The 56,126-nt window shown below is 71.0% G+C and carries 52 protein-coding genes, 3 tRNA genes and 3 pseudogenes (1 of these 58 running past the window's edge); 20 read left to right on the top strand and 38 right to left on the bottom strand.

What is annotated here, in order from left to right; genetic code table 11:
• Positions 1-1,668: the 5' portion of a molecular chaperone DnaK gene (gene dnaK / locus ACFZBU_RS45280; RefSeq protein WP_391589673.1), read on the bottom strand. 219 nt of this gene lie to the left of the window's left edge; only the first 1,668 of its 1,887 coding nucleotides appear in the window; the start codon lies at positions 1,666-1,668; its stop codon lies beyond the left edge, outside the window.
• Between the two features lie 1,021 nt (positions 1,669-2,689).
• Here dnaK and ACFZBU_RS45275 point away from each other — a divergent pair.
• The gene (locus tag ACFZBU_RS45275) at positions 2,690-3,511 is read left to right on the top strand and encodes a PucR family transcriptional regulator (protein ID WP_391589672.1); all 822 of its coding nucleotides are present in this window, start codon (positions 2,690-2,692) and stop codon (positions 3,509-3,511) included.
• A 570-nt stretch (positions 3,512-4,081) separates the two neighbouring features.
• Here the strand turns inward: ACFZBU_RS45275 and ACFZBU_RS45270 are convergent.
• The 5 genes from ACFZBU_RS45270 to ACFZBU_RS45250 all read right to left on the bottom strand — a co-directional run bounded on the left by ACFZBU_RS45270 (position 4,082) and on the right by ACFZBU_RS45250 (position 7,719).
• Positions 4,082-4,627, bottom strand: a complete 546-nt coding sequence (locus ACFZBU_RS45270; RefSeq protein ID WP_391589671.1) for a hypothetical protein — start codon at positions 4,625-4,627, stop codon at positions 4,082-4,084.
• Positions 4,628-4,806: 179 nt separating this feature from the next.
• Complete coding sequence (locus tag ACFZBU_RS45265; RefSeq protein WP_391589670.1) at positions 4,807-5,307, bottom strand: hypothetical protein; 501 nt, start codon at positions 5,305-5,307, stop codon at positions 4,807-4,809.
• Positions 5,304-6,590: a Gfo/Idh/MocA family oxidoreductase gene (locus ACFZBU_RS45260; protein WP_391589669.1), complete on the bottom strand. Its 1,287-nt coding sequence runs from the start codon at positions 6,588-6,590 to the stop codon at positions 5,304-5,306. Before ACFZBU_RS45260 ends, ACFZBU_RS45265 begins: the two co-directional genes overlap by 4 nt.
• Before the next feature lie 3 nt (positions 6,591-6,593).
• Positions 6,594-7,538 carry a carbohydrate ABC transporter permease gene (locus ACFZBU_RS45255; RefSeq protein WP_391589668.1) on the bottom strand — a complete coding sequence of 315 codons (945 nt, stop codon included), beginning with the start codon at positions 7,536-7,538 and terminating at the stop codon, positions 6,594-6,596.
• Complete coding sequence (locus tag ACFZBU_RS45250; protein ID WP_391589667.1) at positions 7,531-7,719, bottom strand: hypothetical protein; 189 nt, start codon at positions 7,717-7,719, stop codon at positions 7,531-7,533. Before ACFZBU_RS45250 ends, ACFZBU_RS45255 begins: the two co-directional genes overlap by 8 nt.
• Between ACFZBU_RS45250 and ACFZBU_RS45245 the strand changes: the two genes are divergently transcribed.
• The gene (locus ACFZBU_RS45245) at positions 7,709-8,185 is read left to right on the top strand and encodes an ROK family protein (protein WP_391589666.1); all 477 of its coding nucleotides are present in this window, start codon (positions 7,709-7,711) and stop codon (positions 8,183-8,185) included. The genes ACFZBU_RS45250 and ACFZBU_RS45245 overlap by 11 nt on opposite strands.
• A gap of 825 nt (positions 8,186-9,010) precedes the next feature.
• Here the strand turns inward: ACFZBU_RS45245 and ACFZBU_RS45240 are convergent.
• Positions 9,011-9,346, bottom strand: coding sequence for a hypothetical protein (locus tag ACFZBU_RS45240; RefSeq protein ID WP_391589665.1), 336 nt, complete (start codon positions 9,344-9,346; stop codon positions 9,011-9,013).
• 409 nt (positions 9,347-9,755) lie between these two features.
• Between ACFZBU_RS45240 and ACFZBU_RS45235 the strand changes: the two genes are divergently transcribed.
• Positions 9,756-10,190, top strand: a complete 435-nt coding sequence (locus ACFZBU_RS45235) for a DUF6892 domain-containing protein (RefSeq protein WP_391589664.1) — start codon at positions 9,756-9,758, stop codon at positions 10,188-10,190.
• A 50-nt stretch (positions 10,191-10,240) separates the two neighbouring features.
• Here ACFZBU_RS45235 and ACFZBU_RS45230 read toward each other — a convergent pair whose 3' ends face one another.
• Entirely contained in the window at positions 10,241-10,672 is a 432-nt protein-coding gene (locus tag ACFZBU_RS45230; protein WP_391589663.1) for a DUF1707 domain-containing protein, read from the bottom strand.
• Between the two features lie 70 nt (positions 10,673-10,742).
• Here ACFZBU_RS45230 and ACFZBU_RS45225 point away from each other — a divergent pair, with 70 nt between their 5' ends.
• Positions 10,743-11,327 carry a TetR/AcrR family transcriptional regulator gene (locus ACFZBU_RS45225; RefSeq protein ID WP_391589662.1) on the top strand — a complete coding sequence of 195 codons (585 nt, stop codon included), beginning with the start codon at positions 10,743-10,745 and terminating at the stop codon, positions 11,325-11,327.
• 177 nt (positions 11,328-11,504) lie between these two features.
• Here ACFZBU_RS45225 and ACFZBU_RS45220 read toward each other — a convergent pair whose 3' ends face one another.
• Entirely contained in the window at positions 11,505-12,035 is a 531-nt protein-coding gene (locus tag ACFZBU_RS45220) for a hypothetical protein (RefSeq protein ID WP_391589661.1), read from the bottom strand.
• A 621-nt stretch (positions 12,036-12,656) separates the two neighbouring features.
• Between ACFZBU_RS45220 and ACFZBU_RS45215 the strand changes: the two genes are divergently transcribed.
• Positions 12,657-13,190: a hypothetical protein gene (locus tag ACFZBU_RS45215; protein WP_391589660.1), complete on the top strand. Its 534-nt coding sequence runs from the start codon at positions 12,657-12,659 to the stop codon at positions 13,188-13,190.
• 293 nt (positions 13,191-13,483) lie between these two features.
• On the opposite strand, the gene ACFZBU_RS45210 is transcribed toward ACFZBU_RS45215, so the two are convergent.
• The 5 genes and pseudogenes from ACFZBU_RS45210 to ACFZBU_RS45190 all read right to left on the bottom strand — a co-directional run bounded on the left by ACFZBU_RS45210 (position 13,484) and on the right by ACFZBU_RS45190 (position 18,360).
• Positions 13,484-13,936 (bottom strand): hypothetical protein, encoded by a 453-nt coding sequence (locus tag ACFZBU_RS45210; RefSeq protein ID WP_391589659.1) that lies wholly within the window; start codon positions 13,934-13,936, stop codon positions 13,484-13,486.
• Between the two features lie 283 nt (positions 13,937-14,219).
• A complete protein-coding gene (locus ACFZBU_RS45205) occupies positions 14,220-14,498 on the bottom strand; it encodes a hypothetical protein (RefSeq protein ID WP_391589658.1) in 279 nt (92 codons plus the stop codon).
• An 8-nt stretch (positions 14,499-14,506) separates the two neighbouring features.
• A pseudogene (locus ACFZBU_RS45200) lies at positions 14,507-15,070 on the bottom strand (FAD-dependent oxidoreductase); the annotation flags it as partial.
• Between the two features lie 76 nt (positions 15,071-15,146).
• Positions 15,147-16,817 carry an MFS transporter gene (locus tag ACFZBU_RS45195; RefSeq protein WP_391589657.1) on the bottom strand — a complete coding sequence of 557 codons (1,671 nt, stop codon included), beginning with the start codon at positions 16,815-16,817 and terminating at the stop codon, positions 15,147-15,149.
• Positions 16,818-17,187: 370 nt separating this feature from the next.
• Positions 17,188-18,360 carry a saccharopine dehydrogenase NADP-binding domain-containing protein gene (locus ACFZBU_RS45190; protein WP_391589656.1) on the bottom strand — a complete coding sequence of 391 codons (1,173 nt, stop codon included), beginning with the start codon at positions 18,358-18,360 and terminating at the stop codon, positions 17,188-17,190.
• Positions 18,361-18,755: 395 nt separating this feature from the next.
• Here ACFZBU_RS45190 and ACFZBU_RS45185 point away from each other — a divergent pair, with 395 nt between their 5' ends.
• Positions 18,756-19,370 (top strand): TetR-like C-terminal domain-containing protein, encoded by a 615-nt coding sequence (locus tag ACFZBU_RS45185; RefSeq protein ID WP_391589655.1) that lies wholly within the window; start codon positions 18,756-18,758, stop codon positions 19,368-19,370.
• A 629-nt stretch (positions 19,371-19,999) separates the two neighbouring features.
• Here the strand turns inward: ACFZBU_RS45185 and ACFZBU_RS45180 are convergent.
• Entirely contained in the window at positions 20,000-20,389 is a 390-nt protein-coding gene (locus ACFZBU_RS45180) for a DUF302 domain-containing protein (RefSeq protein WP_391589654.1), read from the bottom strand.
• Positions 20,390-20,511: 122 nt separating this feature from the next.
• Between ACFZBU_RS45180 and ACFZBU_RS45175 the strand changes: the two genes are divergently transcribed.
• Positions 20,512-22,707, top strand: coding sequence for an MMPL family transporter (locus ACFZBU_RS45175; protein ID WP_391589653.1), 2,196 nt, complete (start codon positions 20,512-20,514; stop codon positions 22,705-22,707).
• A gap of 90 nt (positions 22,708-22,797) precedes the next feature.
• Positions 22,798-23,064, top strand: a complete 267-nt coding sequence (locus ACFZBU_RS45170) for a metal-sensitive transcriptional regulator (RefSeq protein WP_391589652.1) — start codon at positions 22,798-22,800, stop codon at positions 23,062-23,064.
• 733 nt (positions 23,065-23,797) lie between these two features.
• Here ACFZBU_RS45170 and ACFZBU_RS45165 read toward each other — a convergent pair.
• From ACFZBU_RS45165 to ACFZBU_RS45155, 3 genes are all read right to left on the bottom strand, one after another.
• Entirely contained in the window at positions 23,798-24,181 is a 384-nt protein-coding gene (locus tag ACFZBU_RS45165; RefSeq protein ID WP_391589651.1) for a fic family toxin-antitoxin system, toxin component, read from the bottom strand.
• Positions 24,178-24,474: a DUF1778 domain-containing protein gene (locus ACFZBU_RS45160; RefSeq protein ID WP_391589650.1), complete on the bottom strand. Its 297-nt coding sequence runs from the start codon at positions 24,472-24,474 to the stop codon at positions 24,178-24,180. The genes ACFZBU_RS45165 and ACFZBU_RS45160 overlap by 4 nt, the downstream gene beginning before the upstream one ends.
• A gap of 377 nt (positions 24,475-24,851) precedes the next feature.
• Positions 24,852-25,913: a GNAT family N-acetyltransferase gene (locus tag ACFZBU_RS45155; protein ID WP_391589649.1), complete on the bottom strand. Its 1,062-nt coding sequence runs from the start codon at positions 25,911-25,913 to the stop codon at positions 24,852-24,854.
• A gap of 149 nt (positions 25,914-26,062) precedes the next feature.
• Between ACFZBU_RS45155 and ACFZBU_RS45150 the strand changes: the two genes are divergently transcribed.
• Genes ACFZBU_RS45150 through ACFZBU_RS45140 form a run of 3 tightly spaced genes read left to right on the top strand, consistent with a single transcriptional unit; the run spans position 26,063 to position 28,058 of the window.
• Positions 26,063-26,581 (top strand): SHOCT domain-containing protein, encoded by a 519-nt coding sequence (locus ACFZBU_RS45150; protein ID WP_391589648.1) that lies wholly within the window; start codon positions 26,063-26,065, stop codon positions 26,579-26,581.
• Positions 26,578-27,216 (top strand): GNAT family N-acetyltransferase, encoded by a 639-nt coding sequence (locus tag ACFZBU_RS45145; protein ID WP_391589647.1) that lies wholly within the window; start codon positions 26,578-26,580, stop codon positions 27,214-27,216. Before ACFZBU_RS45150 ends, ACFZBU_RS45145 begins: the two co-directional genes overlap by 4 nt.
• Positions 27,213-28,058, top strand: coding sequence for a PaaX family transcriptional regulator C-terminal domain-containing protein (locus ACFZBU_RS45140; RefSeq protein ID WP_391589646.1), 846 nt, complete (start codon positions 27,213-27,215; stop codon positions 28,056-28,058). The genes ACFZBU_RS45145 and ACFZBU_RS45140 overlap by 4 nt, the downstream gene beginning before the upstream one ends.
• Positions 28,059-28,504: 446 nt before the next feature.
• Here the strand turns inward: ACFZBU_RS45140 and ACFZBU_RS45135 are convergent, their stop codons facing one another.
• The 5 genes from ACFZBU_RS45135 to ACFZBU_RS45115 form a co-directional block, all read right to left on the bottom strand.
• Complete coding sequence (locus tag ACFZBU_RS45135) at positions 28,505-29,026, bottom strand: hypothetical protein (protein WP_391589645.1); 522 nt, start codon at positions 29,024-29,026, stop codon at positions 28,505-28,507.
• A gap of 102 nt (positions 29,027-29,128) precedes the next feature.
• The gene (locus ACFZBU_RS45130; RefSeq protein ID WP_391589644.1) at positions 29,129-31,663 is read right to left on the bottom strand and encodes an ABC transporter permease; all 2,535 of its coding nucleotides are present in this window, start codon (positions 31,661-31,663) and stop codon (positions 29,129-29,131) included.
• Between the two features lie 11 nt (positions 31,664-31,674).
• Positions 31,675-32,505 (bottom strand): ABC transporter ATP-binding protein, encoded by an 831-nt coding sequence (locus ACFZBU_RS45125; RefSeq protein ID WP_391589643.1) that lies wholly within the window; start codon positions 32,503-32,505, stop codon positions 31,675-31,677.
• A gap of 266 nt (positions 32,506-32,771) precedes the next feature.
• Entirely contained in the window at positions 32,772-34,373 is a 1,602-nt protein-coding gene (locus ACFZBU_RS45120) for a flavin monoamine oxidase family protein (RefSeq protein WP_391589642.1), read from the bottom strand.
• A gap of 102 nt (positions 34,374-34,475) precedes the next feature.
• A complete protein-coding gene (locus ACFZBU_RS45115) occupies positions 34,476-34,637 on the bottom strand; it encodes a hypothetical protein (RefSeq protein WP_391589641.1) in 162 nt (53 codons plus the stop codon).
• Between the two features lie 297 nt (positions 34,638-34,934).
• Between ACFZBU_RS45115 and ACFZBU_RS45110 the strand changes: the two genes are divergently transcribed.
• Both ACFZBU_RS45110 and ACFZBU_RS45105 read left to right on the top strand, forming a co-directional pair.
• Positions 34,935-35,927: a helix-turn-helix domain-containing protein gene (locus ACFZBU_RS45110; protein ID WP_391589640.1), complete on the top strand. Its 993-nt coding sequence runs from the start codon at positions 34,935-34,937 to the stop codon at positions 35,925-35,927.
• Positions 35,928-36,082: 155 nt separating this feature from the next.
• On the top strand, positions 36,083-36,685 hold the full coding sequence (locus tag ACFZBU_RS45105; RefSeq protein WP_391589639.1) for a TetR/AcrR family transcriptional regulator: 603 nt from the start codon (positions 36,083-36,085) through the stop codon (positions 36,683-36,685).
• Between the two features lie 532 nt (positions 36,686-37,217).
• Here the strand turns inward: ACFZBU_RS45105 and ACFZBU_RS45100 are convergent.
• Positions 37,218-37,403: a hypothetical protein gene (locus ACFZBU_RS45100; RefSeq protein ID WP_391589638.1), complete on the bottom strand. Its 186-nt coding sequence runs from the start codon at positions 37,401-37,403 to the stop codon at positions 37,218-37,220.
• Positions 37,404-37,717: 314 nt separating this feature from the next.
• Positions 37,718-38,380, bottom strand: a complete 663-nt coding sequence (locus ACFZBU_RS45095; RefSeq protein WP_391589637.1) for a TetR/AcrR family transcriptional regulator — start codon at positions 38,378-38,380, stop codon at positions 37,718-37,720.
• Between the two features lie 63 nt (positions 38,381-38,443).
• Here ACFZBU_RS45095 and ACFZBU_RS45090 point away from each other — a divergent pair, with 63 nt between their 5' ends.
• Complete coding sequence (locus ACFZBU_RS45090; protein ID WP_391589636.1) at positions 38,444-39,067, top strand: class I SAM-dependent methyltransferase; 624 nt, start codon at positions 38,444-38,446, stop codon at positions 39,065-39,067.
• Between the two features lie 780 nt (positions 39,068-39,847).
• Here ACFZBU_RS45090 and ACFZBU_RS45085 read toward each other — a convergent pair.
• Positions 39,848-41,098 carry an MFS transporter gene (locus ACFZBU_RS45085; protein WP_391589635.1) on the bottom strand — a complete coding sequence of 417 codons (1,251 nt, stop codon included), beginning with the start codon at positions 41,096-41,098 and terminating at the stop codon, positions 39,848-39,850.
• An 84-nt stretch (positions 41,099-41,182) separates the two neighbouring features.
• Here ACFZBU_RS45085 and ACFZBU_RS45080 point away from each other — a divergent pair, with 84 nt between their 5' ends.
• The 3 genes from ACFZBU_RS45080 to ACFZBU_RS45070 all read left to right on the top strand — a co-directional run bounded on the left by ACFZBU_RS45080 (position 41,183) and on the right by ACFZBU_RS45070 (position 44,510).
• Positions 41,183-41,509 (top strand): ArsR/SmtB family transcription factor, encoded by a 327-nt coding sequence (locus ACFZBU_RS45080; protein WP_391589634.1) that lies wholly within the window; start codon positions 41,183-41,185, stop codon positions 41,507-41,509.
• A 1,131-nt stretch (positions 41,510-42,640) separates the two neighbouring features.
• Positions 42,641-43,429 (top strand): hypothetical protein, encoded by a 789-nt coding sequence (locus ACFZBU_RS45075; RefSeq protein WP_391589633.1) that lies wholly within the window; start codon positions 42,641-42,643, stop codon positions 43,427-43,429.
• A gap of 67 nt (positions 43,430-43,496) precedes the next feature.
• Positions 43,497-44,510 carry a hypothetical protein gene (locus ACFZBU_RS45070; RefSeq protein WP_391589632.1) on the top strand — a complete coding sequence of 338 codons (1,014 nt, stop codon included), beginning with the start codon at positions 43,497-43,499 and terminating at the stop codon, positions 44,508-44,510.
• Positions 44,511-44,846: 336 nt separating this feature from the next.
• On the opposite strand, the pseudogene ACFZBU_RS45065 reads toward ACFZBU_RS45070, so the two are convergent.
• From ACFZBU_RS45065 to ACFZBU_RS45040, 6 genes and pseudogenes are all read right to left on the bottom strand, one after another.
• Positions 44,847-44,984 (bottom strand): annotated as a pseudogene (locus ACFZBU_RS45065) (toxin Doc); the annotation flags it as partial.
• Between the two features lie 149 nt (positions 44,985-45,133).
• On the bottom strand, positions 45,134-45,523 hold the full coding sequence (locus ACFZBU_RS45060; protein ID WP_391589631.1) for a VOC family protein: 390 nt from the start codon (positions 45,521-45,523) through the stop codon (positions 45,134-45,136).
• A gap of 486 nt (positions 45,524-46,009) precedes the next feature.
• Positions 46,010-48,394 carry a hypothetical protein gene (locus ACFZBU_RS45055; RefSeq protein ID WP_391589630.1) on the bottom strand — a complete coding sequence of 795 codons (2,385 nt, stop codon included), beginning with the start codon at positions 48,392-48,394 and terminating at the stop codon, positions 46,010-46,012.
• A 1-nt stretch (position 48,395) separates the two neighbouring features.
• Positions 48,396-48,468: transfer RNA gene (locus tag ACFZBU_RS45050), tRNA-Glu, on the bottom strand.
• A gap of 98 nt (positions 48,469-48,566) precedes the next feature.
• Positions 48,567-48,639, bottom strand: a tRNA-Arg gene (locus ACFZBU_RS45045).
• Positions 48,640-48,651: 12 nt separating this feature from the next.
• Positions 48,652-48,724: transfer RNA gene (locus ACFZBU_RS45040), tRNA-Arg, on the bottom strand.
• 243 nt (positions 48,725-48,967) lie between these two features.
• Between ACFZBU_RS45040 and ACFZBU_RS45035 the strand changes: the two genes are divergently transcribed.
• Together ACFZBU_RS45035 and ACFZBU_RS45030 are read left to right on the top strand one after the other, a co-directional pair.
• Positions 48,968-50,161 carry a permease-like cell division protein FtsX gene (locus ACFZBU_RS45035; protein ID WP_391589629.1) on the top strand — a complete coding sequence of 398 codons (1,194 nt, stop codon included), beginning with the start codon at positions 48,968-48,970 and terminating at the stop codon, positions 50,159-50,161.
• Positions 50,162-50,345: 184 nt separating this feature from the next.
• Complete coding sequence (locus ACFZBU_RS45030) at positions 50,346-51,422, top strand: protein kinase family protein (protein ID WP_391589628.1); 1,077 nt, start codon at positions 50,346-50,348, stop codon at positions 51,420-51,422.
• A gap of 126 nt (positions 51,423-51,548) precedes the next feature.
• Here ACFZBU_RS45030 and ACFZBU_RS45025 read toward each other — a convergent pair whose 3' ends face one another.
• The 5 genes from ACFZBU_RS45025 to ACFZBU_RS45005 form a co-directional block, all read right to left on the bottom strand.
• A complete protein-coding gene (locus tag ACFZBU_RS45025) occupies positions 51,549-52,043 on the bottom strand; it encodes an NUDIX domain-containing protein (protein WP_391589627.1) in 495 nt (164 codons plus the stop codon).
• Positions 52,044-52,422: 379 nt separating this feature from the next.
• Positions 52,423-52,620 (bottom strand): hypothetical protein, encoded by a 198-nt coding sequence (locus ACFZBU_RS45020; RefSeq protein ID WP_391589626.1) that lies wholly within the window; start codon positions 52,618-52,620, stop codon positions 52,423-52,425.
• A 458-nt stretch (positions 52,621-53,078) separates the two neighbouring features.
• Positions 53,079-53,207, bottom strand: coding sequence for a hypothetical protein (locus ACFZBU_RS45015; RefSeq protein ID WP_391589625.1), 129 nt, complete (start codon positions 53,205-53,207; stop codon positions 53,079-53,081).
• Between the two features lie 130 nt (positions 53,208-53,337).
• Positions 53,338-53,823, bottom strand: coding sequence for a carboxymuconolactone decarboxylase family protein (locus ACFZBU_RS45010; protein WP_391589624.1), 486 nt, complete (start codon positions 53,821-53,823; stop codon positions 53,338-53,340).
• Between the two features lie 81 nt (positions 53,824-53,904).
• Positions 53,905-54,387 carry a carboxymuconolactone decarboxylase family protein gene (locus ACFZBU_RS45005; protein ID WP_391589623.1) on the bottom strand — a complete coding sequence of 161 codons (483 nt, stop codon included), beginning with the start codon at positions 54,385-54,387 and terminating at the stop codon, positions 53,905-53,907.
• 170 nt (positions 54,388-54,557) lie between these two features.
• Here ACFZBU_RS45005 and ACFZBU_RS45000 point away from each other — a divergent pair, with 170 nt between their 5' ends.
• Positions 54,558-55,496 carry an RNA polymerase sigma-70 factor gene (locus tag ACFZBU_RS45000; RefSeq protein ID WP_391589622.1) on the top strand — a complete coding sequence of 313 codons (939 nt, stop codon included), beginning with the start codon at positions 54,558-54,560 and terminating at the stop codon, positions 55,494-55,496.
• A 437-nt stretch (positions 55,497-55,933) separates the two neighbouring features.
• On the opposite strand, the pseudogene ACFZBU_RS44995 reads toward ACFZBU_RS45000, so the two are convergent.
• Positions 55,934-56,126: pseudogene (locus ACFZBU_RS44995) on the bottom strand (fic family toxin-antitoxin system, toxin component); the annotation flags it as partial.

Here is a 56,126-nt window from a genome sequence, read left to right as displayed (position 1 = left end):
CTCGGCGCGTGCCTTCTCGTGCGCGGGCGCCGCGTCGCCCAGTTCGGCGAGGCGCTTTTCGACCTGGTACGCGACGGCGTCGAGTTCGTTGCGCGCGTCGACGGCCTCGCGGAGTGCCTGGTCCTGGCCCTGGTTGCGCTCGGCCTCCTGGACCATGCGCTCGACCTCGCCGCGGTCGAGGTTGGAGCTCTCGGTAATGGTGATGCTCTGTTCCTTGCCGGTGTCCCGGTCGCGGGCCGTGACGTTGAGGATGCCGTTGGCATCGATGTCGAAGGTGACCTCGACCTGCGGTTCGCCCCGCGGCGCCGGCCGGATGTCGGTGAGCTGGAACCGGCCGAGCACCCGGTTGTCGGCGGCGCGCTCGCGCTCGCCCTGGAGGACGACCACGTCGACGGCTGGCTGGTTGTCCTCGGCGGTGGAGAAGGTCTCGGTCCGGCGCACCGGGATCGTGGTGTTCCGCTCGACGATCTTCGTCATCACTCCGCCGCGCGTCTCCACGCCCAGCGACAACGATGTGACGTCGAGCAGCAGGACGTCCTTCACCTCGCCCTTGAGCACCCCGGCCTGGATCGCGGCGCCCAGGGCCACGACCTCGTCCGGGTTGACGCTCATGTTGGGTTCCTTGCCGCCGGTCAGCCGGCGGACCAGGGCCTGGACGGCCGGGATACGTGTGGAGCCGCCCACGAGGATGACCTCGTCGATGTCGCTCTCGCCGACCTTGGCGTCGGCCATCGCCTGCTGGACAGGTCCCAGGCAGCGCTCCACCAGGTCGCCGGTTGTCTGCTCGAACGTGGACCGCATGACCGAGTCGGTGAGGTGCTTGGGGCCCGAAGCGTCCGCGGTGATGAACGGCAGGCTGACCTGCGTCTGCGTCACCGAACTGAGTTCCGTCTTGGCCTTCTCCGCCGCCTCGAACAGCCGTTGCAGCGCCTGCGGGTCCTTGCGCAGGTCGATGCCGTTCTCCTTCCGGAAGTCGTCCGCGAGGTAATCCACCAGACGCCGGTCGAAGTCGTCGCCGCCCAGGTGGCTGTCGCCGGCGGTGGAGCGCACCTCCACCACGCCGTCGCCGACGTCGAGGATGCTCACATCGAAGGTGCCGCCGCCCAGGTCGAAGACCAGGACGGTCTCGTGCTGCTTCTTGTCCATGCCGTACGCGAGGGCGGCCGCCGTCGGCTCGTTGATGATCCGCAGCACCTCCAGCCCCGCGATCCGGCCGGCGTCCTTGGTGGCGGTGCGCTGAGCGTCGTTGAAGTAGGCGGGCACCGTGATGACCGCCTCCGTGACGCGTTCCCCCAGTTGCTTCGAGGCGTCGTCGGCGAGTTTGCGCAGCACCTGAGCGCTGATCTCCTCAGGCGCGTACAGCTTGTCGCGCACCTTGAAGCGGGCCGCCCCGCCGTCGCCCTCGACAACGTCGTACGCCACCGCTTTGGCCTCGTCGGAGATCTCGTCGAAGTGCCGGCCGATGAACCTCTTGGCCGAGTAGATGGTGCCCTTCGGATTGAGGATCGCCTGGCGCCGGGCCGGCTGGCCCACCAGGCGCTCGCCGGTGTCGGTGAAGGCCACCACGGACGGCGTCGTGCGGTTGCCCTCGCTGTTGGGCACAACGGACGGCTCGCCGCCCTCCCATACGGCGATCACCGAGTTGGTGGTGCCCAGGTCGATGCCCACTGCCTTCGCCGTGAGGAACTCCTCCCTCCCCGACGCGGCAGCCCGCGCCGGCTCTGCGGATCAGGTTCGTTCGGGTACGGATGGAACCTCCGCCGGGCGGTCTGTATCGCACCGCAGCCTCGTCGGCGACCGCCCGGCAGGGCGTGCGGCGACATGCCCGACAGCGCACGGACGACCACTCCGAAGATCAGCCCACGAACGGCGGAGACGACGGGTCGAGCCCAGTTCACAAGGCCGAGGACCCGGCCGGTCAGGGGACCGGGGGTGCACCGCCCGACGCTGAAGGGAAGGACGGCCCCCGAAATCCATCCGACCGACGATCTGCTCGACCACGCGGCCTGCGCCTGACCGGCGATCGCCGCCCTCTCCTCGGAAAACTCATGGTCAGGAGGGGGCAAACCGCGCTTTCGGCGTCCCGGCGCGTCCTGTGGCGCAACCGGGCCCGCAGTGCTGTTCGGTCATCGTCCGGCCGTCCTTCGGGTGCGCGCGGAGGATTTCGAACGCTTCCCAGGATCGCGAGCCGCGTGGCGCCGCGCCTGCCCCTGGCGAGTCGGAAATGCAGGAGCCCGGTCGCCCCACGAGTATGAGAGGAAGCATGCGAACGTCTCGTACACCCGGTGGGAGCGGATGCCCGGAACACCGCTCGCCCTCTCGAAGCTCGGGGGATACGGAGTGATCCCATGGCCGACAGCCGAGTGCACACCCTGTACCGCCGCCACTCCGACCGGGAGGGCGGCCTTCCGGGCGGTGGCGGGCGGCACGCGACGGCCACTCGGAGAGGGCGCCGCCCACCTGCCCCAACCTCGACCGACCGTGCCCTCCACGAACTGACGGCGCTCTCCCGCGCCCTGTTCGACGCCCGGGACGAAGGCGAGATCCTGCGCCTGGCGATGGACCACACGGCAGCCGCAGGGCCATACAACGCCGAAGCCGGGTACCTGAGGGTGGACGGCGACCTGGTCCCCAGGTCCTGGGCATTCCGGCCCTGGTCGATACAGCGGGCGAGGCCGACGAACACACCGTGCTCGCGCTGGAAAACGCCGCCACGTCACTCGCCTCGGAGCCGGCGCACCTGCGCAATCTGGCCGAAGTGGAACTGAGGCTGCGCCGGGAGCTGGTCGACGACCTCCTGGCAGGAACGGACGAGGAGAGCGCGTACGCCCGGTCCGAGGCAGTGGGACACGACCTGCGCCGGAGCCACTACGTCGTCGTGGCGCAGTGGTCGAACCGGGCTTCCGACGACTCCTTCGCGCAGACCGTGGGCCGGGCGGCTGCCGCCGTGGGCATGCGTTCGCTGCTGACCCGGCGTTCCGACCACGTGGTCCTCGTCGCCGACGACAGGCCGCACGCCCGCGCGCTGCACGATGCTCTCGCCCGGGAGACCGGGACACCGTCCGGGGCGATCGGGGTGAGCAGCCCGTGCGACTCCCCCGACGACATCCCCCACCGCTACCAGGAGGCGCAGCGCGCCCTGGAGGTACGCCGCCACTCCCGCGAGCGCTACGGCACGACGTTCTACGACGAGTTGGGCCTGTACCGCATCCTGGGACCCGGCAACGATCACCGGGAACTGGAGACGTTCGTCCACGAATGGCTCGGTCGGCTCATCGACTACGACTCCCGGCACCACACGGCCATGGTGGAGACCCTCACTCGGTACTTCGACTGGGGCGGCAACTACGACGAGACCGCCGAATCCCTCGCGATCCACCGCAGCACGCTCCGCTACCGCCTCCAGCGCATCCGCGACATCAGCGGCAACGACCTCGCGAACGTCGAAGACCGGCTCAACCTCCAGGTGGCCACCCGAGTGTGGAAGATCGTGTTGAACGGACGCGGCTGACACCCCGCCGGAACTGCGGTGGCGGCGGGGCGGCACGTCGGCGGTGTCGTGCGTCGAAGAACGCCGACCCGGGAGGCCCGAGGGACCCGCCACGCGTGGGTGGGTGACGGCATTCTCGTCGCCGCGGCACCTCTTGTCCCATGGGCTTCGCAAGGCCCCCGGACCAAGACTGCGATGTGCGGTCCGTGGCGATGCTGCCGAGGTATGGCCGGGCACCGAAGCAGGCACAGAGATCCTCAGTGAACGTAGGAAGCGATCCGGTATCGCCCTTCCGGTCCGGCAGCCGGCCGGGCGACGGACACTCGATCATCGGATCAAGCCGCACCGATGGGCAAGGAGCGAACGGGATCGCCGGTTCGATGACGTATGCAACTCGATCCGCAACCGGGCCACTCTTGTGGTGGCTGGGGAGCGGGTGTCTGGCAACCGGGGTGCCGGGACAGCAGGTGTGGCCCTCGGGCACCTGCACCGAGGGGCCGACATGCCGATGCCGGTGCTCTCGAGCCGGCGCTCGCCCGAGCCGGAGATCGCGGCCTGGCGGAATTACCGCGGGTGGGGCCGTGGGCCGCGTCAGGGCCGGCTCGGGCGCGGCCGGACGGGTCCGGGGCCGGGCTGTGTTCCTTCGCGCTGCTCGACGAGGAGGGTGTTGAGCGCGGCGCGCAGAATCGCCGTGTCGACGTCGAGCAGAATCGGCAGCTTCACGGGCGGCAGCGGGCCTGCGGCGCCGACGCGTTCGACCAGCACGTAGCTTTGCGGCGCCCGCCCCGCGGCGATCCCGGTCCGGAACTCGGCCACGTCCTCCCACGCCACGACGTGCCGCCCGCGGACCGCGATGCCGTCCGCGTCGACCCGCAGCCGCACGCGCGGCACGACCAGCCGGACGATCCACACGACGACGGGCACCAGCAGCACCGCCATGACCGGGACGAGCACCTTCGGCATGTCCGGATTCGGACTCGCGAACGACCCCGCCATCGCCGCGAGCAACGGCACCGCGCAGCCGGCAATGGCCGCGAGGGCCTTCGTGGAGGTCCGCGCCTCGAACGCGCCGTCGCGCCGAACGCCGTCGACGACGCGACGCACTGCTTGCCATTCGTCCAGCGGGCTGCGCTCCATGCGGCCACGCTAGCGGCACCCCCGGACCTCCCCTCCTCCGTCCCCGCTCACCCGCCCCCTCGGTCGCCGACGCCACCCGCTCCTTGGAGCGTTCGATCATCCGGTCCGCAACACCGAGCCCGACGGACGCGAATCCCTCACCGCCGACCCGGTGCCGATGCATGCCGGCCCCCGTGCCCTCAGATCCCCAGAGCCGGTGTCGACGCACGCTCCATGGTCACCACGGTGCCTTCTCGGCGGGCTTGTTCGGCGGCCCACACCACGAGGTGGGACACCAGTGTTTCGTATGGTCCCGAGCTGATCAGTGTCCGGTCGCCGGTCGCCACCGCGCCGAGGAAGGCGCGGATCAGCTCCGTGTCCGCGCCTCCGTGCCCGTCCGCGGCCGAGGCGCCGCCGTCGGGTTCGACGGCGAAACTCTCGACCTCGTCGGTCAGGAAGTCGTGGAGGGTGATGGTGCGGCCGTCGCCGTCGAGTGAGCCGCGGGTGCCGAAGACGCGGGTCTTGCGGAAGTCGAGCGCGGTGAACGCGGTCATGGTGAACGAGGCGGTGGCGCCGCCGGCGTACTCCAGGTTCACCACCTGGTGGTCGACGAAGTCGTTGCGGCCGGTGTAGACGCAGGCGCCGTACGGTCCTTCGGCAAGCGCCCTGCGCAGCCCCGCGGTGCTGACGTCGTCGGTCAACACGCCGAGCGGCCACTGCTCGTGAACCGGGTCGCCGAGGAAGCGCTCGTAGATGCGGGGCGCGGAGTAGGCGCAGTGCGTTCGACCGGGCACGTCACGCAGCGATCGCCGGCTCCCGCCGGCTTGTTCTCGGTGCGGAAGTGATGCAGTCCGCCGAACGACGACACGCGTGCGACAGGCCGCCCGACGAGGTGGCCGAGCCAGTCGATGTCGTGGCAGGACTTGGCGAGCAGCATCGAGGACGACTCGGCCTCGACGGCCCACTGGCCGCGCACGTACGAGTGGGCCTGGTGCCACCAGCCCACCGGTTCGAGATGCTCGACGCTGACCACGTCGCCGATCCGACCGGTGTCGATCAGCCGCTTCAGCGTGACCGAGTAGGGCGTGTAGCGCAGGACGTGGCACACCGCGAACAGGACGTCGTTGCGCACGGCCGCGTCGACGATCCGCCGGGCTTCGTGCTCGGTGGGCGCCATCGGCTTCTCCAGCAGCAGCGCGTAGCCGAGATCGGCGAACGCGACGGCCGGATCGGCGTGCAGGCGGTCGGGCGTGGCGACGATCACGGCGTCGGCGAGCCGGGGCAGGGCGGCCAGGTCGCGCCAGTCGGCGAACACCCGGTCGTCGGGGATGCCGAACTCGGCGGCCAGGGCCCCGCGTCGGGCGGGATCGGGATCGGCGACGGCGACGAGGGCGGCGAGCCCCTCCGCGGCGGCGATCCGGGCCGCGGGACGCGCGGTGGGCAGCAGCACGCGGGTGAGCGTGCGCCAACTCCCCGCCCCGTCCACGGCGGCGGCCTCGGTCAGTTCGCGGGGCAGCGACTCGAAGTGGGCGCGCATCCAAAAGACGCCGAACGGCATGAACAGGCCGATGAGCGGGAGGATCACCGCCCAGTAACTGTTGAGCAGGCCCAGCGAGCGCAGGTCGTAGTAGAGCGGGATGACGATGGCCTCGTACGGCAGCGCCATGCCGACCATGAACAGCGCGAACAGCGGGCCCTTCGCCTTGATTCGCATCGTGGCGAGGCCGTAGCCGGCCAGCGTCGCGAGCACGAGGGCGATCGGGACCACGCCCAGCGCGATCAGCGCGCTGGACTTGAGCAGCGACCCGAAGCCGGCCGTGGTCCACGCGGTCTTGAAGTTCTCCCAGTGCGGGTCGGAGGGGAAGTCCAGCCCGGGGGCAAGGTTGCTCTGCGGCTGTAGCGCGGCGGACATCAACGCGAGGAAGGGAAACAGGACGGTCGCGGCGGCGAGCAGCAGGACGAGCCGCGGCAGGTGTTTGGACATGCGCTATCGCTCCCGCGTGAGCCGGTTCACCGTGAACATGACCGCACAGGTGAGCAGGGACAGGACAGTCGCCAGTGCGCACGCGGTGCCTACGCGGCCCGCGGTGAACACCAGCTTGTAGACCTCGACGCCGGGGACTGTGGTGGAGGTGCCGGGTCCGCCCCCGGTCATCACGTAGACCACGTCGAATCCGGCGAGCGCCGCGATGACGGTGACCGTGCACGCGACGCCGATCTCGCTGCGCAGCCCCGGCACGGTGATGTGGCGGAACTCGCGCAGGCGGCTCGCGCCGTCGAGGCGGGCGGCCTCGTACAGCGCGGGGTCGATCCGCCCGATGCCGGACAGCAGCAGGAGGAAGCACAGGCCGGTGGAGACCCAGCTGCCGATGAACCCGACGGCGGGGAAGGCCCAGGTGAAGTCGCCGAGCCAGACTCGGGCGACGCCGCCGAGGCCGACCGCGCGCAGCAGTTCGTTCAGCGGGCCGTCCTCGCTGTAGATCCACTTCCACACGACGCCCACGGCGACCAGGGGGAGGATCTGCGGCAGGAAGATGATCGTGCGGATCACCGGCATCGCGCGCCACGGGGTGGCGGCGACGAGCGCGGCGAGGACGAGTCCGAGCGCCACGGGGATCACCGTGTAGAAGAGGATGAATCCGAACGCGTGGACCAGCGCGCTGCGCAGTTCGGGCTCTTCCAGGACCTCTCGGTAGTTGGCGAGCCCGGCCCACGTGGCGGCGCCGACGCCGTCCCAGGTCCAGAACGAGATCCAGATGCTGTGCAGCCACGGCGCGATGACGAACGCCCCGTAGAAGAGCAGGGCAGGGAGCACGTACAACAGGGGAACGGCGCGGCGGCGCCTTCCGGCATTGGTGCGGACCCCGCCGGCCCACGTGCCGGCGACGGCGGGCGTCGTCGCCGGGTCGGCGCGGACGAGCGTGTCAGCCATGCGTCTTGGCCCACTCGCCCTGGACGGCCGAGATGAAGCGGGCGGTGTCGCTCTTGCCTGCGATCAGCTCCTGGCCGGCGGAGGTGAGCTTGTCGTTCATCGTGGCGGTCGCGTTGTTGTTGAACCCGACCAGGCCGTTGTCGGCGTCGACCCTGGTCCAGGCGGCGACGATGTCGGCCATCAGGCTGCCGGGCTCGGGTTTGGCCGCGCGGCCGGCGAGATCGGCCGGCACCCGGGCCTGGGCTGGAACGACGCCCCCGCGCGGCTGCTGGCCGCGGCGGGAGAGCGGCGAGGACGGCGGGGCGCAGCAGGCCGCCCTGGTCCTGACCCGTGCCCGACACGGCGACCCCGCCGCGCGAGCCGCAGTCGCCGCGTACGCCCGGGCGTTGGCCGCCGGTGTCGGCGCGATGGTGCTCGCGATGGACCCCCGCCTCATCGTGCTCGGCGGGACGTTGCCGGGCGCCGGAGCGGCGGTTGTCGACGACGTGCGCGAGCACCTCGCGGACATCTGCTACGACGTGCCGCCGGTGGTTTTGAGCGCGTTGACCGAGGAGGCCGTCGTGGTCGGCGGCGTGGAGGCGGCGCGCGATCTCCTGCGCGACGGGCTGCCGGCCCCCGCGGAGGGGGTCGCCGCGGCCGATCGCTGACGAGGGGGCGGGCGAATCGGCTACACCACCGCCTCGGCACAGCCGGGGACGACCGGTCCTGCGGGGCCACTCGCGTTGCGGACGCGACTCCCGCGCGCGCCCGGCCGGATACGGCCCCGATGCGTCGCGGGAGGGCGGACCGCCCGGGTCGGACGGCAGTAGGCATGCCTTCCCGCGGAAGCGACCTCTCGCGTAGGTAACTTCCTTTCGTAAGTATGTGCGCTCCGTCTCCGCCCGCGCCCCCAAGGAGCCAGATTGAGACAGCGCCGCTTCCACCTGTCGTCGGCCTTCATACGACTGGACGGAGGAAGTCGTCGACGCCTACCGGCGGTTGAAGAACCGTCGCACGGGCACCTACGCGCACACCGAGCAACTGACGGGCTCCGTCCAACAAGGCAGCGTGCCCAGTACGTACTGGACAAGTCAGTGGTCGTGGGAACCGGGCACCTGACCGGTGTCCCCGTACCGGCGGTGCACCGCGCTCCCTCGCGGGGCGCACCGCCGGCGGCGCGCTCGGATCCCTCCGAGTGCGCACTGCCTCCCCTCCGGCCCCTTCCGATGCAGGCCCTCGGCCGCTCCCGCCGTTTCCGCATGCCCCTCGGCCGATCCCGCCCCTTCCGCACGCTCCGGCTCCGCCCCGAGTCAGGAGTACGCATGCGCCTCCTCGCTCGCCGGCGGCCGCCCTCGCCGCGGCCCTCGCCGCCGGGCTCGCCACCGGTTGCACCGGCTCCCCGTCACGAACCGCGGCACCCTCGCCGCCCGCGACCGGTGGGCCGCCCACCGGCCAGACCCTCTGGTCACTGCTGGACCCACACGGACGCGAGATCACGGCGCTTGGCCGACGACGACCCCGACGTCGTGGCGATCCGCGGGCTGGTCGTCCTGCACTCGGGCACCGTCGACAATCGCGACGCCGCCTCGATCGCCGCCACCGGAACCAACGAATTCGCCTTCCACAGCCCCGAATTCGCCACGAGTTTGACCGCCCAGGGATACACGACCAAGCTCGAAGCCGTGTTCGGCGAGAACCACCTGGCCACCCGCCGGGACCCCGTCGCGTGGTACCGGTCGACCGTTCACCAGGACCGTGCCACGGCCAGAGCCGAAATGGACAGCACCGTCGAGTTCACCGCGGAGCAGCGGGGTGGTGACTGCGGTCACGGGTATCCCTCGGCACGGCGATCCGGGGCCTTGGCCGAGGCGACCGGGTCCGCGCCGACCGGCGGGGGCGTCGAGGCTATCGCGTCCCGGCCGTGTGCGGGCCATGCCGCGCGCAGCATCGCGGCCGGGGCCGGTGCGGCGGCGCGTTCGGCCCCACCCGGTGATGGGCGGCGGTGCGGATGCGGGTGCGTTCGGTGTCGGTGAGGGCCAGGGCCCGCCCGATGTTCGCGGTCAGGGCACCGGGCTCGGCGGGCGGGTACAGGAGGCCGTCGGCGCCGTCGGTGATCTGTTCGGGGAATCCGCCGAGGGCCGGTGCATCCCCTACGGGCGCTTCGAACTCGACACGGCCTCCCGCCTGGACATCGGTCCGCAAAGGACCCGTGTCGTACCTCCGTGGTATTCGTGTCCCATGAGCCGGTTCCGCGATTTCAACTTCAAGCTGCTCGTCATCGAGAAGCTCATGTACGGCCGTCAGCGTCTCCTCCCGGCCTACGACCTGCCCGGGCGGCTGGCCGAGCGCGGGATCCGCGACGCCGCGTCCTACGTCCTGAGGAACGGCCTTCACGAGGAGGTGCTGCCGGAGTCCCGGGCACATTTCGAGGCCCTGGAGATCCCGGCCGAGCTGCTCGCCCGCGTCGAGGAACTGTGCTTCGACGCCGGGGCGGAGGTCTTCCGGCACTGTGCCCCCGCCTGGGACGGCGAGGACGACCTGTTCGACGTCCGCTCGCTCGACGACCTCCCCCTGCTGCCCAACCTGCGGGCGGTCACCTTCGTGCGGGACGGCGTCCTGGCGGTGCCGGACGCGGAGGAAATCTTTGCCGCGCGCGGCATCGACACCGACTGAACCCCGGCACCCGTTCGCCGCCCGCTGCCGCGGGCGGGGCGGGGCGGCGGTCAATCCTCGTCCGCGTCGCCGCGCGGCCAGATCGCGATGGCAACGAGGACCGCGGCCCAGATCCCGAGCGGCACGAGCGGCCAATAGGTGGCCACTTCGCCCTTGACCAGGCAGCGCGTCCCCCATACGGCGGTGAGAATCACCGCTCCGCCGAGCCAGTAGAGCCACTCCTTCAGCCATGCCCGCAGGTCCCGGCGATCCCGCTCGGCACGCGTGACCGGGGTCGCCCGGTCCGGCGCCGGCAGTGCGGGCAAGTCCGCGGTGAGCGACGCCAGTTCGCCGAGCACGGTGGCGGCGGCGGCCCGCGCCGCGCGCTCGTCGTACTCGCCGCGGTCCAGTCGGCCCTCGGCATAGCCGGTGGCGAGTCGCGCGAGTGTGGTGTCGCGATCGTGGTCCGACGCGCGCATCGCGGAATCGAGGCGAGTATCCACGACAATCTCCTTACGGGCGGTCACCGGATCTTTAGAATACAGTCGTATCCGAAACTTGTCAGGGGGTCCGATGCCCAAGGTCGTGGATCGCGCCGCACAACGCCGTGCCATCGGCACCGCGCTGCTGGACCTGGTGTCCCGCCACGGCCTCGACGAGGTGAGCGTGCGCACCGTGGCCGCCGCCGCGGGTCGCTCCGCCGGCGCGGTCCAGAAGTACTTCCGCACCAAGGACGAAATGTTGTGCTTCGCCGCCGAGTTGGCCGGCGAACGGGTGGAACGCCGGTGGGCCGAGGTGGATGTGACCGGCCCGCCGCACGAGGTGCTGCGTCGCCTGGTACTGACCACCCTCCCGCTGGACGCCGCCCGGCACGCCGAGGCGACGGTGCGCTTCGCCTTCGTCACCCGGGCGATCCACCATCCCGCCCTCGCCGCCACCCAGCGCGAGATCGACGTCGACATCCGCACAGCCCTGACCGACTGGCTGCTCGCCACCGCACTGCGCACGCACGACCGCGCCGATTGCGAGCACGTCGCCGACGCGGTCATCGCCCTGTCCGACGGCCTGGCCATGCGCCTGCTCTACACCCCCGACGCGCGGGAGGAACTGGTCCCCGCCCTCGACCGGGCCCTGCGGGCACTCCTCGCCAACCCGTGAAACCGAGCGGCTCGTCCCGGGCGCGGGAGGACTGCAGTGACACGGCCCGGACTTCGCGCGCCGCGGAGGGCGTGCGAGGGTGATCGGGGGACCGCCCCCGCCGTGAGGATCGGCCCCGGGAGCGTGGTCGACGATGCGCGTCACCGACACCGACACCGACACCGATCCGGGGTCGGGTCAGCCGCCGACCTGTTGCAGGCCCCAGTAGTGGGGCTCGATGGGGGCCGCTTGCACCACGATGCGTCCGGTGACGTCGGGCGAGTCCACGACCTTCCCCCACGAGGGGGACCCGTCGTGCGGGGTGTGCTCGATGTCGGCGTACACGACGCCGCCGGGCCCGTCGGTGCCGTAGGACACGGTCCAGTCGGCGTACCTGTCGGCGTCGCAGTTGTCGTTGACCGCCAGCCTGTGGTTGTCGTTGACCTTCATGCACCGGCGGGGGTCGGAACCGACCTTGGAGATGTCCATCGTGCCGTTCGATCGCCGGCGCACCTGCCAGTCGGGCGAGGTGGAGGCGGTCTCCGTACAGGCGCCCAGTGACACCGTGCCGGGACTCGCAACCGGCTTGTACCAGACCAGGCACTTGCCGTCCCTGAGAGCAGGAAACCGGTACATACCGTCGCCGAGCGGCGCGGCCTGGGCGGGCGGAGCCAGTATCGCGACGGCCGCGACCGAAGCGGCGACGACGGCGATGAAGCGTGCGCGCATGGGATCAACTCCTCGAAGCAATCGGGGGCGCGCCCATCACGCAACGGACACGTTGCCGGCACCCCGGCCACCGGGTCGGCGGCCACCACCATCCTGGAACGCCGCCCCGACGCCACGGGCCCCTATCACCAACCACCACCCGAACGGCCCAGTCACACGGGGCGCCGTCAAGAGCGGGCGTACGCCTCGCCGAAGCGACTCGTCGCCGCCGACGACGGGACCGCACCGGGCCCTTCGACGGCGGAGTGACGTTCATGCCCAGCCGCGGGCAACGCTTCACCCGCTTCGACCCCGCGGCCCTGATCGACGACAACGCCTGGGCACGATCCGTCGAGGACGCCACAACGCTGGACGTCGCCGTCCTGGACGACGTCCACGCCCGATTCGCACTCTCGCTGCGCGTTCCCGACGTCCACCACCTCCTCGCACCCGACCGAGGCACGGGCCGCACGTTGTGGCTTGGTGATGCCGCCGGCACTTCCTGGGCCGTCGTTCGGAACACCACGGACGGCGCCGGCGGCGAGGTCAACCGACTCGGCCCCGGCGACCTGGCGCGGAACGGGGCGCGGGCGGCGAGGGTAGATTGTCGCCGGCGGATCGGCCCGAGGAGAGTGAAGCCGCGTGGCGCTGCGGGGCGGGGGATCGGACAACGAGATCGGCCGATGGTTGGTTGCCTTGGCGCCGCCCGACGGGAACGTGTACACCACGTCCGGGTCACTGGACCGATCGTCGGGTGACGCGGACGGGGTCGATCGAGGCGAGTTGCTGCTGCGCGCGATCACCGTGCAGGTGCACGAGCTGGCGCGGGACGCATTCGTGGGTTGGGAACGCATCGCCGACGGCGGCTCGCCCATGGCCTCGCCGACCGAACTGATGGGCCTGCTCGAACCGATCACCGCCGCGGCCGCCGTACGGTTCCTGGCCCGCTTCGCCGCGCAGGACCTCGCGTACGGCGTCGAGTTCGTGAATCGCGAAGCGGCCCTGCGCAGCGCCACGCGTGTGGTCGACCTGCTCGGGCCGGGCGCGCTCTGGTGGTCCAACCACGACCCGACGATCGGCGCCTGGAACCCGATCACCCCGTGCACCTTCGACGGAGTCGTCGCCGGAACCGACGGTACCCGCTTCGCCGTACTCCTCCAACTCGCCGAGGACTAGGGCCTGTACGGAGTTGCAGTCATTCGGCGGAGTGACGGCTGCGGATCCAGATCGCGGTAGAGGTCACTGTTCCGGCGTCGGGTAGGCATCGCGCATCGAACCCAGGTCGTCGGGCACGTGGTGGGCCGGGCAACGTGTGCCGGCGTCATCCCCTCTGTCCGGATTCTTTGGGCGCATGGCAGGTCCTGTCTCGGTAGGCGCCGAGTCCCGTGTCCCCGGAAGCGGCCGGACGGTGATGCTGCCGGGACGGGTGTGCCCTCACTGTGGATCGTGGTGAACCGCGCGCGGGTGGGTCAGTTGATGGTGAGGGTGGCGATGCTGTCGATTCCGGTTACGGTTCCGAGGCCGAGCGTGCAGGCGAGGACGTCGATCGAGGGGGCGACGAGTTGGTAGACGACCGTGTCGCCGGTGAACAAGCCCGAAGTGACGGTGCCGGTCACGGTGGTGGTCAGGACGGCCGCGGCGAGGTTGACGGTACGGGTTCCCGAGACCACGGTGGTCGCGCCCGTGTTCCACGTGAAGCTGATCGTGGTCGGGGCGGTGTTGAGGAGGGTGAGGCACGAATAGGACGGGATGGTGACGCTGTGGACCGTGACCGGCGCGGACGTGATGGCGGGCACGCTCAGGGACGTGCACGTGTTCAGGTCCCGGGTGATCGTCACCGTCGTGCTCGCGGGTGTGAGGCTGAGCGGTGGGGAGTACGTCGAGGAGTCGCTGCTGGGGACGGTGCAGAGGACGTCTCCCACGGTCGCATGGGCTGTCGTGCCGGCCGTCACTGTTCCTGCGCCCAATGCCAGGGCACCCAACGCGCTGATGACAGAGTTCCACCTCATTGGCGAACCCCTTTCAGGGGACTGTGAGCGTCTCATGGCCGGCCTTCACCGACCAGCAGCCATTCGGCCAAAAGCTCTCATTGCCCGCGTACCGACGGGAACCCCCATTTGCCGTGCCGGCTCGGTCGATCCGGGATTGGGGCCCGGAGCACGGCATCCGCACGCGCCGCACCGGCCCGCCTGCTGCCTTGTCGAGCTACTGCTCGTCGTCGAGCCACCGGGCCGTGAACAGTTCTTGTGGAAGGCCGTCTCGCCACTCGCCCGTCGCGGCGAGCCGGGCGGTCCCGATCTCGTCGGCTGCCATGACGCCCCGCTCGCCTTCCGTTGCGACCACGAGCCCTTCCTCGACCGCGTCGATGTACGGGTGCAGGCTGTGGTTCGCGGAGACCAGGCACGGCCGGGTGTGCGCGGCGCCAGGAAGCCGTTGGTGTTGGTGGACGCCCCGGTAGCCACGACCACCGTTGCGGTGCTCCACCGCTCCCCGCCGCGTGTCGCCACCGTGCGAAGCCCTGCCACCGGCGACCCGATCGCCGGCACTTCGTCCCGCACCAGGGCGGCCCCGGCCGTCGTGGCCGCCGCCGGTTCGGCGCGGGTCGGCTCGCGCGGGTCGACGATGAAGGCGTCGGGCTGCCGCACGCCGATGTGTCCGGTCTCGAAGCGCAGTTGCGGGTACGCCCGGGCCAACTCCTCGCCGTTCAGCCGCTGTACCTCCCGGCCGAGGTCACGGGCGTTGCACTCGAACCGGTCGGGGTCGAACCGGGCGGCCCGTTCGGGATCGTCGATTCCCTCCGGCATGACGGCGACCGATTCGATCGCGTGGGTGAACGACACGCCTGTGCGTGCGGTGAGGTCCGCGAACCGCCGCATCGAGCGCAGCGCCATCAGCGTGGTGGCGAGCGGTACCTCGAGCACGTGGCACAGGCGGCCCTGGTCGTAGTGCCCGGCCCAGACGCCCTGGTGGTCGGTGAACCGGGCGGGTTCCTCCGGTCCCACGACGAGGACGGACGGGCCCTGCTCGGCGAGGTGGCGGGCGGTCGCCGAGCCGATCGGGCTGGCGCCGACGACGATGACGTCGTAGGGGTTTCGTGGTGGGACAAGGCGTGCCTCTTCCGGTGTGGGTGGGTCAGGAGGTTTCGGCGCGGGGCTTCGCCGCCGGCTCGGCCGCGTTCTCCGGCCGGCCGCCGGTCGCGGGTGTGCGTCCGGATTTCATGAACAGGCCGATGGTCCCGGCGATCACGCCGGCGGCGGTGGCGGCGAAGAACCCGGCCGTCCATCCGCTGTCGGTGAAAACCTGGGGTATGTCGAACGTCGATACGTTGCCGCTGCCGTCGTCCAGGGATGCCTGGTAGGGGTGGGCGGAGAGGATCGCGGTGAGGATGGCGATGCCGAACGAGGCGCCGAACGATTCGGCGAGGGTGAGCATGCCGGCGGCGATTCCCTGTTGCTTCTCGGGGACCGCTTCGATGACGAGGTTGTTGTCGGTGCCGTAGTAGAGGCCTGTGGCGAGACCGAAGACCACGCCGATCGGCAGCAGGACCTGCCAGGAGCCGTGGAGGAAGCCGTACAGGCCCATGGCGGCCGTCATGAGCAGCAGCGACCACAGATAGGGCAATCGAAGGCCTCGTTTCCTGCCGATGAAGCCCGCGGCGGGGCCGGACACCATCGACGGGACGGTCTGCCAGGTCATCAGATGCACGGCGAGGGCGGTGAGGCCGAAGCCGAGGGCGTAGGTGATGTCGCCGTGGAAGGTGATGGCCGGGGCGATCCGGTCGGCGGTGGTGCCCGCTTCCTGGGCTACACCCGCGATGACGCCGTCGTGCACTACGTCGCGATCGGTCTGTGCCATGTACGCCAGGGCGTAACCCTGGATGCCGACCATCATCTGCGAGAACAGGCCGACGGCGAGGAGCATCGAGACCTTGGGCGTCTTGAGGAGGTCGGGGTCGATGATCGGGTCTTTGGCGTGACGCTCCCGGATGGGGAAGACCAGGAGGGCGGTGACACCCGCGAGCGCGTAGCCCCAAGCACTCGGCCTGCCCCAGCCCCAATCCTGGCCCCGGGAGATGTAGAGGAGGATCAAGGCCGCCCCGGCACCCAACAGGATCGAGCCGACCCAGTCGAGGGACTGCCCGACGCGGACTTCGCTTTCCGGGACGAACCGAATGACGAGCGGCAGTATGAACGCGGTGTAGACGACGAGGAGCCAGAACATCGCGCGCCAGCCCCACGTGTCGTTCAGCCAGGCGCCGAGGAACGGGGTCGCGAGGGACGAGACGCCGATCCCGGTGGCGAGCGCGCCGACGGCGATCGTCACGTACTTGCGGGGGAGGATGTCGCGCATCAGGCTCGCGGCGACGGCGGTGATCGCGAACGATGTGGACTGGAAAGCCCGTCCGACCAGGAACAGGGTCCAGTCGTGGGTCACCGCGCACAACACCGAGCCCAGGAGGAACACCAGGGTGCCGGCGACGAGCAGCAGCTTCTTGCCGAACAGGTCGGCGAGTTTGCCGATGATCGGCGTGGTGGCTCCGCCGACCAGGCCGATGATGATGACCATCCAGCTCAGGTCGCTGCCGACCGACGGGAACGAATGGCCGATGCGTTCGGTCGCGGTGGCGACGAGCGTGTACTGCATCGGCGCGACCTCGGTGGCAAGGACGATCAGCAGGACGACGGCCCACATCCGGCCGCGGGCTTCCTCGGCCAGGCGTCCGGCACCGCCGAACGGTGCGGTCCGGTGCTGCCGGGTTGTCGCACCGGGTCCGGAACCGGGTTGTGGCGCTGGTACGGACATGGCAAACCCCTCGGGGAGTGGAGGCAGGGCATGAAGGGACACGCCGGCCGCGGGCAGCGCTGACCCGGCCGGGAAGGTGCTGAGGGGTGTGCGGTCATCCGACGCACGTGAGCGTCGGGTCGCGCAGACCGAAGAGGCCGATGGCCCACCGGAGTTGGTGACCCGGTTCGGTGGCGTTCATCGTGGAACCGCAAGCGTGCAAAGTCAACACTGCGACCCTTTAAGTAGGAGGCGGGCCGGCGAGTCCGTCGGCGCCCCCGGGTGGATGGACGCGCGCCTCCCGCGCCCGTCCCCCGAAGGCGGGCTCCCGGCGCTGACGGCGGCGGCCGGGAACCGCCCGTTGCGGAGGCCGGCGGCTGTCGTCGGCGGATCAGATCATCGGATCGGTCTGCTCCACCCGCATCGTCAGCGTGTTGCCGAGTTGCGGCAGCACCTCGCGCAGGAAGGGTTCGGGGTCGAAGCACGCCTCGGGCGCCAACACACCCGCTCGTCGCACCTCGCCCTTGACCAGGCGGTGCAGGAACGCCGCCGCCGGGATCGCCGTCGTGTCCGCGCCGTCCTGCGGATCCAGTTCCGCCATGTCGGTGTGCGACTCGACGGTCACGGCGGCCGGCGCCCCGTCGATCTCGCCCTCCGCACGCACGTGGAACACGGCGATCAGCGGGTCGTCGGACACGTCGACCCGCACCGCCGCCTCGCCTTGCGGCGAGCAGAAGTGCCGTGCGATGTACGCCTGCGGCGACATCGGCATGCCCTCGGGCCGCTCGGGGTCGAGGAGTCCGAGCGCTCCGAGTCGCCGGTAGATCTCGTTGCCCTCCTCCTGCCACCAGGTGAAACGGCTCGTCGCGTCCTTCAGGCCGGGAATGAACCTCGGCAGCGTGAGCGGCTCGGCGTGGCCGAAGTACCCGAACTCCCGATTGCCCAGCGGCGGCAGCAGGGTGAAGACGCGCCGGTCGGCCCACGCCGGCACCTTGCGGTACTCGCCGTCGAGGAACTGCGTGACCTCGCCGCTCAACGAGTGGAACATGTGCTCCAGGATCGTCGGGCCGAGGTTGGCGACGAACGGCAGGCCCAGGACCACGTGCACGGCGTCGGCCCGGTCGAGTCGGTCGCACGCCATGCGCGCCATCAGGTTGGTCGTGCCGGGCGCCGAGCCGCAGCCAGTGAGGACGGTCACGCCCGCAGCGCGCGCCCGCGCGTCGTATCGGCTCTGTGTCACCAGGGCCTCCGCGACGTCGAATTCGTCGCAGATGTCGATGTAGTGCGCGCCGGCGTCGATCACCGCGTCGATGATCGGCAGCGCGAAACGGTAGAAGGGGCCGACGCCGTTGAACACGACGTCCGCGCCTTCCACCACCTCGGCGAGACTCTCGGGGTCGGTCGCGTCGAAGATCTCCGGACGCGCCCCGGTCCGGGCCGCGAGGTCGCGGGCCGCATCCTCGTCGATGTCCGCGACGACCAACTCGTCGACCTCGGCGAACCCGATCGCACGTTCGGCGACGCGGCCGGCGACCGAGCCGCAGCTCAGGATGACAACCTTCATACGAACTCCTGGGTGATGTAAGGGCATTGACGTTCGATCGGATCGCCGTGGACAGCCGGAAGCCGAACACCGGTCCGTTGCCGGCAGCGTGGCTCCGCCGTCGACGTCGCCGCCCGCCCGGCCCGATCGTCGGTGGGCGCGAACGCGAGCGCGCAGGACTCCGCGCCGCCCGGGAACCTCGATGGCGGGGCTGCCGCGTTCCGGATGCGCCCACGGGCGTCGAGCGGTCTGCCCGCGATTCCCGGCGCGGTTACGTGGCGTGGCGCTGATGAGCGCACGGCCCCGCGTGCCGGGCGGCCGCTCGGTAGGGCGGGATGGCACGGCCCGGCATGATGTTCATGGTGGAGCCGCCACCTACTAAAGTCAACAGCATGACCCTTTAGGAGATGGCCGGGATGGCAGGAGAGACCACACCACGCGAACGCGTCCGCTCCGGCGGGCGAAGCGAGAAGGTCCGCCGCGAAGTTGCCCGGACAGTGCTCGACTTGCTCGCCGAGGGAGTGGTCGACTTCGGGCCCAGCGAGATCGCCGCGCGGGCCGGCATCAACCGCAAGACGATCTACCGGTGGTGGCCGACATATACCGACCTCATCCGTGAAGCGCTCAGCGAGCACTCCGGCACGGTGGAGGTACCGGATACCGGGTCGTGGCCTCGGGACCTGCGGCTCCTCGCCCAGCGTCTGGCGGCATTCTTCGCGAGCCCGGTGGAGATGAGCACGAGTGCGATCATCGCCGGCCGGCGACAGCCCGAGCTGGCTGCCCTGATCCTCGAGCATTTCGAGCCCGTGCAACAGGAATGGCGCCGGATGGTCGCACGGGGGATCTCGCGGGGCGAGGTGGATACCGCCTGCAGTCCACGAGCGGTGATCAACATGCTGGTCAGCCAGCTGGTCCTCACGCCGTTGACGCTCTGTCGGCCGCCGACGGACGAGGAGATCGAGGAGCTGGTGACTCTGGTGCTGCGCGCCACGAAGCCCGCGATCACGGCGCGCCGGGGGGACGCCGAGTAGGCGGCGGTTGCCCGCGGCAGCGGGGTTCGACCATCGCGCCAAGTCGGCGGCCGGCGGCTCACCGGGGACGAACGGCTCGGCTTCTGCTCCCTGTTGCCGGTGGCGGGCGACGAGACGAACGCCGGCCCACCGCCGACGGCATGTGGCCGGCGGATGCGCACCGCGACGTCCGCGCCGAACCGATCGCCGGCCCGGCGCCGATCGACACCCGTCCCACCCCCACGAGCGCCGCCGTCTTCGACCGCGTCCGAGGAAAGCCGCAGTCGTCCGAGCGAGTGTCGGTCGTGCGTGTCGAAGGCACCGGCTCCGGTGTCGGCTGTGCAGATCGAATGTCGAGGATGCGCCCCGGCGGCCGGCGGATGCTCGATCGGGACCCGCGCGAGCGTGATGGGACCTTCCGCCATGGTTCTGCCCGTTGATCAGGCCACGTTGCCGACCGGTGCCGTCGTGCAGCGCGAGTATCAGAAGACCGGCCGGATCCACCGCAAGCCCGATACCGGGGACGCGGCACACGCGTGAACCCGTGGCGTGCCGCCTGCGGCAACCGATCACCCGGGCGTCCCTGATCATGACGGTTGCGCCGGGCAGGTCGACGCGGCGCGCGGCCGCGTGCGGCGCCTGCGGGTCGGCTACCGCCGAAGTGAAGCCAGTGCCGCGTCGAGGCGGGCGGCCGCTTCGCGGGCGACCGGTTCGAGTGTCGCGTCCCCGGCGAGGGCGAGCATGGCCGTGGGATCGAACGCCTGGACGAGTGTGTGGTCGCCGTCACGGCGCACGACGACGTTGCACGGCAGCAGAAGGCCGATGGCACGGTCGATGTCGAGGGCCCGTTGGGCCAGTGGAGGGTTGCAGGCGCCCAGGATCAGGTAGTCCTCCATGTCAACGCCCAGTTTCGCCCGGAGCGTTGCGGTGACGTCGATCTCGGTGAGCACGCCGAAACCCTCGGCGGCGAGCGCCTCGCGTACGGCGGCGACGGTGGTGGCGAAATCCTTGTGGACCCGCACGGTGCGGTCGTAGCCCATGTCGGCCTCCTGGCGTTCGGGAATGACTCCAGCATACCCCTACCCGTATTTTGGATACCCGCCCGGGTATCGGCTATCGTCGATGCAAATGTACCCCTGGGGGTATCCGATCAGGAGGCTTCATGACCGCCGCAGACCCGACCCGCATCCGGGCGCACAAGGAACCCTCGCCGTCGGGTGGGGACACCCCGTCGGCCGGACCCGATCGACTGGGGCCACTGGGCAGGCTCGGCGTGTACGCCGCCGGCCGTCTGAAGCTGGTGGCCGTCGTGTGGCTCGCGCTCGTGGCGGGGCTCGGCGCCTTCGCCCCGCAGGTGACCTCCGCACTGGCCGGGGCCGGCTGGCAGGCGAACGGGTCGGAGTCGGTTCAGGTGCGCGAGCTGGCCCGGGCCCACTTCGGGGGCAACGCCTCCACCGCGCTCCAGGTGGTCGTCGCCGCCGACCGCCCGGTCGACGACCCGGCCGTACGGGCCGTCGTCGACCGGGCGACGACCCTGCTGCGGGCGGACGACCGCATCGCCGAGGTCGTTGCGCCCCAGGACGGCGCCACCGTCAGCCCCGACCGCCGCACCGCGATCCTGTCGGCCGGCGCCGCGGCCGACAGCAATGACATGGTCCGCGCCGCGGACGATCTCAAGGGACCCCTCGCCGCGCTGTCCGGGGACGGTATCGAGGTCTCCGCGACCGGCGCGTCCGTGCTGTGGAGCGACTTCAACAAGGCCAACCACGACGCGATGATCACGTCCGAGATGCTCTCGTGGCCGGTGACCCTCGCGATCCTGGTGGTCGCCTTCGGATCGCTGGTCGCGGCGGGGCTGCCGCTGCTGCTGACCCTCGCGGGCCTCGCGGCCTCCGCGGGGGCGCTGGTGCTGCTCAACCACGTCACACCGACGTCGATCTGGGCGATGAACTTCGCGATGATGTTCGCCCTCGCGCTCGGCATCGACTACGCGCTGTTCCTGGTCGTCCGGTTCCGTGCCGCGCTCGGCCGGCACGGCGACGCCCGCCGCGCCGTCGGGGAGACCATGGACACCGCGGGCAAGGCCGTGCTGCTGTCCGGCGCGACGGTGCTGGTGAGTCTGTCGGCGGTCATGCTCGTCCCGGCGCCCGCGTTCCGGTCCATGGCCATGGGAATCATGCTGGCCGTCGCGTTCGTGTTGGCCGCCACCTTGACCCTGCTGCCCGCAGTCCTCGGCCGCCTCGGTGGCAAGGTGAACGCCGCGGCGCTGCCCTGGACCCGGCGCGGCACCCAGGCGCCCGGTGCTTCGAAAACGTTCGCCGCCTGGGGCGAACGGTTGTGGCGGCACCCGTTCCGGTACGGCGTCCCCGCCCTGCTTCTCCTGCTCGCCCTCGCCGCGCCGATCGTCGGACTGCGCACCGCGATGCCGTCCATCACCGTCGTCCCCGAGGACTCCTCCGCCCGCACCGGGTATGCCGCCGTCCAAAAGGCATTCGGCCCCGGCGCCCCGGGCATGCTCCAGATCATCACCCCGACCGCCGACGCCGACGCCACCAGCGCCGCGCTCGGAGGCGATCCCGGGATCGCCGCGGTCATGCCCGCCCAGCAGGCGGGCGACGGCTCGGCCCTGACTCTCGTGCAGGCCGCGCCGGACGTCGACCCGTCGGACCCCGCGCTGAAGGGCACTGTCGACCGCCTGCGCGGCAGTCTCCCCGCCGACGCCAAGGTCGGTGGAGCGGCCGTGGAGAACCTCGACCTCCAGGCCACCCTCGACGCCAAGACCCCCTTGGTGCTCGGCGTCGTCCTCGGCCTCGGTTTCCTCCTTCTGGTCTTTGCCTTGCAGGCCCCTCTGGCCGCGCTGCTCGGCACCGCCACGAGCCTGCTCGCCACCGCCGCGGCGTTCGGCACCGCCCGGCTGATCTTCCAGGACGGCCACGGCGCGGACCTCCTCGGTTTCACGCCGCAAGGCTTCCTGGACGGCTGGGCGCCGGTGTTCTTCTTCGCGATGATCTTCGCCATCGCCATGGACTACACCGTTTTCCTGCTCGCCTCCGCCAAGGAGCACTACGAGAAGACCGGTGATCCGCGCCGCGCCGTCGTCGGCGCACTCGGCCACTCCGGGCGTGTGATCTTCGCCGCCGCCGCGGTCATGGTCGCGGTGTTCCTCACCTTCGCCCTCTCCGGCCCCCTGCCACCGAAGGAGATGGGCATCGTCCTCGGGTTGGCCGTCCTCCTGGACGCCGCCCTGGTACGCCTGGTGCTGCTGCCCGTCCTGTTGCGCCTGAGCGGCCACGCCGCGTGGTGGAGCCCGGCATGGCTGCGGCGGATCCTGCCCGAGATCCGCTTCTCCCACAACTGAACCGCCCACATCCCACAGGTCCCCGGGCCCCACCGGGGCCGAATACCCCCAGGGGTACCATGGGGAAGCTCGCAAGCGAAGGGACACACGATGACCGTCGACGAAGAAGCCACGCGCGTGGTGCTCAACCGGCTCCGCCGGGCCCAGGGACAGCTGACCGCGGTGATCGCCATGATCGAGGCCGGTCGCGACTGCAAGGACGTCGTCACCCAACTCGCGGCGGTTTCCCGTGCCCTCGACCGGGCCGGGTTCAAGATCGTGGCGAGCGGCATGCGCCAGTGCATGGCCACCGCCGACGGCGACACCCCGCCGCTCACCGAAGCCGAACTCGAAAAGCTCTTCCTCTCCCTCGCCTGACACGTCCAACGACCACGCCCGCCTCCTCGATGCAAGGTGGGGCGGAGTTCGCGCGGGCGGTCGAAGCCCTTGAGGTCTTGGGCGAGTTCGAGCATCCCCGGCGGCGCGGGGCGTCCGCGTGGCTCCTGCGGCACCGCTTCGTTCCCGACACCGTGTGAAATCGCGACGCCGGCGGGTACCACGCGCTGGAGCGGTCCACCGAGCCGGAAACGGTGGGCCGAGGCGGTGTACGCGCCGCACGCCCCGCTGGTCGTCCAGGACGACGACGGCCGCCCGGATGCCCCGGGCATCGGCCGCGAGGCGTCGAGTTCGATCAGCGCGCCCTCCGCGGTGTTGTTCACGCTCCGCGCGCTGGACGGGCAACCGGGCGACCGGATGCCGGAGATCGGCGCGGGAACCGACTGGAACGCCGCGCTGCCGTGCGAACGCGCCGGACCCGACAAGGTCTGTCCGCAGCGCAGGACTGCTCACGCTGGAGATCCTCGAATCCACCGAACAGGAAACCCACGCCTGGTGAAGCCATCGGTTTCGGGACCGAGCGGCGCGCGAGCCCGGTTGACCCCCGACTTCCTCGCCCTTCTCGACGAGGCGGACAACCTGGCGAGCCATCCGCAACAAAAAACTCCTGAACACGGCGATCAACCTGCCGTGGACCTCCACACCCCGACCCGGACACCCCGGTGGTCGAGGCCGCGGGGCGAGGCCGCCATCGCGGAACACACATGCGGGACGGTCAGTCCGTGGTCCATGCGCGGAGTCGGCGTGCGATGCGTCGGACGCCGACGACGCCCCGGGCGGCTTCGCGGACGAGGACGACGGCTTCCTTGGACGGATAGTCGAGACGATGTCCGTACAGAGCCAGGAACGCCTCGGTGGCGTGCCAGGCGAATGCCTCGTTGGAATGCTCGAGACACGGCAACCGGACCAGCGTGTGAAGGAGCGCCGCCGCCTTGAGGTGGTCCGAACCGTACACGTCCCGGTCCATCGCACGGGCCTGTACACGGGACAGGGCGGCGTAGAGCGGGCCGAGGTCGTCGACCTGTGGATCGCCGGGCAACAGTTCGGCGGCGTGGAGCAGGAACGCCACGTCCACGTGCGGGGGGTGCGGATCGTTCACGCGGCGTGGCCCCGCTCGGGGGCGGCGAGTTCGCGTGCGGCCTCGTGTTCGGCGGCGCGCTGCTCGGGCGTGGGGTCGACCTCACCGGCCTCGGCCGCGAACGCGTCGCCGCTACGGGCCATGGACGCGCGGAACGCGTCGAGGAAACGGTCCTCGACGGCGGTCGCGCGCGCGACCGCCGCACCCAGGATGTACTCCTGCATGCTCACACCCTCGGCCTTGGCCGCGGCCGCGATCGCGGCCCGCTGCCCCGGGTCGGGGAAACGGAGGTTGATGGCCTTCGGATCACTCATGGCCCCTACGGTACCAGCAGGGCCATCGACACTCCACGAAGTGGACGTGCGCCGTGCCTGTCGACGGCCAGGTGTACTTCACCTCGTCCCATGCGGTCTCGGTGTTCAGGGGGTCGTAGCGCCGAAGCCGACGGCCGGGTCCCCGGCAAGCAACTGGCTGACCTGGCAGTCTCAGGTCGGATCGGCCCGGCTGCCGAGTTCCCCGGGGGGCGCCGGTACGGCCGGCATCGTCCGGGGCCAAGGCGCGCAGCGTCATCCGGGCCCGGCCCGGCACCACGCCACGGCCAGAGGCCGACCGAGGGTCCTGGTATGTGCACTCGGTCGTCGGGCCACGGTAGGAATCCGATCGGGTCCAGTGGAGCCGGGCCGGGGCAAGGTCAGAAGCGTTTGACGAGACTGACCGCACGGTCGGTGACCGTGAAGCCGAGGCTCTGGTACAGCCCGAGAGCACCGGTGGGGCTCTCGGCATCGACATTGAGCACGGCATAGTCCAGGCCGTCGGACCGCATTGCCCGCAACACGTGGGCCAGCATCGTGCGGGCCAGCCCGCGCCCCCGCCCTTCTCGCCGCACGCCGACGGTTGTGATGTACCCGAACGGGCCACCGCGCAGCGGCCACTCGTCCGGCGCCACGTCGACGAGGGCGAATCCGGCGACGCGCTCGGCGCCGTGCGGGTCGGAGGCTATGGCGAGTACGGACAGGTCCGGGCGGAATGCCTCCAGCCGGTTGCCCGAGGCCCATTCGGCGGCGGTGACGGGCTGGGAACCCCAGTGGTCGCGGAAGGCGTCGTTCATCGCGGACCTGGCCCGTTCGCTCCACTCCTCCGCGTAGGGCACGAGCCGCACTCCCGGGGCGGACGGCGGCTCGGCGTCGGGCGCGGCAAGGTCCCGCTCCAGTTCCAGCCACCACCGGGCACGCTCGTAGCCGTGGGCTTCCAGGAGCCGGATCGCAGGGGTGGCGTGGTCCTGCGCGCTCGACGCGAGCCACCCCGGCAGCGTGGCCTCGCTTGCCGCGAGGTGCTGAAGCCCGCGGGCCTCCTGCCACGCCAATAGAGCGGTACCGATGCCCTCACGGCGGCGGTCCGGAACCACCATTCCGTCGAGCTCGACCCAGACGATCGTCTCTTGGCTCGCCGGTGCCATGGCCGAGCCGTAGGCGACGGCCCGCCCGGCGGCGTCGACGGCGATCACCGCGTCACGCTCGGGGTCGAAGACTTTGCTGCCGAATTCCTCCTCCAACTCGTCCCTCGTCACCAGCGAGCGCGGATGGTCGATCCTTCCGGCGGCATGCGCCAGGTCGAGGATCAGGCCGATGTCGGCGGCGGTGACAGGTCTCCAGGTGAGCCCGTCCCCGGTCGTGGGCAGCGCGATCGACGACGGGGCGGTCACCCGGTCGCGCAATACGCGCAGTTCGGGGCTGTGATGCGTCGTCCCGGTCATGGGAATCCTTTCTCGGCGCCGCCTGCACCCGCTTCGGGGGTCCGCGGCGGCGGCCGACGGGCGATCCGTGCAGATTGCGCCTCGGAGCGATATCGTTCACTATCGATACGAGCGTTCTCAATGTAAACGATCCTTGGAGTGAGGTTCTCATGGACTGGGGAGATCTCGTCGACATCGTCTTCGACTCCGCCGGCGACAGGACGCAGGCGCAGCAGGCCGGGCAGGCGGCGGTGGACACGGCCGTGCCCGGCGAGGAGCCCCTGGCGGTGACCTCGGGGAGGGCCCGGGACCAGTGGACGGGCGGCACGTTGGTGCTGACCACGCACCGATTGCTCTACGTCAAGGAGGGAAAGGCGCCGCAGGCGGTGCCACTGGCCGGCGTCACCGATGTCGCGGTCTCCTCCTCCCGGCTGACCGGGCGGATCCTCAAGGTCACCGCGCTGACCGGGGCGTACGGCTGGGAGGAGGTCAAGGACGCCGAGGCGTTCGCGGACAAGGTCCGTGGGGCTGTGGCCGGTGGCCCGCCCGCGCCTGCCGCCGCGCCGGGGGCCGGCAGGGAGGCGACCGCGCTGGTCGAGGAGTTGGAGCGGCTTGCGGCGCTGCACCGCTCCGGTGCGCTGAGCGACGACGAGTTCGCCCGGGCCAAGCAGCGGATGATCGGCGCGTGAGCGGCGGGAGGGCCGCCGTCCGGCCGCTGCGTCACGTCCCGGCCGGGTCGGAGACCGAGGTCGCGGCCCTCTACCGGGAGGCGTTCGGCCGCAGGCTCGGCCCCGCGCTGGGGCCGGGGCGCAAGGGGCGCGCCTTCGTCGCCGCCCACCTGCACCACGACCGCGGCGTCACCGCGCTCGACGCATCCGGACGGGTGATCGGCATCGCCGGCTTCCAGGTCGGCGGACGCGGCCCGGTCGGGGGCGGATTCCGCGACGTGTCCCGGATGTACGGGGTCCTGCCCGGTCTGATCCGGGTCGCCGTCCTCGCGCTCTTCGAGCGCAGGCAGGCCCAAGGCGAACCGGTCATGGACAGCATCGCCGTCGACTCCGCCCACCGGGGCGAGGGCATCGGCAGCATCCTCCTGGACGAGGTCGCCTCGGTGGCCGCCGAACACGGCTGCCACCTGCTCGGCCTCGACGTGATCGACGTCAACCCACGGGCCCGCGCCCTGTACGAGCGACACGGCTTCACGGCCGTACGCACCTGCCGTACGCCCTACCTGCGACGACTGCTCGGCTTCGGCGCCGTCACGGCCATGACCCGGCAGATACCGGTGCCCGGCCGCCCGGCCACGGACGGGGGTGCACAGTGAACAGCCCCGCCCCCCGGCCCGAGATCCCCACCCGGCTCCTCGTCGACGCGCTGGTGCGCGAGGACGGCACGGTCGTCGCCGAAGAGCTGTACACCGTGGCCGGCCGGCTCGGCATGACCGACCAGCAGGTCCGCCTCTGCCTGCGGCGACTGGTCGCCGAGGGCCGCTTCACACAGCAGGGCCGCGGCCGCAAGGCACGGATCCGGGCCGTCGCAGACCCCACCGATTCCTTCGCCCCCGACGCCGAACACGTCCGGTACGCCTACCGCCAGGACGCGGGACTCGCCCCCTGGGACGGCACCTGGCACCTGTTCGCGTTCGCCGTCCCCGAAACCCGCCGTACGGCACGCGACACCTTGCGCACCACCCTGCTCCACCTCGGCGCCGCTCCCGTCCAGGGCGGCCTCTACGTCTGCGCCAACCCGATCGCCGACCTCGTCGAGACCCACGCCCGCGCGCTCGGCGTGCACGAATCCCTCACCTCCCTCACCAGCACCGACCTCCGCATCGGCGACCTCCGCGACCCCCGCGCCCTGGCCGCCTCACTGTGGCCCCTGGACGACCTCGCCGCCGGCCACACCCGCCTTGCCACGTACGCGGAGCAATGCCTCACGGAACTCGACCACGACTCCTCCCCCACCCGCCTCACCCTCGCCGTGACCCTGGCCGCCGAGTTCGACCGCGCCCACACCCCCGACCCGCTCCTGCCGCCCCAACTCCTCCCCGAGGACTGGCCCGGCGCACGCGCCCGGGCCCTCACCCGCGCGTGCTGGCAGCGCCTCGACGCCGGAACCGGCACGATGCCGCGGCTCTTCACCCTGTACCGGAACGCATCGGACTGACCGCCCTCGTCCGGGTCACCGCCACATCCTTCGGGGAGGGTGTCGCGACCACCGTGAGAAGAGGGCGGCTTCTCCAGCGGCTCCGTCCGCTGGAGAAGCCGAAGTTCGGCGAAGGCATTCACGTGTGAAGCGAGCGCCTTGACTCCGACGACGTGAGGAACCTGCGGTCCACCGCGCCCGACGTCGACGGCCACCACTGGCAGTCCTACCATCCGCGCCCGGACCAATACGCCCACTGGACGAACCGTGTTCGGGGTCGTGGTCACCTGTCGCGCAGCAACAGGTGACCACGACCGTGTCCACACCGCCGGGCAACCCACCGGCGGGCCGATCACGCCACTCCCCTGCCGACACGAAACCCGTCCGCCGGCAGCGGGGAGCGAAGAGCCCCGATCAGAACCGGCTCCCGCTCCTCGTCTCGCACATCGTGGCCCGCTCGCGTGTCGTCAACTGCGGATGAGTTGCCGCTTGGCTTGGACGAACTCGTCGTCCGTCAATGCCCCGTGGCGATGCAGGACGGCGAGGCGGGCGAGTTCGTCGAGCATCGCCGCGCCGTCGGGTCGTTTCGGGGCGGCCTGCTCGTCGGCGTTCGCGGCTGAGGCAACCGCGGTGGCGACGGCTTCGCGCAACGTCTCGACGAACGTCTCGGCCCGGACTACATTCTCCCATCCGTACACACCGCTCACGGCGACGACCTTGAGCACGTTCCCGGTGAGCCGGGATCGCGTGGCCGTGATGTCGGTGATGCCCGCCAGGGGCACCGCCACTGCGGGTCGGCCCTCCTTGGCGTGGATCAGGCGATGGGTGGTGAGCACGAGGGTCCCGTTGGTCCATTCCTGGCGGGCGCGGGCCGGGGTGGCCAGTATCGGGATCTCACCCGGTACGGCGGTGTCGTCGACGGCCCGCGTCACGGTGTTGGCCCGGTCCAGCTGGTCGAGCGCCATCGCTGCGAGGTCACCTCGATCCATGATCTTCACCTTCCGTTCTCGACACGAAATGCTGTGCGTGTGTCCTGAGTTGACGAAACAACGAGTGGTGACCACTCCGGCCGGGTGGTCGGGGCCGCGCGGCTAGTCGGTGCGCAGGGCGGTGAGTACGTCGAGCTTGGCTGCTCGTCGGGCGGGCCAGGCCGCCGCCAGGGCGCCCACGATCGCGGCGAGGACCAGGAAGCTCAGCACCCGGTCCCACGGGATCACCACGCTCAGATCCTTCGTGGAGCGGGCCATGCCCTTCACGCCGCCGACCCCGGCGGCCAGGCCGAGGAGCACGCCAAGGAGGCCGCCGAAGAGCGAGATGATCAGGGATTCGAGCCGGATCACCCTTCGGGTGCGCCGCCGGTCGAGTCCGATGGCGCGCATCATGCCGATCTCGCGGGTGCGTTCGAAAACGGACATGGCCAGCGTGTTGACCACGCCGAGCACCGCGATGACGATCGCCATCGACAGCAGCCCGTAGACGATGTTGAGCATGACGTCGAAGAGCTTGTTGAAGTCCTTGCGCACCTCCTTCGCCGTCTGCACGTTGATCGCCGGGCTGTTGCCGACCGCCTTGCGCAGCGCGTCCCGCATGCCGTCCTTGGACCGCGGCGCGACCTTGGCGAGGACGAAGTCGTCGCCGACGACGTCGATGTGCGGCGTCAGCGTCTGCAACGACACGGTCAGGGCACCGAGCAGCGGCGCCTCGTCGTAGATTCCGCCGATGGGCAGGCGGGTCTGCTGCCCGTCGGGGAAGGTGACGGGCACGGGCGTCCCGATGCGCCACTTGCGGTCGTCTGCGGTCTGCTTGGACACCAGCAGTCCCGTTGCCAGGGATTGCGGGCCGCCTTGGCTGAACGTGGTCGCGAGCACCGAGAACGCGCTCGCGGGATCGACGGCGGTGAGCTTGTGCTCCTTGCCGTCGACACTCACCTGAGCCTCGCGCACGGGGCTGACGGCGGTGACGCCGGGCACCTTGGCGATCGTGGCGGCGATCTCCGGGGTCAGCGTCTGCCCGTCGGAGGAGGAACTGAGCACGAATTCGGCGGTGATGCCCTTGGACAGGGTGCGGTCCACGAGGTGCTTGAGCGATGTGCTGAAGATGGTCAGCGAGGTGACCAGCACCATGCCGATCATCAGGGCGGACGCGGTGGCGGCGGTGCGGCGCGGGTTGCGAGCCGCGTTCTGGTACGCCAGCCGGCCCTCGACGGGGTACACGCGCCGCAGCAGTTCGCCGAACAGACGCACGGCCGGTGTGGCGATGAGCGGGGTGAGCACGATGACGCCGACGAGGACGATGCCCGCGCCGCCCATCACGGTGAACACCTTGGCGTTGCCGGTCGCCGAGCCCTTGATGCCGGCGACCAGCACGAGCCCGCCGAGTGCGACGGTCAGCACGCCGGCGATGTTGCGGCGGCGCAGACTGGAGGTGCTGGGCGGCAGGCTGGTGCGCAGCGCCGCGACGGGTGGGATCTTGGCGGCTCGGCGCACCGGCAGCCAGGCGGCGAGCAGGGTGACGCCGATGCCGACGGCCAGGCTCCACAGGGCGGTTGCGCCGGTAACGACGGTCGATCCCGGGGTGAGGTCGGCGCCGACGTTGTTGAGGATGCCGCGCAGGCCGACCGCGAGGCCGATGCCGATGACGAATCCGGCGAGTCCGGCGACGATGCCGACCGCGAGGGCCTCGAACATCACCGAGCGGGTGACCTGTTTGCGGGTGGCGCCGATGGCGCGCAACAGCGCCAGTTCGCGGGTGCGTTGGGCGACGAGCATGGAGAAGGTGTTGGCGATGATGAAGCTGCCGACGAACAGGGCGATGCCGGCGAAGACCAGAAGCAGTGTGCGCAGCGACGCGATCTCCTTGTTCACCTTGTCCCGGTCGTCCCGGCGCAGCGTGTCCCCGGTGAGGGCTTCGGCGCCTTTGGGGATCAACGGGGCTGCCGCGGCCCGCAGTTGCTCCTGCGACGTGCCCGGTTTGGCGTTCAGGCGCAGTTCGCCGTAGACGCCGGGTTCGAGGTAGAGCTCCTGCGCGGTGGCGGTGTCCAGGAGGGTGAGCGAGCCGCCGGCCTCGACGGCGGCGCTGTCGGTGGTGAAGACGCCGACGACGCTCACGTCGAGGACGGGTCCGCGGGCGACGATCCGGATGCGGTCGCCGACCTTGTACTCGGCGGCCTTGGCGGTCTCGGTGTCGAGCGCGACTTCCCCTGCCTTGGCGGGAAGGCGGCCGGCGGTCAGCGGGTAGCGGGGGTCCTTGCCGTCGCGGCCGGGTACCGCGTTGGCGCCGGTCGCGTTGGCCTTCTTGCGGACGAGCTTGCCGTTGCGGTCGACGACGGCGGTGAAGCCGGTGACGTGGCCGGTGACCGACGCGGCGCCGGGCAGCGCGCGCAGCTTGGCGACGAGGGGCTCGTCCAGGGCCGGGGTCTGCAGGTGTTCGACGGCGTACTTGGTGCCGCGGACGTCGACCGCGATGCCGCGGTGTTCGCGCAGCGCGGCCTCGGTCATGGCCTGCTTGAGGGTGTCGCCGAAGACCAGGACGGCCGCCACGAACGCGACGCCGAAGACGACGGCGAGTGCGGTGAGGGCGAGGCGCACCTTGTAGGCGACGAGGTTGCGTAGGGAAGTGCGAAGCACGGTCGCGTCCTTCAGAAGGGGAGGGCGGAGACGGCGGCAGCGGCGGGTTCGCCCGGTTTCCGGTTGAACGCGCGCATGCGCTCCAGGACCCGGTCGGGGGTGGGCTCGGCCATGTCGTCGACGATGCGTCCGTCGGCGAGGAACAGGACGCGGTCGGCGTAGGAGGCGGCGACGGCGTCGTGGGTGACCATCACGATGGTCTGTCCGGCCTCGGTGACCGAGGCGCGCAGGAAGTTCAGGACCTCGGTGCCCGAGTGCGAGTCGAGGTTGCCGGTGGGCTCGTCCGCGAAGATGATCTCGGGGCGTCCGGCCAGGGCGCGGGCGCACGCGACGCGCTGCTGCTGGCCGCCGGACAACTGTGCGGGCCGGTGGTCGAGGCGGTGGCCCAGGCCGACGGTGTCGATGACCTTGTCCAGCCACGCGGGGTCGGCGCGCCGTCCGGCGATGTCCAGCGGCAGGGTGATGTTCTCCAGGGCGGTCAGCGTCGGCAGCAGGTTGAACGCCTGGAAGATGAAGCCGAGTCGGTCGCGGCGCAGGTGGGTCAGCCCGGTGTCGTCGAGCGACGCCAGTTCGACGTCGCCCAGCCGCACGGAGCCGCCGGAGATCTTGTCCAGACCCGCCATGCAGTGCATGAGCGTGGATTTGCCGGAGCCGGAGGGGCCCATGATCGCGGTGAACTCGCCGCTGCGGAAGCCGACGGACACGTTGTCGAGGGCACGAACCTCCGTCTCCCCCTCGCCGTAGACCTTGCGCAGGCCCGTGGCGACGGCGGCGTACGCCGCGCCGTGAGCGGAGGGCGGGCGCGGTCCGGAGACGTTGCGAGTGTGGCGGGGTGTGCTCATTGGGTTCTCCATCGGTGGAGCCCGCGCCTCGATCGAGGCGCGGGCTCGGTCTGTCCCGGGGGACGAACGAATAATAGATCGACGAGTCCGTCTAATTTATGGGCAGGCGTTCGTCATCGACGTCTACCCCACGGGTGACGAACGGGTAGTCCCCGAGGCGGATGGGAACCGTCCCGCCGTACGCCACGAGTCTGGCCCGGATCCGCCGGCCTCGTCCGTACGACGTCCCGCCGGGTCGGGCGTCATTCGCTGCATCGCGGCGCGCCTCATGTCGCCAGGGCGCGGGCGTGTACCTTCTCGACCGCCTTGCGCGCCGAGACCATCGAACCGTGCTGCCAGCCCAGCATGTTGCTGAGCCAGTCGCCGGCGTAGAAGACCCGCCCGGTCGGCTCGGTGAGCGGCCGGAAGCGCGGCGTGTTGACCACGCCGTTGTTCTGTGTGTCGGCCGGCTGCCAGCCGCCTTCGACGAACGGTTCGCGTCCCCACATCACCGACAGCGAACTCGCCAGCTCCGTACGGGCCTTGGCGCCGTGCACCCGTACGTTGCGGTTCACCGCCTCGGCCGCCCGTTGCGCGGGAGGCAATCCCTCGATCGTGGTCTCCGCGCGTTCGAAGTAGGCCACCATCACGCCACGTTCGCCGCGGTAGTCGGAGGAGGGGTACCACAGGGACCCGTCCTCGCCGTAGGAGGTGAGGCCGCCGTGGATCGCGAAGTCGTCCTCCCACCATCGATTGCGGTACTCCAGGCCGATCTTGCCGGGAAACTCCGCCAGGAAGCCCCCCAGCAGGGCGGTCGCCTCGGCGGGCAGTCCGGCGATGCGCGCCGCCACCCGCGGAGGCGTGGTCACGATGCAGTACTCGACGTCGAGCACGCCGCTCGCGGACCCTCGATACGCCAGTCGCGTCCCGTGCGGACCGTCGGTGATCGAGGTGACCTCGACCCCACATCGAATGCGCCGGCGGCCGATGTGGTCGGCCAGGGCCTCGACGATGCGGTCCATGCCGCCGACCGGCTGGAGCAGCGTCGACGCCATGTCGAACCCGGCGTCGAGGTACCAGTGGCGCGACAACTGTTCGGTGAACACCCGGTCCAGCGAACCTCGCGGCGGCAGCGGCACACCGGGTGATCCGGCGGCCCCGGGGTTCACCGCGAACCCGCGCCGCCGCGGGTCGCCCTGGTGGACCAGGTCGTCGCCGAGGTCGCCCATCGTCTTCAGGAAGCCCAGCAGACGTTCCTTGTCGGCCGCACTCAGCTCGCGATCGAGCGCGCCCTGGTTGGTCACCTTGGCCAACAACTCGGCGACCACGCCGAGCGCGTCCGCCCGCGCGGTCTGGAACCTCGGCTTGTCGGACCCCTTCGGATCGAACACGAACGTGTTCGTGTTCGATATCGCGAACACCTCCAGAGGCACCCCCAGTTCACGGCAGTAGTCGGTGCTGACCGACCACTGCGGAAGCATCGCCGGTCCGGCGTTGAAGTACTGGCCGGGCGCGAAACTCGCCCGTTGCGTCACGCCCTTGATGTCGGTCAGCGTGTCGCCGCCGCGCACCGTGAGACTGCGCCCGCCGATCCGCGGACGGGCGTCCAGCACGGTCACCTCGTGGCCGGCCTTGCACAATTCGTACGCGGCGGTCAGCCCGGCCACACCCGCACCGACCACCGCCACGCGGGCCGGACGACGGCCCGTGAGCGTGAAGTCGGACGCGCGCGGCGCACGGAACGGCGGCGTGGCGGCGCTCGCCGACGAGGGCGCGAGACCGAGCGCGCCCATGGCGGACAGTGCCGCCCCGGCGCCGCCCACCGCACCCACGGTCTGTAGGAATCCTCGGCGGCTGGTCGGCCGGCCGAACTCTCGGGAATGGTTCACGTACGTCTCTCCTCTGCGACGAGGGCGTCGATGATCGGACGAGCCCACGATTCATTCATCGACCCGTCGGTCTATCATTAGGGCAGGCGCCCCCAGGACGCGTCAACCCGGACGTTCGAACGAGGGATGAACGGTGAGGGCGACCGTGATGGCCGGGGACATCGTGGTCACCGACCGCATCAGGGCGCCGGAGAGACCGATGGCGTTCTCCTTCAGGCCCGGCGCGGGCGGCGTGCCGCCGGCGATCGGGGTCGTGGCGGGCATCGCGCCGACGGCGGTACAACACTCGGTGACCGCGGTGGCGGCCGTGCTGTTGTCCCTGCTGACCAGCCCGCGGCACGCCCTCGGCGGCGACAGCCGCAGCTCGGCCGCGCTGGTGCGGCTGATGCTCGGCGGCGCTGGTGCGGCTGACGCTCGGCGGGTCGCCTCGGGATGTGGCGTCGCTGCTGTTGCCCTCGACACCGGGCGCCGGTTGGGTCACGCCGGTTGGGTCGTGGTCCGCGGTCGGCTCGGTCGGCAGCACCCGGGCCCGGGAGCGGATCGGGGCGGGGCGGGGATCCGGTGCAACTGGCCGCGTTGGGTACCGCGTTGGCCACGTCGTATCCGGATCTGCGCGGGCGCGACGTGTCCGCGCTCGCGCCCGTTACGCCCGGCTCGCCGACGGCGGATCCGGCGGCGGCGAATCGGCTCGGGTGGACGCTCGGTTTCAGCGCGCCGTCCGCCACCACCGACCTCGCGGTGACGGCCAATCAGGCCGAGCGCGCATTGCGGCACGCGCTCGCGGCTGGGATGCCGTCCCGGCGGCATCAGGACCGGGATCCGAGCGTGCACTCGCTCGCCCCGGCGGCCGACTCGACCGCCCTGGCGCGCGCCCGATTCGCGGCGCCGGCCGATGCCCCCTCGCCCGGCTATGACGTACTGCTCGAAACCCTGCGCACGTGGCTCGCGCACCACGGAAGTTGGGACCGCGCCGCAACCGCGCTCGGCCTGCACCGCAACACCGTGCGCCAACGCGTCGCGAGGATCGGCGATCTGCTGGACCTGGACCTGCACGACCCGGACGTTCGAATGGAACCGTGGTTCGCCCTGCACTGGCTACCGGGCGAACGACCGAGCACCGAGCAGGCGCCGCCCGCGGCGGGCAGCGGGCAGCGGCACGTGCGACCTGCGGCAGTAGTCGGTACCGTCCGACCACTGCGGAAGCATCGCGCGTCCGGTGTCGAAGTACCGGCCGGACGGGAAACCCACCCGCTGCGTCACACCGTCCTTGTCGGTCGGCGTGTCCCGCCACGCACCGTGAGACTGCCACCGCCGATCCGCGGACGGGCGTCCGGGGCGGTCGCGTCCTGGCCGGCCTTGCGTAGCTCGTATGCGGCGGTCGGCTCCGCCACTCCGGCTCCCCCACCGGCGCCGCGGCGGCCGGTGAGCGTGAAGTCGGACTCGCACGGCGCACGGCCGGGCGCAGTGGCCGCGCCCGCCGCGGTCCCCAAGCGCGAGCGCGCCCATCCCGGACAATGCCGCGCCGGCACCCCACGGCGCTCACGGACTGGATGAAGCCCCGACAGATGGTCCCTGCGGGACGGATCGCTGGGAGTCCGCCATGAGGGGCGTCCTCGGGGAGCGACCGCATCAATTGTTTAATCGACTAACCGGTCTATTATTGTTCCGGTCACAGCCAACATCGATCACCGAGGTAGGGTGAGCATGCCATGCGCACAGTCGACCCCGTGAAGCACGCCGCCAAACGCCGCCAGATCCTCGAAGCCGCCGCAGCCTGCTTCGCGGACAAGGGATTCCACGGAACCCGGACGGCGGACATCTGCGCCCGCGCCGGCATGAGCCCCGGGAACGTGTTCCACTACTTCCCGAGCAAGCACGCGATCATCGTCGCGCTGATCGAGCAGGAGGGCGTCGAGACTGCGGCCTATCTCGCCGAACTCTCGCGCGAAGAGGATCCTTTGGCCGCGTTGTTCGGCCTGATCGACGCGGTGGTGCGCCTGGCCGCCGACCCCACCTACGCGGGTTTGACCCTGGACACCGCCGCCGAGGCCCGCCGCGACCAGAACATCGGAGCCCTCGTGGCCCGCAACGACCGCCAACTGCGCACCGGCATCGCCGACCTGCTCCGCCGCGCCGCCGCGGCCGGGCAAATCGACGACACACTCGACCCGGACCGGGCCGCGACCTGGGTCGCCGCCCAGATCGACGGCCTGTTCGCACGCGGCGCGACCGACCCCGACTTCGCACCACTGGACCAGGCCCCGACGCTGCACCTGCTGCTCACCCGCTTCCTGGGCGCGGAACCCACATAAGCCGTCGAGCCCGCAGTGGCGACGAACGCATCCGCCGCCGCAAGATGACGCCCATGGTCGCGGCCGCCCCCGCATCCGCGCACCGCGACAGCGAGTTCCTCGCCGCCTACTACGACGGCCGGGGATGAGAGGACGCCGCCGTCGCCGACCTCATCGACCGATGCGGCGGCCGTGAGTGGACCGTCGCCCAGAACCTCAAGCACATGCGCCCGGCCGCCGCGCAACGAGAACCGGGGCTCCCGTCTCGCTGACGATCGAAGACTGGGGATCTCCCCCGAGCGAAGCCTGCAGGATCTGCCAAGCACCGTCTCGCGCCCACCAGTCGGCCACACAACCCGACCCCCGGACTCGACCAGAGCGACCATGCGCGCGGTGAGTTCCTCCACGACCGGTTTCTCCAGACGGAAGTACTCCTGGTGCGGGTAGTCGACGCCGTAACAACCCCAGCGGGCCGCCATGGCCTCGTCCACGGACAGGCGGACCACACCGGCAGCACGCAACCGCTCAGCGAAGGACGTCTTCCCCGAGCCGGTCAGCCCCAGATGTGGAAGTCGTCACGGTTGGGCGGCTCGGTTCCGTAGTCGGCAAGTTTCGGGGCCGCGTCCCGCACGTGCCGTGCCTCGCGCTCGGGTAGCACCTTGCCGACGGCGTGGAATCCTTGCCTCGCGTACGCGGCTGCTGCGGTGCGGCGCCGTTCGATCGTCGTGGGCTCGTGCACGAAGATCCTTCCACGTCCCGTTCCGTCAGCGGTCCGTCGACCGCGGGCCGTACAGAACGGCTCGGGTCGCACGTGGGCGGACGAAAACCCGGCAGCGGTCGATGCCGGGGCGCTTCAGAGCCCGGAAGTTCCGGCACGATACCGGGAGTTCGCTCCACGCACCCAAGTACGGCCGCGCGGCGACCCCTCCGGCAAGCACGCGGGTGGGCGGCGGCAGGGCAGCTCACGGAGCAGGCGGCCGAACGCTCGGGACGATGACGATGACGACGGTGCAGCGGGGTGAGCGTTCCGGTAGCGGCAGCCGGGTCCCCGACCTACTCGTGGTCGGTACAGAGGTGGGCGGTCAGGGCCGCACCAGCCCACTCCTCCCAGGCGTCGGGGGACCAGCCCCGGTCGCGGACGAAGATCAGGTACAGCTCCGGACTGAGAAGCCCGTACAGCAGGTCGGCGGCCCGCGCGGCATCGATGTCGGGGCGGGCGTCGGGCTTGGAGGTCAGGGCCTTCGCCGCGGCGTGCTGAACGGTATAGCGCGGGTCGGGGCCGGCGGGCCACTGCGCGGCGATCTCCGGGTCCGTGGCGGCGGCAGCCGCGATCAACGGCACGATCGGGGCGACTCGGCCGAGGATCTCGCGTACACCCCTCACGTGGGCGCGCAGTTGCCCGGCCGCGGTGGGCTCCGCACACGCGGCGCGGAACCAGTCCCGGTCCATCGTGGCGACCGGTTCGACGTCGCCCGCGATGGACGTGTCGACGACGTCCTTGAACAGCGCGCGCTTGTTGCGGAACACGAAGTACACGGTCTGCACGGCCACGCCCGCGCGATCCGCGACCTCCTGAAGGCTGGTCGCGCCGTACCCCCGCGCGACGAACAGGTCCCGCGCCGCCGCGACGATTCGCTCGCGGGTGAGCCGCGAGCGCTCGGCCCGCTTGTCGGGACGCTTGACGTCCCGTTCGTCGGATCCCTTGACCGTGTCCATACCGGGAGTATATCTCTAGAGTCCTACATTAGAGCTGAACTCTAAATTCTCGAAGGGGTAGTGATGAGTGAGACTCGAACGCCTGCGGAACTCGACCAAGAGGCATTGGTGCGCCGCGTGTTGGAGGACTTCTACCGGGACGGCAAGCCGCCGTGGGACAGCGGCATCACCCCGCCCGAGCTGGTGGCCCTGATAGAGGGGCCCGGTGCGTTGATGCCGGGCCGGGTTCTCGAACTCGGCTGCGGCACCGGGACCAACGCCGTGTACCTGGCCCGGCACGGGTGGCGGGTGACGGCCGTCGACCTGGTCGACCGCGCGGTCCGGCAGGCGAGGGAGAAGGCCGACGCGGCCGGAGCGGACGTCACCGTGCTGTGCGCGGACGCCACCCGACTCGACGAGGTGGGCGCGCCCGGCCCGTACGACCTCTTCTTCGACCTGAGCTGCTACTGCGGAATACCACCGCACCGCCGCGACGCCTACGCCTCCGGTCTCACCCAGCGCGCCGCCCCCGGCGCACGACTGCTGATGTTCGGATACGGGCCCGGGGCGTTCGACGACACGTGGTCCGGCGCCACCGCCGACGAACTCACCGCCAGGTTCGCCGGGTGGGAGCTGACCGACGTGACGCCGGGTACGAACCCGGTCCCGACTTTCTGGTTCACGCTGCGCCGTGCCGCCGCCGCATGAGCCCACTCGCACCGGGCAGTTTCGCGGAGCCCGTCGGCGGCGGGGCCTCGGGCGTCGCCTGATCCCCCGCGCCCTCCACGACGGCCCGACCACGCCCGGGCGATCCGTACGCAATCTTCGGCGGGATGGGGCCCTTCCCCCTCCACCGCCGAGACAGCGAACGCGCCCACCGCCGGCGAAGCGTGCCCCACGGACCGCGGACCGAGCGACCGACGACGGGCCACTCACGGCGGTGGACCACCGCCCACGGCCGGCCGGGCGTGGCGACGCCGGCCGTTGCGAACGTCGCCACGGTGGCGGCCTCAGGATGTGTCTCGGTGTCGTTCGGCGTGGGGTTGTCCAGGGCGGACCAGTCGGGTTCGATGCCCAGCAGCGCGGGTGGTGTTGGATGTGTCGCAGCCTCGGCGGGTGACGGTGACGAGTTCGTCGAGGGTGCGGGCGCCGAGGTTGGCCACGGCGCTGCTTTTCGGGTGCGCCCAGCGGCCTCCACCGGGTTCGGGTCGGGAGCGTGGGGCGGCAGGAAGACCGGGGTCAGCCGGTCGACGCGGTCGGCGAAGGCGCGCATTCGGCGGCTGCGACGGCTGCCGGGTTGTGCCACACCGGAACGATCGGGCGATCGAAAGTCCCGTGTATGGCGGGGAGTTGCCGGATCAGGTCCCGGTCGGTGGCCGAGCCCGGGACCATGACGCCGCCGAGCCCGACGGGACCGTTCCGACCCGGTCACCCTCGCCGCCCCTGCCCCCGACCGGTGCCCCGCCCGCCCGCTACGGGGGCCGCCGGTCAGTCGACCTTGCTCGCCCGCCGCACCTCGGCCGCCGGTACCCGCGTCACGTCGGGGCGCCCTGCTCGACGCCCCAGCACCCGTTCGACGACCACGGCGGAGAGGCAGAGAAGCGCCGCGAGCACGGAGAAGACGGGGAAGATCACGGTGTCGCTCCAGACGGTCGCGCCGATGCCCACGAGGAGTGTGGGCGTGATGAGCGCGCCGTACGCGAGCAGGTAGAACATGGACATGACCGCCCCGCGCCGCTCGGCGGGGATGTGTGCGGTCAGGTGGCGCAGGGAGCCACCGAAGGCCAGTCCGTAGGCGCCGCCTTGGAGTGCGACGGTGACGATGATGACGACGGCGTTGCCGGTCGCGAAGCCGCCCACCCCGGCGGGCATGAGCACGGCGAGCGCCAGGTCACCGCCGAGTGCGACCGTTCGGGCCGGGCGGCGGGCGCTGACGACCTGGGCGAGGGCGGCGGTCAGGGTCACGGCCGCGATGACGCCGCCGCCGAAGAGCGGCCCGTCGACGTGCGCGGCGTGGGACGCGATCGAGGGTTCCAGCGAGAAACAGACCCCGAGCACGGACCAGGCGGCACCGGCACCGATCACGGCGAAGACGAAGCGCCCGCGGATCTCCGTGGGCACCTGCGGACGTGGGATCTCCAGCGGCGCGGCGCCGGCCGAGGGGTGCGGCTCACGCATTGCCAGAAGGAGGATGAACAGGACGACGGCGATGATCGCGTCGGCGAGATACGGCAGGAGTAGTGGGTGGAAGTCGATCTGGGCGAGGGTCGCGGTGGCGAGCGCGGCGGCGGCGATGCCGACGTTGAATGCGATGGCGGTGAGCGTCCCGGTCCGCGCCGCCCGCTCCGGGTTCACGTCCAGCAGGGCGGCTCCGCCGACGACGACTATCGCGCCGATGCCCGCGCCGTTGAGCATCCGCGCCACGATGAGATATCCGGGTCCTGCGGCGAAGACGAAGACGGCGAGCCCGGCGAGCAGCAGGAGGACGGCGACCAGGAGCACGGGCCGACGGCCGTACCGGTCGGACAGAGCCCCCGAGACAAGGATCGCGACGACCGCCACGGTTCCGTACGCGGCGAAGATGACGGTGGTCAGAAAGGGCGGATAGTCCCACTTCTCGGCGTACAGGGAGTAGAGCGGTGACGGGATGGCGGAGGTCGCCTGCCCGAGCGTGAGGAGGACGAGGAGGGTCGCGTAGCTCCATGGCTGGGGCCGGCGGCCCGGGGAGAGTGCCCGCACGAGGACTCCTGGTAAGTTGGATGAGGATCGTACTTCGGAGAGGCTAGGGTGAAGTACGATGCTCGTCAAACTTGGAGTTGCCCGATGCCGTCCTGGGAGATCCCACCGGACCGGTTGCCGCCCGTCGCGGGCGTCCGGAAGCTGCTGCGCGCCCTCGCGGACCCGGTACGCCTGGAAATGGTCCATCGTCTGGCGACGCATCCCGCCGCCGAAGCTCCCTGCTCGGACCTGTACGAGGACCTGAGCAAATCCACCGCGACCCACCACTTCAAGATCCTGGTGGAGGCGGGCATTCTCCACCCGGTCATGGTCGGTCCCTCTCGCGGCCACCGCCTGCGGCGCACCGCCCTTCAGGAAGCGGTACCGGGCCTGCTGGACGCGCTGATGGGGGCCCTGGCGCGCGAGGGCTGACGGGCTCGGGGGGGGTTTGGTGCTCGGGGCTCGGGCCTCGGCGGCGCGGCAGCGGGCGTTTCGTGGGCTGGGTCGACGCTCGTCCGAGACTCGGGCACAGGGATTCAACCGGAAATCGAGCGAAGAACTCGCTTCCCACCGCGCCCGACACACGCCGGTGAGAACCCGCACAACCCGGATCTTCGGCGCAGCGTGTCGAGAGCGATCGATCGCATGGTTCTTGGAACCTCTCGGCGCCGATTGCCCGTTGCCGAGTCCGGCTCGCCCACTCCTGGGTGCGGCTCGCCCATCGGTTCAGGAATGCGGCCGACCGGCCGGAGCGCCGACCCCGGTACGCCTCGGAGATGAGCGATGCGGAGTGTGCCCTCACGGGCGCGTTACCGGATTCGTGGTCTCCTATTCCGATGGCCCGCCAACCGCGGGCTTTGGTGTCTGCTGATGACCGAGGTTGCGCAGCAAGCGGTGTTCTGGACCGACGACTCGCCGGCCTGCGAGCTTCTGCGAGCTTATGCCGCACGGCGAGGACATCGCCGCGCATTCCTGTACTCCCCCGAGGGCGCCGCCGGGGTGGGGGGCGACGCGCTTGCCGCGGGAACCGCGAAGCGCCCCGAGAACCTCGCGCCCCTGGAGGTCGTCGCCGGTGGCATCGTCGCCGTCGGCGAGGACGTGAAGGAGATACTCGACGTCGCGCGGCCGATACTCGCGCTCTACATCGGAGGCATGGGCTCCCGCGGCCAAGAACTTCTTCAACGACCTCGTCCGACGCTACGGCTACGAAGCCGAGGCCAAGGAGATCCAGGACCTCTACCTCGACGGCAAGACGAGGGAAGCCGCGGCCAAGGTCCCCTTCCAACTCCTTGAATAGATCAACCTCGTCGGGCCGGCTTCCTACGTGCCCGCCCTCCGGTCGCGAGGCTCGACGCGAGTTGCTGCCGCACGTCATCGACACCGGTGATCGGCACTGTGCTCGTCGCGCGATCGCACGTGCGCCAACGTTGCTCGGAGCTGGGAGCCCGAGCGTTCGTCCCACCGGGTCGGCCGGCCCCGGCTGCGTCACGAAGGCGAATACGCGCCACACCCATATGTACCGGTTTCTCGCTTTTTCAGATGGATATCCGCAGAATGCTGTTCATGCGAAAGACAGGGCGACTTCGAGCCGCGTCGCAGGGCACCAGGGGTACGAAGGTGATCGCGGTGCTGTCCATCCTGGCCACGACGTCGGCCGTGCTGTACGGCTGCTCGTCGGGGGGATCCGAACACGATAAGAGGACGGATCCCGAGGGTGCCGAAACGTCGTCCTCGACGTCGGGTTCGGATTCGGGTTCGCATTCGGGGACCGCGCCGGGTTCCGGTTCGCAGGGTTCCGGCGAACCCGGAGGCGCGGAAAGCGGTGCGGGCGAGGCGCCGAACCCCGAAGGAGGCGGCGGATTCGAGTCGGCGGGACGCCTCTCCGGCTACTTCCCCGGGGTGTGGCCCGCCGCCCAGGTGTTGGTGAGCAATTCCTCGACCACCACGACGTTCGTCGGCACGGTGACCCTCGCCGACTGCACCGACGCACAACACCAACAGCGCGCGGATCCCCCTCAGCAGACGATCACCGTCCTCCCGAAGGCCACCGCGACCGCCCAGTTCTCGTTCAAGAGCGATTCGGACGACATCGCACACACGGTCTGTGCCCAACTGACGGACGCACAGGGGCATCGCCAAACGGCCAGCAACGTCTTGGGGAAGACACCGTCCGACGGCGCCTCGCCCTCGGCCCCACAGAAGGCACCCGGTACGTCATCCGACCCCCACGCCCCACCGCCCCCCGGGCACGCCACATCGAACCCGAAGACCTCCGGCCCGGCGACGTCGAGCCCGAAGACCTCCGGCCCGGCGACGTCGAACCCCAAGGGGCCGACGTCGCCCGCCCCGTGAGGCCGACCGACAGCCGAGGAGCGGCCCGCCGGTCGGCGGCCCGACAACGACACCGGGACCGAGAACCATGACGGACGAAAACGAGGACGACGAAGGCAACAGCGACGAAGGCAACGGACGAGACCACGACCGCGGGCACGACCGCAGCAACGATCGAACCAACAGCCAGGACGCCGAACCGGACAACGGCCCCGGCAAAAACGGGGAAGGCGGTCCGGACGGCGACTCGGCCTCGCGCACGGCGGCCGGCTGGATCGGCACCCTGGCCTCGATCCTCGCCCCCACCACGGTCATCGGTGCGCTGCTCCTGTATTTCGGGTTCGTCTACACCGACGCGCTGTACGAGTACTTCGGCATCGACGCGCAAACGCTCGGCTTCTCGACCCAGGACTACCTCCTGCGCAGCGCCGGCCCGCTCTACCTTCCGGCCGGAGTCACGCTGGCCCTGGGCCTGGTGACGGTACTCGCATACCACCTCGCGTCCGCGATCGGACGCCGTCCCGAGGCGGACCGGCCTCCCCATGTCCGGCGCGTCCTCCACGCCCTGATGGTCGCGGGGCTTCTGCTCTTCGCGGCGGGGATGCTCGGCGGATTCCGGATCTGGCCCAGCGCCGCTCTCACGACCCCGCTGCTCATCGGTGGAGGTCTCCTTCTCGTCGCCTGCGCACGAGTGTTCGCCCTGCGCAGCTCCGGCATCGAGCACCCCGCCGCACGGGAGACGACGGCCCTGGCCTTCGTCGCCGCGCTCGTCGTGCTGTCGTCCTTCTGGGCCGCGAACGTGTACGCGGGGCAGCACGGCACCCGCGACGCCCGCTACCTCGCGGCGCACCTGCGGCTGAGGCCGGCCGTCGTGGTCGACACGACCGAGCGGCTCCACTTCGACTATCCGGGCGTGCGCGAAACCGTACTGCCGGTGGACCCGTCGGGGCAGCGGTTCCGCTTCCGCTACGAGGGGTTGCGCCTACTCGCCCAGTCCAACGCCCGGATGTTCCTCATCCCCAACCACTGGACGAAGGCCCGGGGCTACGTCATGGTCGCCCCCGTCGACGCGAACATCCGGGTGGCCTACCACCCCTCCTGAATCGGCGGCCGCCGGGGTCGACGCGGTCAGGGACGGCAAAAGGCCACCGAACCGACCACATCGGTAACGCACACCCACAGCGCCCGCCGACCACCCCGGCCGGGAGTCGGTCGGCGGGCGCGACTGTCGCCGGGACCGAAGAACGATGGAATCGGCCGCGAGTCGCGGCGTGTATGCCTGCAACCTCACGGTTCGGATTCGTTGCCTGGCGGAATCGGCAGCAACACATGCTGCCGCACCGGTCCGGAATGAGGCTTCCCGACACACCCGTGCTGCCGGGCGAGCCGGTCGACGATTGTGTCGGCCGGGCCGCCGAGTTCGGCACCCGGGGTGTCGGATGCGCCAGGAGCGCAGGCGATCGGCCACGGTGTAGACGTCGGCCTTGCCCGTGTCGACAGCGCGGGCGAGATCGACGAGGGCACCGTAGGGGGCGTCGACGCCCTGATCCGAAGCGGCCATGTAGGCGACCGCGATGCCGCGCCGCAATCGACCCGCCCCGGCCGACTGCCCCGCCACCATGACCCGGTCGGGGTCTGCGCCGGCGCAGCAGGTGTCGGATCCTCGGCCCGAGCAGCGGTTGAGGGCTGCCACCCGACACGGGGTGCAGCCCTCAGCGCATGTGCCTACGACGGCCGGCCGCCGTACGGCACGGTGATGAGTTCCATGGCGTGGCCAACCGGATCCATGAAGTACACGCCGCGACCGCCGTCGTTGTGATTGATCGCGCCGGGGTGTTGCCGGTGCGGGTCGGCGTAGTGCTCGATGCCGCGCTGTGTGATCCGCTGGTATGCCGCGTCGAACTCCGCCTCGGAGACCAGGAAGGCGTAGTGCTGCGGAGCGATTTCGTCTGCGGGGATCGTGGCGAAGTCCAGCGTGACGCCATTACTCAGGTCGACCGCGATGAAGGGGCCCCACTCCGCGGTGATCTCGAGGCCCAGCAGGTCCGCGAAGAACTCGGCAGACTCCCGGTTGTCCCGGGCATGGACGATCGTGTGGTTCAACTCGACTGACAAGGAATGCCTCCGAGGGCACCTCCCAACACCTCCATGCCTCACCCAGTCGGTGACCGACACGCGATGTCGCTGTCGATATTAGTCGTTGTTCCGGCACGACGGTAGGCGATCAGGACTGCGGCCGACGCGGACCGGCCGACCGAGGCGAGGAAGCGTTCGGCCCTCGTCACGGCGGTGCGGGCCCGGCGTCCCGCAAGGTGGGGTCGAGCGCGCGGCGATGTGCCTGCCCGAGCAGGACCGCATCCTCGGCAACGTCCGCGTCCTGGCCGAAAGCGTGGAGCTGCGCGCTCGGCGGCGGAAGACAAGCCCGCCCGCCCCGGTCGAGTAGACCGGCGAGTAGACCGGATCGAGAGCCCGATCTCGCGGTGACGCCTGGACGAGCAGCATCGCCCGCCCCGCCTGCCCCGGCCCGCCCGCGCCCGAGCCCGCGCACGAACGGCGGGCGCCGCGGCCGCGAGGCTCGCTCGTGGTCGCGGCGCCCGCGCGTCACACGTCGCGGATCCAGTGCCCGTCCGTGGCCCAGCCGAGGAACCGCCGGACGTTCGGCACCGCCGGGTCGTCCAGGCTGCCGCCGGTGAACACGTGCCGCAGCCCGGCCAGAACCGGCGCGAGGCGGCGCACGGTGTGCTCCGGCCGGCGCGCCGTCTCCTCCGCCATCCACGCGATGACCGCGAACTGGTCCTCCACCCCGCACAGGGACAGGAAGAACAACGTCTGCCGCCACGCGTACGCGGCGTCCTTGACGGTGCCGAGCGATCGCGGGTTCCCGGCGATCTGCTGCACCAGCCGGCACACCGTGCGGTACGCGCCCCGCGCCGGCTCCGCCCAGCCCTCCGCCGGCTCCACCCCGATGGGGTACACGAGCGCGGCGAGGTTGTGCGTGGTGAGGATCTGCGCCTGCTCGATGACCTTCCCGTTCGCCGCGACCCACCAGCGGCCCCGCGGATCGATGTCGGCCCGCTCCCGGCACAACTCGGCGAAGGCGTCCGAGGTGTTCGCCGCGAGCCCATGCTCGCGCTTGACGTCGTCGATCGTCCGGATCGCGGCGTAGTCGATGCCGTAATACCGCGCGTACAGCGACCCTTCGAGCAGTGCCGCGGCGTCCTGCGCGGCGCGCAGGAACTTCGCGGAGAACGTGCCCATGAAGATGTCCGCCGCGAGTTCCTCGGTGAACACCGCCTTGACCCCGGCCTGCCGCGCGAGCGAACCGAGTTCCTGGAGCAGCGGGTTCGGGACGATCGTGCCCGGGAAGGCGCGCACCGTCAGCGTGCCCAGCTCGGTCAGCGCCTCCCAGGCGTTTCCCGCGGTGTCGGTCGACACCCGCCGATACGCGGACACCGCCCGCACCCAGGGCAACTCCTCCAGCCGCACCTGGTGCTCCAGGTTGAGGAGCAGCAGCGAGCGACGCTCGGCGAACGCCCCGTACCCCGCGGTCATCAGCGTGCGCAGGGCCGGGTCGTGGTAGGCCAACGCGGTCGTCGCGGCGACCAGTTGCGGGACCAGCTCGGCCAGTACCTCGGCCGACGGCACGATGCCGCGCTCGACGAGCGTCGCGACGGGCGCGCTGAGCGCGCGCTCGACCGGGTGACGCAGGCTGTCCGGAATCGGGCTGCCCGCGCGCACGCCGGTCCGCTCGGCTTCCTCGTCGGTCACCGGCACGAGCAGCCATGCGGTGTCGGGCAGACCCGCGTCGTCGCGCAGGTTTGCCAACCGGGTGATGAGGACGCGTGCCAGCTCGTGGAGCGTCGCGGTCGACGCGTCCTCGGCCTGACGTGCCCGCAGTTCGGCGTGCGGCGGCGAACCGGGCGCACCGCGCTTGGCGACCATCGCGTCGACGGCGTGCCGGAGCAGGCCGGGGCGGGCCGGCCCACGCGCACCGACGTTCGCGCGGACGCCGGCGCGGGGTCCGGCGGTGCGGGGCTCGGCGGAGCGGGCGGAGCGGGCGTCCGCGATATGGGTGCCGGCGACGCGAACATCATCGGCCCGTGTGTCACCGAGCGCCTCGGCCAGTGCGGCCAGCAGGATCGCGGAGTTCTCCTTGGGGTTGCGGTGCTTGGTGCACAGCGTGTGCTGCGCCGCCAAACGCCGGTAGCGCCGCAGGAGTTCACGGCCGCGTTCGGTCCAGCCCGCCGGTCGGATCGCGTCGAGCCGGCCGTCCTCGACGGTCTCCAACCAATGCGCGAGCAACTGGTCGGCGAAAGGATTCCACACGGTCAGCGCCTCGTTCATCGCCTCGACCGCGGGCTTGGGACGCCGCGCGCCGAGCGTGGCCCGCAACGAACCCACGGACTCGCGGTGCACAACGGAGCCGTCGGGCACCGGCGTGTCGCTGGGGCCCGGCAGGAAGCGCAGGCGGTCCGCGTACGGCGCGATCTCGTCGAGCAGCGTGAGCGCCGCGAAGCGGTCCCCGGCGCGCAGCAGCCACGCGATGGTGAGCAGCGCGGCCTCCTCGGGCACCGCGACGTGATACCGGCCGGTGTCGAGCATCGTGTGCAGTTCGGCCAGGCCCGCGTCGGTGAGGAAGTACCGGAACACCGCGAGCCGATCGCCGGTGCGCAGCCCGGCGCGGGCGGCGGCTTCGGCCTCGTGTGCGGTCCACGGCCCGCCGGCCGCGGCGTCGCCGGTGGCGAACCCGCCGCGCACGACCTCCGGGGTGACCCACGCGGGAAGCCCGCGCACGGGCGTGCGCGAGCCGATGGCCAACGACCCGTCGGCCATGCCGCGGGCGACCTGCGTCCAGCGGCGCACGCGTTCCTCGGCGCGAAGCCGGGTCGTCTGGCTCTCGTGGGAGGCGGCGGTGCGGAATGCCTTGGCCAACTGCCAATCCGCATAGCCGGGGTTGGCGACGGGCTGCACGTGAATCTCGTTCATGCCGACGTGGCGGGCCCTGCCCCCGCGCCCTCCGGGATGAGAGCCCGGTGCTCTACTGACTGAGCTACACGTCGTGGTCGGTACGGCGGGCACCGCGCGCCCCACCGCCTTGTGCGGGTTACGGGCCGGGAGCTCCCCCGGCCGATCCCCGTGCCGCCGTGTTCCGATGTCGCCGACGTGGCGGGTCCCGCCCCCGCGCCCTCCGGGTCCGAAGCCCGGTGCTCTACTGGCTGAGCTACACGCCGTTGTCGCGTTCGCCAACGTGGCGGGTCCCGCCCCCGCGCCCTCCGGGTCCGAAGCCCGGTGCTCTACTGACTGAGCTACACGTTGTGGTGCGCCGGCGAAGTGCCCGCCGACGAGGACGACACTAGGCCCGAGCCGCAAGCGCGGCAACGGAGTTATCCGCACGGCGCGTGCGGCGACCATGGTTCGCTGCGTGTCCCCGACGCTCCGTGATCGGTGCGGTCGCGGCGGACTTCCGATGCGTCGGACACCCACGAGGGTGGGTCGTATCCGGTGAGGGACCCGGCAACTACGCTCGGTACCAGACACGTTCACATCGGGGGGATGAACATGGGGAAGCGAAACACGTCCCGCACGGGCGGGATCGCCGGCCGGTGCGCGGCCGTGATCCTGTCGATCACGATGGCCGCCGCCTGCTCCGGCGGCAACGACGGGAACGCACACCCGCAGCAGCCGAAAGCGGCCCCTTCGGCAGCTGCGGGGTCGCCGGGTTCGGCCGGGCCCGGCTCCGACGGCGCGGACGAGGAGGCTCCCTCCTGGGACACGGACAACCTGCCGCCGGGCGTCGACTTCTGGGCCGGCAAGGTGGACCTGGCGGTGTTCCTGTGCCAGACCTCCGACCCGAAGACGGGCGGCTGCTCGAACGGCGCCGTCACCGACACCCAACGCCAGGAGATCCTCGACGCGCTCAAAGCCACGCCGCAGGTCGAGCACGTGTACTTCGAGGACCGGAGACAGGCGTGGGAGTTGTTTCGCGCGCAGAACGCCGGCAACCCCCTCCTCCTCGACGCCATGACGGCCGAGCAACTCCCGGAGTCCTTCCGCGTCAAACTCAAGGACCCCGGAACCATCACGACGGTGGCCTCCGCGTTCGAGCAACGCCCGGGAGTTGCCTCGACCATGAGGCACACCGCCTCCGGCCCTCCCGCCACTCCCCCGGTCCCCGCCACGGCCGTACTGACCCCGGAGCGGGCCAGGCGCGCCGTGTTGACCGTGGACGACGTCGGCACCGGCTGGACCGCGGGCGCCCTGACCGACACCGGGCCCAAACCGGCCGCCGCGCCGTACTCGGGCGTCAGCGGCGACGCCGGGTGCGACCGCGCCCTGGCGGGCGCCCCGACCGGCCCGATCGTCGTCCTCCTCGGCGCACAACGAAGCTTCGAGAACACGGCCGGAACCCGAGTGATCGCCACCGTCCAGGCATACGAAGGCAACGGCGCCGCACTTCAGTTGGCCAAGACCCGCGCCATGTTGTCCGGCTGTGCGGACCTGCCCGTGCCGTGGGCGGGTGCCTCCGCACGCTTTCGTGCCGTCGCCGCCCCCACCGTCGGGGACGAAACACTCGGCATGCGCATCGTCACCAACCAGAGCGGCGCCACCAGAACCGTCGACTCGATCTTCGTACGCATCGGGCCCAACCTCGCCACCATCACGCTCCCCGCCGACGCCGGCCTCGACCCCACCACCTCGGACCGACTCGCCCGCCGCGCAGCGGAACACCTCCGACAGGCCGTCCGCGACTGAACGAACCCACACATCTCGCACGCGATTCTCTCGTGCGCACCCACAAGGTCACCGGAAGGTGCGGCCGGTGGTGCGGTGGTCGCAGCTCGGCTCGGATTCGCCGCCATCGCGGGATGCGCGACACGAGGCCGGCATCCGGATGGAGGCAACAGTGAAAGTCCCTGACATAGTGAAAGTCCCTGACATGTCGCACGGTGCACGTCTCTCCGCCCATGGCGCCGTCTCCACATCCCTGGCCATGTGCGGTGATCGCGCGCTGCGCGAGCTCGTGGACACGGCAGTGCCGATCGGGTCCGGCATCGGCGGGAAGGCGTCCCTGCTGGAGGTCGCCGGCACCCCCGTCTTCGTGAAGCGGGTGCCTCTCACCGACCGGGAAAGACGGCCCGAGCATGTCCGGTCCACGGCGAACCTGTTCGAGCTGCCCGTCTTCTGCCACTACGGCGTCGGCGCCATCGGCGGGCCGGGCTTCGGGGCTTGGAGAGAGCTCGCCGTGCACACCATGACGACGAACTGGGTACTCGCGGGCGAATACGAGGGCTTCCCCCTGATGTACCACGGGAGAGTGCTGCCGGACACGACGCCCCTGCCCGAGGAACTGGCGGACGTCGAACGCGCCGTGGCCTACTGGGGCGGCGATTCGCGGGTACGCCGCCGGATCCGGGCTCTCCGGGAGTCCTCGGCGAGCGTCGCGCTGTTTCTGGAGTACATCCCGCAGAACCTGCACCGGTGGCTGGGCGCCCGGGTCGAAGCCGGAGAGCTGACCGCCGACCGGGCATGCACGATGGTGGAGAGGGAACTGGCGGTCGGCACCTCGTTCATGAACAGCCGCGGGCTCCTGCACTTCGACGCGCACTTCGAGAACATCCTGACCGACGGTCGGCGCCTGTACTTCGCGGACTACGGCCTCGCCTTGTCCTCCCGGTTCGAACTGTCGCAGGACGAGACCGATTTCTTCGACCGGCATCGGACCTACGACCGCGATTACACCGCCACGTATCTGGTGAACTGGCTGGTCACCGCTCTGTTCGGATATCGGAGAGAGGACGGGGACGGCCGCTACGAGCTGGTGCGCGCCTTCGCGGAGGGCAAGCGCCCCACCGGAATTCCCGAGGAGGCCGCAGCGATTCTCGCCCGGCACGCGCCGACCGCCGCCGTGATCTCGGACTTCAACCGCACCTTCCAGCGCCGGAGCAGGCAAACCCCGTATCCGCTGGAGGAGACCCGCCGGATCGGCCGCATGCACGGCCCATCCGTCGACTGACGAGCCTGCAAGACGGATGCCACCCGGCGCGGGAAAGCTCTGCCCTGGTACCGAGCGACGGCCTGCGGGGACAGGGTCTCCGCGCGACGGGGACCCTTACCGTACGGACCGGGTGCGTGCTCGGTGTCAGGTCCAGCCGAACTCGCTGTAGGGGTGGCCGGCTTGGATGGCTCGGATCGCGGCGCGGGTGTAGTCGACGGTCGGGTCCGGAAGGTCGTGGGGGTGCCACCACCCCCAACCGAGGCACTTGGCGGGTTCGAGGACTTCGGGCGTGCCCGTCCAGCGCCGGGCCCGGAAGACCATCTGCATGCGCGGGCACGTTCCCGGCGCGTCCAGGAGGTGGAGGGCGTGGACGAACTCGACGTCGTCGGGGTGGATCACCAGCCCGGCCTCCTCCCGGGCCTCACGCACCAGGCACGCGACGGCGGACTCCTGCTCGCAGTGCCCGGCCAGGAAGTGGTGGGTGGAGGGCGCGTAGAGCGAATCCGGGTGCCGCAGCCCGAGCAGGATCCGCCCCCGGGAGTCCTGCGCGTACAGGTGTACTCCGACGACGTTCAGGACGCCGCGCGTACCGGACTCGACGCGCCGGTTCGGGACCGAGACGGCTTCCTCACCGCTCATCGAGCGACTCCCGACCGTCGGCGGACTCCGGGTTCGACGCGGGGTCTCGTGATCACGCCATCAGGATCGGCGGGAGTGCTGCACGGCGCGGGGAGGGACGAGTTCGTTGCCATCACGCGGAGTTTAGAGTTTCCTACCGACAGTCGCGGCGTCATGTCGTCTGGAACCGCGGGATCGCGCGAAGGGTCGGCCCGCGGCTGCTCGCAATTGCCTGGGAGCGCGATTTCGGCTCTGCCCACGGCTACGGTGAGGGCTTGCGCGTGATCTGGCGGGTGGGTGCCCTCATCGGTCTCCCGGCAGCGCCGGCGCTCCCGAAGGCCGTGCGGCCTCCTGCCGATCCGGCCGGGGCCTGCCGAGCCGAGGCCTGCCGAGCCGATCGTCAGCCGTCCTCGTCCTCGTCCTCGGTGCGGTCGCCCTCGGCCTGCGACGTCTCGTAGGCGTGGGCGGTCTGCTCCGATGTGGCGTCTTCGTCGGACGGGCGCATGTCGCTTCCCCGCACCACCACGCGCGGGGGCGAGTGCATACCGTGGTGGTCGTCGTGAAGTCGGTGCTCGCCGCGCACCTCGGTGTCAGGCATGGTGACCTCCTGCGGCCCACCGCACCCGGCGGCGTCGGGGGCGGTGCCGCTGCATCTCCAGTGTCCCTCTTCCACGGGTCGCCCGTCTCGTGCGCGGCGCGTCGCCCGTTGCGACGTCCTGTGGAATACCGGCTCGCGCCTCAGGGCGGACGCGGGGGGCCTTCGACGGGCGGTGCGGCATCCGTCCTGCCGGCCGCTCGGCCGGCGACGCGGGCTACGGCCGCTCGCTCGATCCCACCACCGGCGCCGTCGGCCCGGACCACGGTTCACTCTCGGGGGTGACGGCGTTCGGGGCTGCGAACGGCCGGTTTCGTGGCGATCGGACGGCGGGTGACCACCGTTCGGGATCGAAGCCCGGAATCCGGATGAACAGGACCGGTCGAAGCGACCTGGTTGTCACCGGTGAGGCCCGCGACTCGTCGGATCGGCGCGCAGTGTTCGGGCGCCTGGGTGACATCTCAGGAGCGGTTGAACCAGCGGCGCTTGGCCCGGGGCGGGGGCGAGACGCCATCTACCTGGGCCACCGACGGGTCGTCGTACTCGCGGGAGATCACCCGGACCTGGCCCGACTCGGCGTCGTGGCGCACGGTATACAGGCCCAGGCGCCGGACGCGGTCGGCAGCTCCTCCAGGGCGGAGTCCCGGTCCGGGAGGGCGTGGTCGGGCCCCACCGCCGGCGGCGGCCCCGTGCGGGCGCCGGCGGCGGTGGGTGCGGCGGTCAGTTGGTCATGTCGGCGAACTGACCGGGCCGGTAGGAGCCTCCGGGGTTGCGGACGATCACGTTGAGCCGGTTGTTGGCGTTGATCATGGCGATCAGGGAGACGAGTGCGGCGATCTGGTCGTCGGTGTAGTGCTCGCGTACGCGGCTCCAGGTCTCGTCCGACACCCCGGAGTGGGCGTCGGCGATCCTGGTGCCCTCCTCGGTGAGCGCCAGCGCCGCGCGTTCGGCGTCGGTGAAGACCGTCGACTCGCGCCAGGCGGCGACCAGGTTGACGCGGACCGCGGTCTCTCCGGCCGCCGCGGCGTCCTTGGTGTGGTAGTCGACGCAGAAGCCACAGCCGTTGATCTGGCTCGCGCGCAACATCACCAGGTCCTGGACGGCCCGGGGCAGCGGGGAGTCGACGATCGCCAGGGCGACGTTGTAGATCCGCTTGGCGATCTTGGCGCCGAGGTCGTTGGCCATCAGGTCGAAACGGGGTTCCATCGTTGTGTCCTCACTCGTGGGTTCGAATCCCGCGCGGAGCTTTCGCGCGAGGTGTTGCGGGTCGGGGACGCGGTCCGCCGGCTAACCGAGGCCGGCGGGCTCGTAGTCCCCGCCGGGCTGCCGGACGATGACGGACATGCGGTTGGTCGCGTTCATGAGGGCGACGAGCATCACCAGATCGGACAACTGGCCGTCGTCGTAGTGCTCGCGGACTCGGTTCCAGGCCTCGTCGTCGACGCCGCCGGCCGCGTCGGCGATACGGGTGCCCTGCTCGGTGAGTTCCAGCGCCGCGCGTTCGGCGTCGGTGAAGACCGTGGACTCGCGCCAGGCGGCGACGAGGTTGAGGCGGGTGGCGCTCTCTCCGGCGGCTGCGGCGTTCTTGGTCCACACGTCGGTGGCGTAGCCGTCGCCGTTGATCTGACTGGCACGCAGCAGCACCAGCTTCCGGGTCGCGGCAGGCAGACTCGAATCCTGCAGGATCGTCCTGCTCGCCGCGCCGAAGTGGGCGGCGGCCTTGGCGGCGGTCGTGGTCGGGTTGCCGAACAGATTCAGACGAGCGGTCATCGTGCGCTCCTTGCACGTCGTCGGGCGAAGTCGTACAGGAGATGCCGGCGACCCGAACTGCGTGACAACGCGGCGGTGTGGCCCATGTCACCGGGATCGGGTGTCACGCCGAGGGCGGGACCGGCATCTCGTGCGTGACGCCACGAAGAGGAACAGAGCAGGAGACGATGATGAGCGAGCGCAGTGACCGATCCGCGGAAACCACCCGGCCGCCTGCCGGCGGGGACGGTGTGGACCTCGCCACCGATACCTTCGTCACCCACCGTAACCTGCTGTTCACCGTGGCCTACGAAATGCTCGGCTCGGCCGCCGACGCCGAGGACGTCCTGCAGGAGACCTGGATGCGGTGGGTGGAAGTCGATCCGGGCATCGTGCGGGAACCGCGCGCGTATCTGGTCCGGATCGCCACCCGCCAGGCGTTGGGTCGGCTGCGTTCGCTGCGCCGGCGCAGGGAGACCTACGTCGGCCCCTGGCTGCCCGAGCCGCTGCTGACCGCGCCCGACGTCGCCGAGGATGTCGAACTGGCCGAGGGCGTCTCGATGGCGATGCTGCTGGTGCTGGAGACGCTGAAGCCGACCGAGCGCGCGGTGTTCGTGCTGCGGGAGGTGTTCGACCTGGACTACGACGAGATCGCCGAGGCCGTCGGCAAGAACCGGGTCACGGTCCGGCAGATCGCCCACCGGGCGCGGAACCACGTCGCCGCGCGCCGACCGCGGGCGGTCGTGTCCCCGGCCGAGAACCGCGTGGCCCTGGTGGCGTTCCAACGGGCCGTCGAAACGGGCGATCTGCAGAGCCTGCTCGACCTGCTCGCCCCGGACGTCGTCTTCCTGAGCGACGGCGGTGGGGTCGTCCAGGCCGCGCTGTCGCCCGTCGTGGGCGTCGACCCGGTTGCCGAACTGCTCACGGTCGGGCTGGGACGGATCGCAGGCTCCGTGTCGGTGCATTCGGCCCAGGTCAACGGCCACCCGGCGCTGATCATCCGGATGGGCAAGGCGGTTGAGGGTGTCCTGACGGTGCGGACCGAGGACGGCCTGATCACGGGGCTGTACTTCGTGCGCAACCCGGAAAAGTTGTCGCGCGTCGGGCAGGAGACCGCCCTGCGCCGCTGAAGAAGGTTGTACGTGCCGGCTTCCCGACCGACAGAGTCCGGTGGTGATCGGAACAGAGCGACGCCGGACCCTCGCCGCAACCGGATGCGCGAAGACCCCGGCCGCGAAGCCGACCACCCTGCACACCCGAAGCACCCGCCGGCCCCGCCCCGGGCGGGGCCGGTCTCGTTGGCGGGACTTCCCACTCCGGAAGAGCGCGGTCGGCGCGGCCCGCCGCACCCCTGGCTGCCACCGCTGCGACGAACTCGCCGCGGGCGCCGAGCCGATCCGGTGGACCGGGAGCAGGCAAGCGCCGGGGATTCGGCGTCAGGGACGGCGCGGAACGCGGATTCGTCGGCGGTTCCTGGATCGGAGCGGGATCACCACCCTGATCGCCGGGCGCCACGCCACCTTCTCGCGCGGGCAGTTCCCGACACACGCAAGGTCCGCACCACGCCTCAGTCGGCGGTGTCCCAGGTCTTGAGGACCGCCGCGACGCTCGCCGCGGTGGAGGAGGCACGGGTCAACTCGTCGGCGAGCGCGGTGACACCGGCCTGGGTGAGCTTGACCGAGACGCCGCACGCCGAGAGGTAGCCGTGCGCCACCGCGACGGCCACCCGCAGGTTCGAGCGCTCCAGCCAGCGCATCCGG

The sequence above is a fragment of the Embleya sp. NPDC008237 genome, assembly GCF_042956465.1.
Lineage (GTDB): Bacteria > Actinomycetota > Actinomycetes > Streptomycetales > Streptomycetaceae > Embleya.
Note: the sequence above shows the minus strand (reverse complement) of the source record. Positions and strands in the feature narration are given on the sequence as shown.

Coding starts and splice junctions, on each gene's coding strand:
- ACFZBU_RS45270 (WP_391589671.1), bottom strand. CDS start 4,627: ATGGAGCGCAGCCCGCTGGACGAATGGCAAGCAGTGCGTCGCGTCGTC.
- ACFZBU_RS45260 (WP_391589669.1), bottom strand. CDS start 6,590: ATGTCCAAACACCTGCCGCGGCTCGTCCTGCTGCTCGCCGCCGCGACC.
- ACFZBU_RS45255 (WP_391589668.1), bottom strand. CDS start 7,538: ATGGCTGACACGCTCGTCCGCGCCGACCCGGCGACGACGCCCGCCGTC.
- ACFZBU_RS45245 (WP_391589666.1), top strand. CDS start 7,709: ATGTCGGCCATCAGGCTGCCGGGCTCGGGTTTGGCCGCGCGGCCGGCG.
- ACFZBU_RS45250 (WP_391589667.1), bottom strand. CDS start 7,719: ATGGCCGACATCGTCGCCGCCTGGACCAGGGTCGACGCCGACAACGGC.
- ACFZBU_RS45235 (WP_391589664.1), top strand. CDS start 9,756: ATGAGCCGGTTCCGCGATTTCAACTTCAAGCTGCTCGTCATCGAGAAG.
- ACFZBU_RS45225 (WP_391589662.1), top strand. CDS start 10,743: ATGCCCAAGGTCGTGGATCGCGCCGCACAACGCCGTGCCATCGGCACC.
- ACFZBU_RS45220 (WP_391589661.1), bottom strand. CDS start 12,035: ATGCGCGCACGCTTCATCGCCGTCGTCGCCGCTTCGGTCGCGGCCGTC.
- ACFZBU_RS45195 (WP_391589657.1), bottom strand. CDS start 16,817: ATGTCCGTACCAGCGCCACAACCCGGTTCCGGACCCGGTGCGACAACC.
- ACFZBU_RS45190 (WP_391589656.1), bottom strand. CDS start 18,360: ATGAAGGTTGTCATCCTGAGCTGCGGCTCGGTCGCCGGCCGCGTCGCC.
- ACFZBU_RS45185 (WP_391589655.1), top strand. CDS start 18,756: ATGGCAGGAGAGACCACACCACGCGAACGCGTCCGCTCCGGCGGGCGA.
- ACFZBU_RS45180 (WP_391589654.1), bottom strand. CDS start 20,389: ATGGGCTACGACCGCACCGTGCGGGTCCACAAGGATTTCGCCACCACC.
- ACFZBU_RS45175 (WP_391589653.1), top strand. CDS start 20,512: ATGACCGCCGCAGACCCGACCCGCATCCGGGCGCACAAGGAACCCTCG.
- ACFZBU_RS45170 (WP_391589652.1), top strand. CDS start 22,798: ATGACCGTCGACGAAGAAGCCACGCGCGTGGTGCTCAACCGGCTCCGC.
- ACFZBU_RS45160 (WP_391589650.1), bottom strand. CDS start 24,474: ATGAGTGATCCGAAGGCCATCAACCTCCGTTTCCCCGACCCGGGGCAG.
- ACFZBU_RS45155 (WP_391589649.1), bottom strand. CDS start 25,913: ATGACCGGGACGACGCATCACAGCCCCGAACTGCGCGTATTGCGCGAC.
- ACFZBU_RS45150 (WP_391589648.1), top strand. CDS start 26,063: ATGGACTGGGGAGATCTCGTCGACATCGTCTTCGACTCCGCCGGCGAC.
- ACFZBU_RS45135 (WP_391589645.1), bottom strand. CDS start 29,026: ATGGATCGAGGTGACCTCGCAGCGATGGCGCTCGACCAGCTGGACCGG.
- ACFZBU_RS45125 (WP_391589643.1), bottom strand. CDS start 32,505: ATGAGCACACCCCGCCACACTCGCAACGTCTCCGGACCGCGCCCGCCC.
- ACFZBU_RS45115 (WP_391589641.1), bottom strand. CDS start 34,637: ATGCCCGCCACGACCCCGATCGCCGGCGGCACGCCGCCCGCGCCGGGC.
- ACFZBU_RS45105 (WP_391589639.1), top strand. CDS start 36,083: ATGCGCACAGTCGACCCCGTGAAGCACGCCGCCAAACGCCGCCAGATC.
- ACFZBU_RS45095 (WP_391589637.1), bottom strand. CDS start 38,380: ATGGACACGGTCAAGGGATCCGACGAACGGGACGTCAAGCGTCCCGAC.
- ACFZBU_RS45090 (WP_391589636.1), top strand. CDS start 38,444: ATGAGTGAGACTCGAACGCCTGCGGAACTCGACCAAGAGGCATTGGTG.
- ACFZBU_RS45080 (WP_391589634.1), top strand. CDS start 41,183: ATGCCGTCCTGGGAGATCCCACCGGACCGGTTGCCGCCCGTCGCGGGC.
- ACFZBU_RS45075 (WP_391589633.1), top strand. CDS start 42,641: ATGCGAAAGACAGGGCGACTTCGAGCCGCGTCGCAGGGCACCAGGGGT.
- ACFZBU_RS45070 (WP_391589632.1), top strand. CDS start 43,497: ATGACGGACGAAAACGAGGACGACGAAGGCAACAGCGACGAAGGCAAC.
- ACFZBU_RS45055 (WP_391589630.1), bottom strand. CDS start 48,394: ATGAACGAGATTCACGTGCAGCCCGTCGCCAACCCCGGCTATGCGGAT.
- ACFZBU_RS45035 (WP_391589629.1), top strand. CDS start 48,968: ATGGGGAAGCGAAACACGTCCCGCACGGGCGGGATCGCCGGCCGGTGC.
- ACFZBU_RS45030 (WP_391589628.1), top strand. CDS start 50,346: ATGTCGCACGGTGCACGTCTCTCCGCCCATGGCGCCGTCTCCACATCC.
- ACFZBU_RS45025 (WP_391589627.1), bottom strand. CDS start 52,043: ATGAGCGGTGAGGAAGCCGTCTCGGTCCCGAACCGGCGCGTCGAGTCC.
- ACFZBU_RS45020 (WP_391589626.1), bottom strand. CDS start 52,620: ATGCCTGACACCGAGGTGCGCGGCGAGCACCGACTTCACGACGACCAC.
- ACFZBU_RS45010 (WP_391589624.1), bottom strand. CDS start 53,823: ATGGAACCCCGTTTCGACCTGATGGCCAACGACCTCGGCGCCAAGATC.
- ACFZBU_RS45005 (WP_391589623.1), bottom strand. CDS start 54,387: ATGACCGCTCGTCTGAATCTGTTCGGCAACCCGACCACGACCGCCGCC.
- ACFZBU_RS45000 (WP_391589622.1), top strand. CDS start 54,558: ATGAGCGAGCGCAGTGACCGATCCGCGGAAACCACCCGGCCGCCTGCC.